Raw genomic sequence first — 56673 nt, 5'->3', positions numbered from 1 at the left:
AAAAGGTTTTACAGTAATTCCCTCATTCGTTGTCCATAATAGTGTTTCATTATAGTCAGCACCTTTTAAGTCTACTTGAATTTTTTGTTTCCAAGCAGTTGGTGTTGTTCCTTCAAATTCACTAAACAGAAATTTACTCATTATTTTATGGTATCAAATTCTATAATATAAATATCTTCGTTTTCTTTTTTCATTAAATACTGTTCTCTTGCAAAACGTTCTAATTGTAGAGAATCATCTAACTTTTTAATAGTAGCTTGGTCTTCTTTAATTTTAATTTTATAAAAAGAAATGGTATTTTCTAGATCTTCTATTTCTTGGTTAAATTTTCTATGAATTAGATAAGAGTTGTCATCAAAAAATAACATCCATATTAAAAATGGAATAAAAATTAAGACAAAAATATTTGTTAAAATTTTAAAGACGCTATTATTTTTTAGGTTGTTAAAAGACATGCTTACAAACGTTCATTAATAACAGTTCTAACAATATCTATGGCAACGGTGTTAAACCTGTCATTAGGTATAATTAAATCTGCAAAATTCTTTGTTGGCTCTATAAATTGTTGATGCATTGGTTTTAAGGTTGTTTGATACCTGTTTAAAACTTCATCTATATCTCTTCCTCTTTCAGAAATGTCTCTTTTTAATCTTCTAATTAAGCGTTCATCTGTTTCTGCATGCACAAATATTTTAATATCAAATAAATCTCTTAATTCTTTATTATTAAAAATTAAAATTCCTTCAACAATCACTACTTTTCTTGGGTGTGTTTTTACCGTATCTTTTGTTCTGTTATGAGTTACAAAAGAATATACTGGCTGGTTGATTGCTTTTCCAGATTTTAAAACTTTTAAATGCTTTATCAGTAATTCAAAATCGATCGCTCTTGGATGATCAAAATTAATTTTGGCTCTTTCTTCATAAGGCAAATTATCTGTTGCATTATAATAAGAGTCTTGAGAAATTACACAAACTTCATCCGTTGGTAATTGTTTAATAATTTGATTTACAACGGTTGTTTTTCCACTTCCCGTTCCTCCCGCAATTCCAATAATTAACATAAAAAAATATAATTTTGATAAAAAATTCGCATAAATGAGTAAAGATATTATAAAAATGTAAATTTAAAGACTATCCGGGTTCTTTTTCAGAACCTACCTCGTGAGTAATTAAATTTTTAAAAGCATTAAATACAGTACTTCCTTCATAGAGAACTTTGTAAACTTCTCTTGTAATAGGCATGTCAACATTATAATCTTCAGCTAATTGTACCACTACTTTAGTTGTTTTTACACCTTCTGCAACTTCATTCATATTGCCTATAATAGTTTCTAGTTTTTTTCCTTTACCTAGTTCAAAGCCAACATGGTGGTTTCTACTTTTAGAACTAGAACAGGTAGCGACTAAATCTCCTAAACCAGTTAAACCGGCAAAAGTTCTGTTTTTTCCACCCATTGCTGTTCCTAAACGTGTGAGTTCAGAAAGACCTCTTGTAATTAAAGCAGAACGTGTATTGTCTCCTGCATTGGCGCCATCTCCCATTCCGCATGCAATTGCCATTACATTTTTTAAAGCTCCGCCTAATTCACTTCCAGTTACATCTGTATTTGTATACACTCGAAATAAGCCAGAACTAAAAACAGTTTGTAGTTTTTTTGCAATGGTTTTATCAACCATAGAAATTACAGCTGCTGCGGCTTTACCAGAAATAATTTCTTTGGCAAGATTAGGTCCTGTAAGAACTCCTGCAGGATGCCCAGGCATAATCTCTTCAATTATTTCTGTCATTCTCATTTTGGTTGCAGTTTCTAATCCTTTTGCTAAACTAACAATAGGAACCCAAGGTCTTATGTATGGCTTTGCTTCCAATAAAACGGCTCTAAAGTGTTGTGACGGTATTCCCATAACAATTACATCTGCATTTTCTACCGTTTCTTTTATAGAGTTTGAAGCTTTTAAACCTTTATGAAGTTTGCCGTTTGGTAAGTATTTTGTGTTAGAATTAAGTTCATTTATCTCTTTTACTGTTGCTGCATTTCTTGCCCAAAGAGTTGTTTCGCTATTTTTTGCAGTTAATGAAGCAACAGTAGTCCCCCAAGAACCACCACCTAATAAACCAACTTTAAGTTTCATAATTATTTATTTTTAATCATAAGGAATGATGTACGGCAATATAACCAATTTAGACTACTTTTTGTAGGTGTTTTGGTGGATATAAAAGAAAGAATTGGTAAAGAACTTTTCTGTTTGATACCAATAAAAAAGTCTCAAAAAATTAATTTTGAGACTTTTAAGAAATTGAGCCGATGGAGGGACTCGAACCCACGACCTGCTGATTACAAATCAGCTGCTCTAGCCAGCTGAGCTACATCGGCTTTTGTTTTCGGTGCGCAAATTAAACACAAAATAAGAAGACAGCCAAACTAAAAATGATTTTTTTTTCATAAAAAAAGCTTCACTTAAAATCGAAGCTTTTTTCGTCAAGAAATAAGAACATAAGAACATAAGATCGGTAGAAAATCACCTAATTGTAATTTTTCTAACTTGTATATGTATAACGTAAACTTCTGGTATTTGTTGTTTTTATTGAGTATAATAAGAGAACTAGACCTTTTATTAATTTAAAGCTTCCTTGTATACTTGCAAGCATCTTTCTCTTGCTTCTCTATGGTCTACCATTTCATTAGGGTAGGTGAGTTCTTGAAAATCTGGAACCCATTTGTTAAGGTATTCTAAATCTTTGTCGAATTTTTTAATTTGAGTGGTTGGATTAAAAATTCTAAAATAAGGTGCAGCGTCCACACCAGAACCAGCAACCCATTGCCAATTACCAACGTTACTTGCCATTTCATAATCGTGCAGTTTTTCTGCAAAATAGGCTTCTCCCCAGCGCCAATCTATTAATAAGTGCTTGCATAAAAAACTGCCTACAAGCATTCTAACCCTGTTATGCATAAAACCAGTTTGATTTAACTGGCGCATTCCTGCATCAACAAAAGGATAGCCTGTTTCTCCGTTGCACCATTTATTAAACTCGCCTTCATTATTTCTCCACTCAATTCTGTCGTATTTGGCTTTGAAAGATTGTTGAGATGTATGAGGAAAATGCCAAAGAATTTGCATGAAAAACTCTCTCCAGATTAATTCTTGCCAAAAAATTTCGTTTTCTTCAGAAATTGCTTTTTCTACCATTTTACGAATGCTAACAGTTCCAAAACGTAAATGTGGACCCAATTTAGAGGTGGTGTCTTGTGCCGGAAAGTTACGGGTGTCTTCGTAATTTTGAATAAGTGATGGCGAAACGGTGTAAGCTTCTATTTTTTGATTGGATTTTGTGAAGCCAATATCAGTCAAACTTAGATTTGGTAATTCTTTGGTTTTTACCAAGTTTTTTAAAAATGAACTTGTGTAGTGAAAGTTTAAGTGAGTGGTTTTAAATTTCTCTTTCCAAACCTTCATAAAAGGGGTGTAAACCACATACGGTAGTCCGTCTTTTTTTACAACTTCATTCTTTTCAAAAATTACTTGATCTTTAAATGTTTTAAATTCAATATTATTTTCATTTAATAATTGCTCAATTCCTTCATCTCTTTCCTTTGCATAAGGCTCATAGTCTCTATTTGTAAAAACAGTTTCTATGTTGTATTCTTTTATTAATTGAGCATAAATTTCTTTTGGATTTCCATGAAACATCGCAAGACTACTTTTGTGTTCTTCTTTTAAAATAACACGCATTTTTTGCAATGTAGCATGTATAAAAGTAACTCTAGCATCATCTTTCGATAGTTTTTTTAGTATTTCTTCATCAAAAATAAAAAGAGGTAGAACAGGGGTGTTACTTTTTAAGGCATTGTAAAATCCTACATTGTCATCTAATCTTAGATCTCTTCTAAACCAAAAAATATTTACTGTCTTTTTCATTTTTTATACGCGCCAAAAAGTTCAATTAGTTTTTTCTGTCTATAACCAAAAATTTCTTCTAATTTTGGTTTCACTAAAAAAGGATGCACTATTTGACCAAGTATTCCTAAGGGAACCTTATAATCGATAATGTCTTCCAGTTCTACACCACCATCAATTTCTTTTATAAAATGCTTGTGATGCCAAAGTGCATAAGGACCATACATTTGCTCGTCTACAAAGTATTTATTTTCTTCTATATGTGTAATTTCAGAAACCCACTTTGTCTTAATACCTAAAAGAGGTGTTACAATATATTGAATAATTTGGCCAGTGTATAGCGGTCTGTCTATCTTAGACACGATGTCGAAACTCATGTAATCTGGCGTAATTTTTTTTAAATTTCTTGGGTTGGATAAAAACTCCCAAGCTTCATCTAAAGAAATTGGTAATTGTTGTTTTTTGTGAAGCGTGTATATTTTCATTTTAATTATGGACTAATATATAAAGATTTAAAGAAGTTGCAATACACAACCAAATCATATAAGGCAGCAATAAATACTTGTAATTATTTACTTTATCACTTCGTTTAAAGTAGTAAATAAAAAGGAGAGATGTTAACAGTACAATGGTAAACAGCCCAAACAAAACCAAATGTTGATTGAAGAAGATAAAATTCCAGCTTACATTTAACACAAATTGAAACAGAAAGATTAGTTTGTTTTTTTGCGTATTTTCCTGGCTAAAAAGTTTTCCTAAATAAATAGAAAAGCAAATCATAATCAATGTCCATGCAATACCAAATACAATACCTGGTGGTGTCCAAGGAGCTTTATTTAGGTTTGTGTACCAATCAGAAAGCGGCCCGTTATTCATAAACCAACTGCCAATTGCCAAACCTCCAAAGTTGATAACTAGAAAGAGTATGGTAAGTTTTAGTTGTTTCATATTTACTCCTTTTCCTTTAAGGTGTCAATTTGGTTTAAGATATCGTCTGCTTCTTTGTATTTAGAGTCGCTATCTGTTCTATTGATAGATTGAAGTTTGTATGCCTCTTCCATCACTTTTTTGTATTTTTCTTGAAGTTTATCAACTTCAGACTTCTTTTTAAATAATCCGAACATAAGTTTTATATTAAATATTTTGTAATTTTTGAGCTTGATGGTTTTGTAATTGAAAAGTAATAATCTATTAACTTTCCATCAGGAGAAACCAGGTACTTTTGAAAGTTCCATTTTACTGTAGAACTTTTTTTGTCATTTAAACTTTTATCTGTTAACCAAGTATATAATGGATGTTGATTGATTCCTTTTACATCAATTTTTTCTGTCATTATAAAAGAGACGCCAAAGTTTACTTTACAAAAAGCTGCAATATCTTCTGAGGTTCCGGGTTCTTGGCTACCGAACTGGTTGCAAGGAGAACCAATAATCATTAAGTTTTCTTTGTGTGTTTGGTACAATTCTTCTAATTCTTTGTATTGCGATGTAAAGCCACATTTAGAAGCTACATTAACAAAAAGAATATATTTATTTTTGTACTCGGATAAGTCAATAGCTTTATTTTGTAAGCTATTGATATTGATTTTATAGATGTCTGTCATTTTTTTAGATTTTGAAACTTACAATTCCACAATCAAGTTCGAAAATTTGACCAGAGATTGAATTTGCTTTTTCAGAGATAAGAAAAGTTGCTAAGTCTGCAACTTCATGTGGTTTTAGAAACTTTTTAAGTGGATGACGTTCTGTGATATTTTCTATCATTTTTTCATTCCTTAGAAGCTTAGATGCCAAGTCTGTTTCTGTAACAGTTGGTGCAATTGCATTTACGCGAATTGTTGGTGCTAATTCTGCGCCTAAAGATTTTGTTAAACCCTCTACGGCAGATTTTGCTGCAGCAACACTTGCATGATAAGGCATACCTAGTTTGGCTGCAACCGTACTAAATAATAAAATAGAAGGGTTTTCTCCGTTTTTTAACTTCGGTAAATATTGTTGAATTGTTTTTACTGCTCCAACAACATTTATTTCAAAATCTTCTCTAAAATCGTTTAACTTTAGTCTCGAAATTGGTTTTAAATTAATGCTTCCAGGGCAATAAATTAAAGTATCTACTGCCTCTATTTCTGGTAAGTCATCTGTAAGGATGTCACAATTATAATGAGTTAGATTAGCGTGAGGCTGCAAAGGAGCTGATCTACTAATGTTTACAACTATATTTTCTTCAATTAAAGATTTAACAATTGCTTGTCCTATTCCTTTGCTTCCTCCAACTATTACTATTTTTCTCATATGCTTTTAAGGTCTTCCTTTCAAGCGCTTTTCAATTTTCTGCTTTACAGCTGTTAAGCGCTTCATTTGATCCATTATTTCTAGATCTTTTTCTATTTTGTATACTTCGTTTAGTTCTAAGATAAGTGCTTTCACTTCTCTAGATGCTACAATTCTATCACTTGTTGTCTTAAATGAGAACTTTCTATGTTCAAATTCTTCGGCTCTTTCTAATAAATTCATTCTATTTGACTTGTCTTTATTTTATAATTTTACCAATGTAATTATAAAACTTAGATATTCAATATAAATGTGTGTTTTTTATTAAGACGTTAGCGGCTTTCCTTTCAAACGTCTTTCGATTCTTTGTTTAATTACGGTTAGTCGTTTCATGATGTCCATAATTTTAGCATCTTTATTTTCCTTATATACTTCGTTTAAACTTAGAATTAAATCCTTTGCTTCTCTAGCTGCCATAATACGGTCGCTGGTTGTTGGGAATCTTTTTTTTCTAGTTTCAAACTCTAATGCTTTGTCAATTAATTTCATAACTTAATAGTTTAATGTGTTTTGTAGTTCAACTATTTTTTCTGGGCTGTTAAACTTGCCCCCAAAGTAAGATGTTACAGTAGAGGAGGTATCATCTTTAATACCTCTAGAAGATACACACAAATGTTTTGCGTCTATAATAACAGCAACGTCGTCTGTATTTAAAATTGCTTTTAATTCTTCTGCTATTTGGTTTGTTAAACGTTCTTGTACTTGCGGCCTTTTTGCATAATATTGTACAATTCTATTTAACTTAGACAAGCCAATTACTTTTCCTGAAGAGATGTACGCTACATGTGCTTTTCCAATAATTGGAACAAAATGATGCTCGCAATTAGAATAAAACGTAATGTTCTTTTCAACCAACATTTGGTTGTATTGATATTTATTATCAAACAAAGCAACTCTAGGTTTGTTTGCAGGGTTTAATCCAGAAAAAATCTCGTCTATATACATTTTTGCAACCCTTTTCGGAGTGCCTTTTAGAGAGTCATCTGTTAGATCTAATCCCATAACATCCATTATTTCAGAAAATAAGGTGGCAATTTTTTCTTTCTTAACTTCGTCAGAAAGTACAAAAGCGTCTGCCTTCATAGGTGTTTTTAAACCTGTAAATAAATGATCATCACCAATTTCTTGATTAGAAAAATCAGTCATTTTATTTTGGGTATCTTTTGCTATTGCGTCTGTAATCATTCTATCTTATTTTTGTGCTGTCTTAAAAGACCGTAAATCTTTAAGCAAAGCACTATTTTATTATCTTTTTGCTATTGCGTTACTTGATATTGCTTTTTGTCTCGAGCATTTAAACCTTCCTTTTTCGAAGGACCTTAACTTCTCGTGCTTGGTTTTTCTTCCTTGAACTCTTTTTCGCCACATTTTGAAACTTTTAAGTTTCATTTCTCTCCGCATTAAATTGATAACTTCTTGCTCTTTTAAACCAAATTGAAATTCAATTGCTTCAAAAGTTGTTCTGTCTTCCCAAGCCATCTCTATTATTCTATCAATAGATATGCCATTTAGTTGATTTGTGTTATTGAAAGTCATATTCTTTGTCGTTTTCTATTTTAAAACCTATAATTTTATCGAGAAACTTCTTATTATCTTTCAACATGTTATTGTTTTTAAATCTTACGAAGTTTCCTTGTGCATGAATACTAAAACCAGCCGTTTTGTATGTGTGCAGCTGATAGTAAGGAATTGCCCAACTATAATTTTTTAAGCCTTTATTGATGTGAACTATAATGCCTTTTTCTCTAAGCTCTATATTGCCATAATTAATATCTGAAATAGAATTCATCACTGTTAAAAAACCATGGCTAACCTCTTCTATTATCATTCTTTTAGAACCTGTGCCTCCTTTTTTAATAGATTGAATAAAAGAGTAGGGTTCACCTAACAAATCATTCATTGTTGCTGCTGCATCTTTGTTTTTATTTGTTGTGTTAAATATCATTACCCAAAGGTACGAAAAATATAATTATGTTTAAGTGTTTTTTCAATAAGTTAAACAAAAATAAATAAAATAACAAAATTGACCCAGTTTACTCTGTTTTAGTCATTTTGCTTCTGTTAGATAGCGTGTGTTTTTTTAAAATTCGTGAACTCTCTGTTCTTACGGTAGAATTATTTTTTAAGTTCCATAAAGTATCGCTCGCTTTTTTTCTCGCAACTTTAAGTGCTACAATCGGATTTGGATAATCTACACCTAGTTCAAAATTATTAAATTGTTGATCTAAAGGGGTCATTAAATAAGGTTCGTGCACAAATGGTGTAGCTAGGTGTGCTAACTCTGGAATCCATTTTTTTATGAAAACACCCTCTTTATCATGTTCTAAGCTATTTTTTACAGGATTGTAAATTCTAAGAATATTTATTCCTGTTTCGCCTGCATTCATTTGCAACTGAGGAAAATGAATTCCTGGTTCAAAATCTAAAAAAAGAGAAGATAAGTGTTGGGATGCTGCTTGCCAAGGTTGCCATAAAATATGCGTAAAGAAAGAAACCAACATGGCGCGCATTCTAAAATTTAGATAACCCGTTTCTTGTAAGCAACGCATACAAGCGTCTATTAAAGGAAAGCCAGTTTCACCTTCTTTCCAAGCTTTTTGGTATTCTAAAGAAATGCCTTTCTTTAATTTATGATAGCCTTTATTTATACTTGCGTTTTCCATGGTGTGTTCCATTTCAAATTTCTGAATAAAATGTGCTTGCCAACGCAGTCTAGAAATAAAAGCGTCTAAATGTCTTTTATTGGCAATTGTTTTATGTTTTGTTGCTTCTTGAAAAATTTGACGAATAGAAATATTTCCCCAAGCAATATAGGGCGACAACCTGCTACAGCTTTCTCTAGCTAGTTGAGGTTTAGAGATATTGAACATATATTTTTCATGACGGTCTTTAAAAAAAGTATGGGCATACCTCCATGCCATTTTTGTACCTCCTTTTTGAAAAAGGGTGTCATTATTTGTAGTTAAATCTACTGTCTTAAAATTTTTTTCGAGTTGATTGATTTCATCAATTGTAAGCAATTTATCAGTATTCAAATGATTTTTAATCTGAGGTGCGTGCATATAATCATCCCATCTGTCAAACCAGTCTTCTCTATTTGGCAAACCTCTTAAAACACCGTTATTACTGTTTTCAACCCAATTCATCAAATTATTACTGCAATATCTGGTAAATTCTTTATCTCTATTATAGGTAATTAACAAACCCGTTTCTTGGTGAGAAAAAACAGTATTAATTTTATACGAATTAAAAATTTGATTGAAAGCCGTTACAACTTCTGTTTCTACACAAAGAATTTTGGTATTGTACTTTTCTAAATCGGTGTTTAGAGCGACTAAAGATTGTTTTATAAAATTCCAATGGCGCTGGTTGTAATGGGCATCTTTTATTAAAGAGTTTTCTAAAACATATAAAAAAAGTACGCGCTTGTTTGCTTTTAAGGCATTGTAAATTGCCTCGTTATCTTGCAAACGCAAATCTCTTTTAAACCAAACAACATGTATTTCTTCTCTATTAGTATTCATCTAAATTATTAATAATATGGTTCGCTTTTTCTTTAATTTTTAGGCGATCTTCAGAAGACATTTTGTTTAATAAGCTATACATCATTTTCATTCTGAAGTTATTTGCTAATTTTTCTTTTTTTTCGTCTAAAAAGTTCCAGTAAAGTGTGTTAAAAGGACACGCGTTGTCTTCGAATTTCTTTGTTTTCTTATAGACACAGGCATCACAGTAATTGCTCATTTTACCAATATAACTTCCACTAGAAACATAAGGCTTTGTCGCAATTTTTCCTCCGTCTGCAAACTGACTCATACCACGCGTGTTTGGTAATTGAACCCATTCTACGGCGTCTACATAAATGCCTAAATACCATGCGTCTATTTCATCTGGATGAATCTGTGTTAACAGTGTAAAATTACCAGTAATCATTAATCGTTGAATGTGATGCGCATAACCATTGTCTAGTGAATTGTTAATGGCATTTTTAAGACAATTCATCTTTGTTTTACCTGTCCAAAAAAACGCTGGTAGTTTATTTGTGTTTTCGAGAAAGTTTTCTTTTTTATAGTCTGGCATTAACATCCAATACATGCCTCTCATATATTCGCGCCAGCCTAAAATTTGTCTTATAAAACCTTCTACTTGAGAGATGTGGATGTCATCTTCTTGTTCTCGATATTTTTTTAAAACTTTTGCGATAATTTCTTTCGGAGAAACCATTTTTGTATTCATTGCAAAAGAAATTCTACTGTGGTAAAGATAAATTTTATCTGTATGCATTGCGTCTTGATAATCGCCAAAATGAACCAATAAATGTTCACAGAAATAATCTAATTGTTCTAAAGACTGTTCTCTAGAAATTGGATATTCGAAATATTTAGGATGGATGTTTCCGATAGATTTAACCCCAGCTTTTTCAATAGCCGCAATAATCTTTTCAACATCGTTGTCAAAACTTATTTCTTGCGGAATTAATGTGTCGCCTTTCCATTTATTTCGATTGCTTTTATCATAATTCCATGTACCACCTTCGGGTTGCTTATCAACCATTAATATTTGATGTTTTTTACGCATATCACGATAAAAATGCTCCATCAAAAATTGTTTTTTTCCTTTAAAGAAAGTTTTTAAATCGTCTCTTTCGGTATAAAAGTGTTCCGTAGAAAAAACGTTAGATTCAATATTTAAAGCTGAACAAAAATCTTTTAATTGCTTGTCTAGGCGGTATTCATCCGGAGATAAATATTCAAATGTATGTATGTTATTCTCTTTAATTAAGAGCGATAAATTTTTTGTTAGATTTTGGGTGTTGATAGTATCATTTATATGAAAATAAACAACCGTATGTTTTTTATTTTTTAATTCTGCTGCAAAGTTTCTCATTGCAGCAAAAAAACCAACAATTTTTTGAATATGGTGTGTTACATAATCTGTTTCCTGACGCATTTCAAACAAACAATATATGGTGTTTTCATCTGTTTCTGAAAACCAAGAATGTTCGCTGTTTAATTGATCACCAAGAATTAAGCGTAGTTTTTTCATATTAAAAGAGTCTTTTTTCTAACCACAATTTTCTAAACTTATAATTAGTATCGTAGCGATCTGCTTGTAGTTTTGTGTTGAATTTTCTATTTCTTGGGTCATTTCCTACACCAGCAACATACATCCAATTTCCGTAATTGCTATGCACATCATAATCTAATAAAAGAGACTCAAAATAGGCAGCACCAATTCTCCAGTCTAGCAACAATTCTTTAGCAAAATAAGATGCTGCGTTCTGTCTTCCTCGGTTGCTCATCCAGCCAGTTTCTTTTAATTCTATCATGTTGGCATTTACAAAATCGTCTTTTGTTTCTCCATCAATCCATTGCTGAATCAATTGTTTGTCATAATTCCAAGTATAGTTTTTACCTAAAATTCCGCCGATTTCAAAAATTTTAGAATTGTATTTTAAAGAAATATATTTAAAATAGTCTCGCCAAATTAATTCAAAAACCACCCAATAAGTAGATTGATTAGCACCAAACTCCGCTTCAAATTCCTTGATTTTAAAATAAATAGTCTTCGCAGATAAACTTCCGTTAGCCAACCAAGGCGAAAATTTTGTACTATAATCTATGCCAACTAAGCCGTTTCTTGTTTTTTTGTAGAAAGCAACTTTCTTAGTTTCAAAAAAATAAGCATTTAAGCGTTCTAAAGCGGCTGTTTCTCCGCCGGAAAAAGGGAATGCGGTATTTGCATGAGTTTCAAAACTTTTAAAACCGAGGTCTTCTAAAGTTGGAACTTCTGTATTATTTTTAATTAAATTATCTAAAAGTTGTTTGGGTATGGAAACTTCAGGTTTAATTTTTACTGTTTTTTCTAACTTTTTTCTGAAGAGCGTAAACACATCCGGAATTTTAGAAAAACCTTTAGAAACTGAATCAGGATGGTATAAAAACTGGTCATAATCCTCAATAAAGGAAACGTTGTTAGCAACTGTGTTTTTTACAAGATTATTAGTAGAAACTTCCTCTAGAGTCCATTCTTTTTGAGTGTAGATGGTATCGATAGAAAATTCATCAAAAATTTTATGAATTTTCTCTTCTGGACTTTCAAAATAAGTAAGGAGCGTGATATTTAATTTTGATAAATTATTTTTTAAATCGATAATTGTTTCGATAAGAAATTTTGCTCTAAATTTTGCTGTTTTCTGAAAACCAAATACATCAATTTTAAATAATTTAGGGTCAAAAAAATAAACAGCAATTACTTTAGAATGATGTTCTATTGCTTTTTTTAAAGAGTTGTTGTCTTGTACTCGTAAATTAGTACGAAACCAAATTAAGCTTGTGTTGTCTTGTTTCTTCTGCATCTTTCACTACAATATTTAACATTCTCCCAATTTTTTTGCCATTTTTTTCGCCATGTAAAAGGTTTGTTGCAAACAAGACATATTTTTTCTGGTAGTTGTTGTTTTTTATGCATCTTCTAACTTAAGATAAGAGAGACTTTTCTTATTTATTAATGTTGTTGATCATTCCGTTAAAAACAAACCAATGAAACGGAATTACCGAGTACCAATACAATCTACCTGCAAGACCATGAGGTCTAAAAGTTGCTGTTTGATAAATAGTGCCGTCTTCTACTTTAAATTCTAACCAAGCTTCTCCTGGTAAAACCATTTCTGCGTAGAGTAAGAGCTTCCCGTTTTCTTTATCTGCATATATAACGCGCCAAAAATCTAAAGCATCACCCGCATTTAATTCGGTTGGGTGTCTTCTTCCTCTTCGCAAACCTGCGCCACCAAAAAATTGATCTACAAAACCACGAATTTTCCATAAAAAAGTACCGTAATACCAACCGGTTTCACCACCAATTGCCCAAATCTTATCTAAAGCTTTCTCTCTGTTTTTTACTTTTCTCTTTTTAAAATCTTTAAAACAACCATATTCTGGAACATTTACAAATTCATGAACGTAATTCTTTAATTTTCCACTACTTACATAAGAATCTTTCCAGCTAGAAACAATGCTGTTTTGTTCAATTTTTCTGAAAGCTAATTTTACAGCTTTCTTGTAAGACATTGGTTTTACATCTAACAGTGTATTGATGTTACTTTTTACTCCAATAACTTCCACCCCCATAGAATTAACCAAAGTACTCGCCAATTTATAGGAGGTTGAGGTAACAAAGTACAACCAGTAAGAAGATAATTTCGGCGTCATTACGGGAACTGTAAGTATGTATCTTTTTAACTTTCTTACATCTGCAAACTGCAAAAGCATTTCTTTGTAAGTGAGTACTTCTGGGCCAAAAATATCATGTGAAGTATTGTATAATTCTTCTCTTGCTAAAGATCTGTGTAAAAAAGACAAAACATCTCTAATGGCCAAAGGTTGTGTTTTTGTATTTAGCCATTTGGGAGCGATCATTGCAGGCAATTTTTCTACAATATCTCTAATGATTTCAAATGAAGAACTTCCAGAACCAACAATAATACCTGCTTTAAAAGTGGTAAGCGCATATTTTTCTGATGCCAGGGCTTTTTCTACGTTTTTTCTAGATAATAAATGTTTAGAAAGTTTAGTGTCGTTGGTAATTCCGCTTAAATAAATAACTTGTTTTACATCGGATTTTTCTGCAAAATTTTTAAAATTGAAAGCACATTTTTCTTCTAAAGCATGAAATTCTTTAGCTGAATTAGACATCGAATGAATTAAGTAATAAGCAGCATCTATATCTTTGGGAATGGCGTTTAAAGTCTTTTCATTTAGAAAGTCTGCTTCTATTAACGTTACATTTTTTTGATTTTTATAGTAGCTTTCTACCCTTTTCTTATCTCTAACAGGGCAAACAATTGTGTGGCCGTCATTTAATAATAACGGTATTAATCTTTTACCAATATAGCCAGTAGCACCTGTTACAAGAATTTTCATACGTAGTTTTTATATTTTTTTGGGTCTCTGATACGAAAGTTGTTTCTTAAATTTCGGAATCGCATACGTATCTAAACCATTTATTGTCGCTATTTTTCCTTTGGATAAATTAATCAATCCATCTTTTTCTAGCAGTGCGTCATCAATATATAGTTCTTGAATCTCAGCAACAATTAGCATCACATCGTTTGAAGAAACATACACTTCTTCTATAAATTTCATACTCATTTGCACGGGAGAATCTTTTACAAAAGGAGCTTTGAAATCCCCTTTGTAAACTGCTTCTAAATTGGTAACATCAAATTCTGAAACTTCCTTTGGATATTTTGCTGATGTATGATGTGCATCATCAATTATAGCTTCATGAATATGGTTTATGGTAAATACACCAGCATCTTTTATGTTTTTATAGGTGTCTCTAGGAACTGTTGTCGGGCGTAAAATAAAACCCAAAGTTGGGGGATTAGAACCTAAGTGGGTAACCGAGCTAAAAACCGCAACATTTGCAATTCCTTCTTCAGACATTGAGCCTAATAAATTTGCAGACTTAAAACCAGAGCAGCTATTAATAAGATTTATTTTATAAATCTTATCTAAATTTTCAATCTCTTTAAAAGTGAAAAGTGCCATTATAGAGATTTAAAGTTATTAATTTTTATATTCTTTGCTTTTAAATCGTGCATTAAATTAAACAAACCAAAAAACGTTCTGTTAATGTAAATAAAGTGTTTAGAACCTCTATTACCATTCATGTTTTTTAGTTCGGTGCTTTTTGCATACTTGCTTCCTAGATCAGAAATTTTACCAAAAAAATCTTCATCTGAAAAGTCGAAAAACTCTTGGTGTAAGGGTTGTGTAAAAAGGCTTAACATTTCATGAAACATCGCTCTAAAAAAGTCTAACTCTTCCTTAGAATCATCTTCTCTTAAAATTTCTAATTCATATAATTTTTTTTCAAAAAGTGCAGGGTCAGAAATGTTTTCTGGTTTTGCCAATTCAAAATAAGGCGTGTAAAATTCCATTGGAATGGTTTTCATACAACCAAAATCGATTACAATCAATTCATTTTCTGGTGACACCAAAAAGTTTCCAGGATGCGGATCTGCATGGACTTTTTTTAATTTATGCATTTGAAACATATAGAAATCCCACAGGGCTTGTCCTAATTTATTAGATATTTCTGGGTCTTTTGTCGAGAATTCAGATAAGTGAACACCATTCATCCAGTCCATTGTAATAATTCTATCCGAAGATAAATCAGCATAATACTCTGGGAAATTTAAATTCGGAATGTGTTTACAAGCCGCTACAATTTCCTTACTTTGTGCTACCTCTAAAATATAATTTGTTTCTTCAACTAATTTACTCTCAACTTCTTCAAAATATTTATCAGAATCTTTTCCTCTAATATTAAACATTTTAATTGCAATTGGTTTTACTAAAGATAAATCTGAAGCAATACTATCTGCAACACCCGGGTATTGAATTTTTACGGCTAATTTTTTACCGTCTTTTTCGGCCTTGTGAACTTGACCAATACTTGCTGCGTTTACAGAAACAGCATCAAATTTGTCATATATTTCGTTCGGATTTTTGCCAAAATATCTTTTGAAAGTTTTTGTAACTAAAGCAGGAGAAAGTGGTGGTACAGAAAATTGCGAAAGCGAAAATTTTTCTACGTACGCTTTCGGTAAAATGCTTTTTTCCATGCTAAGCATCTGTGCAACTTTAAGTGCAGAACCTTTTAATGTTTTTAAACCGTCGTAAATATCTTCTGCATTGTTTTCATCCAATCGAGCTTTCGCTTCTAATTCTGTTTTGGTAAGCTTATCACCATAATATTTTAAATAATTTACACCAATTTTAGCTCCAGTTGTTACTAACTTAGAGGCTCTTTGTATTTTTGATGTTGGTATAGAGTCTATTGTTTTCATCGCTTCTTTAATTGAAGTTAATTTTTTCTTTTAAAATAAATTTGCCAAAATCGATAATACTTTTCAATGGTTTTATGTCCATTAAATCGAAACGAGCATTGATAGATTTTTCTATAAAAATATCTGTTTTTTCAAACGAAGGAGAGGTGTCATCCAACCAAAACTTCATCGTAATTACCAAGTGTAACCAAGAAGATTCTTGAATTGTTTTATCTTGAATTTTGCCTAATTTCTCCTGATTTAGATCAATCTTCTCTATTCCGATGTTATTTACAAAAGTTTTATAGTCTTGCTTTAGGTGTTTAAAAGATTTTAAGTTTTTTAAATCTCCGTTTTCTTTGATAGCGTACACAACATAACTTCTGTTAGCCGTTAACATTTCAAAGAAGGTAAAGTAAAAACTTAACAACTTATTTCTTGCATCGTATTCTGGGTATTCTTCACTTTTAGCTAAAACCTTAATAGTGTTGTTGAAGAACTCACTAAATATAGATTCTTCTATAGCTTCAAAAGAACCATAAAATTTATAAAAATCTGCTTCTTCAAAATTATTTTCTTTTGCGAAACTGAATACAGATTTGGGATCATGATTATTTTCTAGCACAAACTCCATGTACCAAGAAATTAAATTGTCTTTTGTAATGTTTTTCTTGCGAGCCATAATTATTAAATTTTAGGTAAAGATACAAATGTTTAACGAAACAAGTTATTCATTAAACAGAAATTATGAGAAATAAATCACACTGAAGTATTTCAATAAAATTAGAATGATAAATACCAATAAAAATAAGGGTTTTATTTCAATTCATAATGTAATTTAGCAACTAGTTTACAGAAAAATTTTAAGTGAATAAGTAATTTTAATTTTAAAATATGGCTTTTAAGTATAAGTTCCCTTTGGTACTGCAATTCGTTTTTTTAATCCTCTTTATTTCTTGTGATAAAAAGAAAGAAACTAAAATTAAAGAGAACAAAGCAAGGGCAATAAAAGAAGTTGTTAATGTGAAAACACCTGAAGGGATGGTTTGGGTGGCATCTAAAGCTTTTTTAATGGGAGCTAAAGAAGGAGATAAATTTGCAATGATGCGAGAAAAACCAGCTCATGAAGTGTATGTAGATGGTTTTTTTATAGATGTACATGAAGTTACAAATAAACAATTTAGAAAATTTGTAACGGCAACTAATTATATAACAACAGCTGAAAAACCTATTGATTGGAATGAAATTAAAAAAGATTTACCTGCAAATACCCCCAAACCAGCAGATTCGATTTTACAACCCGGAAGTTTAATTTTTAATAGACATGCTGGTAAAATAGTTTCCATGAATAACTACCAACAATGGTGGACTTGGAAGATTGGTGCAAACTGGAAACAACCAGAAGGACCTGGAACTTCTATACATGGAAAAGATAATTTTCCTGTCGTTCACATTAGTTTTGATGATGCTTTGGCCTATTGCAAGTGGTCTAATAGAAGATTGCCAACCGAAGCAGAGTGGGAGTCTGCCGCGCAAGGAAATAATACAAATAATACATTTACTTGGGGAAATAATCAAGCAGAGTTAAATGCAAATGCCAATACTTGGCAAGGGCAATTTCCTGTAACAAATCTTTCGGAAGACGGATTTGAATATATTTCTCCAATTAAATCATATCCGGCTAATAATATTGGCTTGTATGATATGGCGGGTAATGTTTGGGAAATTACGTCCGATTTATTCAATGTAAATTATTATCAAAATTTAAATCCGAATGAGGTCTTAAACAATCCAACAGGTGCAAAGGCTTCTTATACGCCTTCCAATCCATCTCAAGTAGAATATGTTATGAAGAGTGGTTCTTTTTTATGCCATGAATCTTATTGTGCAAGTTTTAGAATTTCTGCAAAAATGGGCATGGAGCCGAGTTCAAGTTCAGATCATATTGGCTTTAGGACAGTTGCTACTAAACAGATGCTGACGAAATAAAAAGAGTTGTAATACTTCTGTAAAGCAAAAAAAAACCTTGATAAAATTTATCAAGGTTTTTTTAGTTTTGGTCGGGGTGGCAGGATTCGAACCTGCGACCTCCTCGTCCCAAACGAGGCGCGATGACCGGGCTACGCTACACCCCGAAAATGATTACTCATTTAAGGACTGCAAAGATACACTCTTTTTAGAAAGAAACAACCAATTTGGTAATTATTATTCAATAGGTGCTGTTAATTTAATTTAACTATGTTTTCATTATAAAAACTTATAAACATTCGTTCTTTAAAGGTTTAAAAAATAATATTTTTGTTATCCATAAATTAAAGAAAAAATGTCAGATACAATAGAAAAAATAAAGTGTTTAATTATAGGTTCTGGTCCTGCAGGATACACTGCCGCAATTTATGCAGCGAGAGCAGATATGAAACCTGTAATGTATACAGGAATGCAAATGGGAGGTCAATTAACTACCACAACAGAAGTAGATAATTTTCCTGGTTATGCAGACGGTACAGACGGAACTGCAATGATGGAAGATTTAAAAAAGCAAGCAGAGCGTTTTGGTACAGAGGTGCGCTTTGGCTTAGCTACAAAAGTAGAATTAAATGATAAAGTTGGTGGAGTTCATAAAGTTATTGTGGATGAAAACAAACATATTGAAGCTGAAACTATAATTATTTCTACAGGAGCTACTGCAAAATATTTAGGTATAGAAAGTGAGCAACGTTTAATTGGAGGTGGCGTTTCTGCTTGTGCAACCTGTGATGGTTTTTTCTATAAAGGACAAGACGTTGTTGTTGTTGGAGCAGGAGATACTGCTGCAGAAGAAGCTACTTACTTATCTAATATTTGTAGAAAAGTTACCGTTTTGGTTCGTAAAGACTACATGAAAGCTTCTAAAGCAATGCAACATAGGGTTCATAAAACTAAAAATATTGAAGTTTTATACAATATGGAAATCGATGAGGTTTTAGGTTCTAATGTTGTTGAAGGGGTGAGGGCTATAAATAATCAGACAAAAGAAACTACAGATATTGCTGTAACAGGTGTTTTTATTGCTATTGGACATACACCAAACTCAGATTTATTTAAAGGTGTTTTAGATATGGATGAAACGGGGTATTTGATTACGAAAGGAAAAACGACAAAAACGAACTTACCTGGAGTTTTTGCTGCTGGTGATATTCAAGATAAAGAATATAGACAAGCTGTGACTGCTGCAGGTACAGGTTGTATGGCTGCTTTAGATGCAGAACGATATCTAGGTGCTTTAGAATAATTTTTCATCAAAATAAAAGTAAAAAAAAAGAGATTACAACGTTGTAATCTCTTTTTTTTTGCAAAATAAAGTAACTTATTTTTTAATATCAAACCTGTCAAGATTCATCACTTTTGTCCATGCGGCAACAAAATCTCTAACAAACCTGTCTTGTCCGTCATTTGCGCCATACACTTCTGCAATTGCTCTTAACTCTGTATTAGAACCAAAGATTAAATCTGCACGAGTTCCTGTAAATTTCACCTCATTCGTTGTACGATTACGACCTTCAAAAAAGCGATCATCTTCTGAAGTTGCCTTCCAAGTATACGTGAAATCTAAAATATTTTTAAAGAAATCATTTGTTAAACTTCCAACGGTATCTGTAAACACACCGTAGTTAGAACCATCATAATTAGTACCTAAAACACGCAGTCCGCCAACTAAAACGGTCATTTCTGGTACAGATAGGGTTAGTAAATTTGCTTTGTCAATTAATAAATCTTCAGCAGCTATTTGTAAATCAGATTTAATATAATTTCTAAAACCATCCGCCAAAGGTTCTAAATATCCAAATTGCTCAATATCTGTTTGTTCTTGTGAAGCATCTCCTCTTCCTGGAGTAAAATGAATCTCACTAGTTTTTCCAGTATTTTTAATAGCTTTCTCTACACCAACATTTCCAGCTAAAACAATTAAATCTGCCATAGAAATTTCAGCATTAAAATCTTTTTTAATTTTTTCTAAAATGAATAAAACTTTATTTAATTCTTTTGGATTGTTTACGTCCCAACTTCTTTGTGGTTCTAAACGCACACGTGCTCCGTTTGCGCCACCTCTTTTGTCAGATCCTCTATAAGTAGATGCAGAAGCCCAAGCGGTAGTTACTAATTGTGAAATTGATAAACCAGAATTCGAAATCATTTCTTTTAAGGTAGAAATAGCTGTCTCACTTAAAGTATAATCTACTGTAGGAATTGGATCTTGCCATAATAATTCTTCCGTAGGAACTTCAGGTCCTAAATAGCGAGAAACAGGGCCCATGTCTCGGTGGGTTAATTTGTACCAAGCACGAGCAAATGCCTCTTCAAATGCTTTATGATCTTCATGAAAACGCTTAGAAATAGCTAAATAAGCAGGATCTACTTTTAAAGCGATGTCTGCAGTGGTCATCATTAAATCTTGTCTGCCGTTTGCATCTCCAGCTTTTGGAGCTCTTTTAGCATTGGATGCTGCCGTTGGTTTCCATTGGTGAGCACCTGCCGGACTTTTGGTTAATTCCCAATCGTAGTTTAATAAAACATCAAAATACTCATCATCCCAACGTGTTGGGTTCGGTGTCCAAGCGCCTTCAATACCACTCGTAATGGTGTCATCTAAAACGCCAGTACCAAATGAGTTTTTCCATCCAGTACTCATTTCTTCAATAGGTGCGCCGTGTGGTTCTTTTCCAACAAATTTGTTAGGATCTGCTGCTCCGTGTGATTTTCCAAAGGTATGTCCTCCAGCAACAAGTGCTACTGTTTCTTCATCATTCATTGCCATTCTACCAAATGTTTCTCTCACGTCATGCGCAGAACCCATCGGGTCAGGGTTTCCGTTAGGTCCTTCTGGGTTTACATAAATCCATCCCATCATTACCGCTGCTAAAGGATCTTCTAAGTCGCCATTTTCATAACGATCTGTATTTTCTCCCCATTCTGTTTCACTTCCCCAGTAGGTATCTTGTTCTGGCTCCCAAACATCTTCACGACCTCCAGCAAAACCAAAAGTGGGGAATCCCATAGATTCTAGAGCGCAGTTTCCTGCAAGAATCATTAAATCTGCCCAAGAAATTTTATTACCATATTTTTGTTTGATAGGCCATAATAGTAAACGTGCCTTATCTAAGTTTCCGTTATCTGGCCAACTATTTATAGGAGCAAATCTTTGGTTACCAGACCCTGCACCTCCGCGACCATCTCCAACTCTATACGTACCAGCACTATGCCAAGCCATACGAATCATAAATCCGCCATAATGACCATAATCTGCTGGCCACCAATCTTGTGAGTCTGTCATGAAATTTAAAACATCTTGTTTTAACGCATTATAATCTAAACTATTAAAGGCTTTTGCGTACTCAAAATCTTCTCCCATCGGGTCAGATTTTGTTGCATTCTGACGTAAAATATTTAGTTTCAGTTCATTTGGCCACCAATCTCTATTTTTAATACCACCACCAGAAGTTTGTTTAGTGGTGCCGCTAAAAAAAGGGCATTTGCTAATATCTCCGCTATTGTTATCCATATACTATATGTTTTTAAATTTAATTTTTGGTAAAATTACACTATATACAAATCGATTAATTATAAATAAAATTGATTGTTTTTATTTTAAAATAAATATAATTTATTTAGAGATAAAGTTACGTAATTTTTTGAATACAGACATCAAATAGCGTAAGACTATGAGGTCTTTAATTAACTATAATTAAAATTGATGATAATATCAGAAGTTACCATTAAAATAGTTGCTTTTTTTTTGCTTTCCGTTCTATCTTTGCCGCAGAGAAAATAGCATATTAATAATTATAAAATTTATATAGAATGGCAACAATAGTTGGTAAAAAATTTCCAGATTTAAACGTAGATGCAATGAATGACATGGGAGATACGTTTAAATTAAACGTATTAGAAGAAGCGATAAATAACAAGAAGAAAGTATTATTGTTCTGGTATCCAAAAGATTTTACATTTGTATGTCCTACAGAATTACACGCTTTTCAAGCTGCTTTGGCAGAATTCGAAAAGAGAAATACAATTGTAATTGGTGCTTCTTGTGATACACCAGAAGTTCATTTTGCATGGTTAAGTAGTTCTAAAGACAATGGTGGAATTGAAGGTGTTACCTACCCAATTTTGGCAGATAGCAACAGAAACTTATCATCAATCTTAGGTATTTTAGATATTACTAATGAAACTTTTGATGAGGCTTCACAAACAATCCAAGTAGAAGGAGATAATGTAACTTATAGAGCTACTTATTTAATTGATGAAGAAGGAACTGTTTTTCATGAAGGAATTAATCACATGCCAGTAGGTAGAAATGTAAACGAATTTTTACGTTTAATTGATGCCTATGCACACGTACAGTCTCACGGAGAAGTATGTCCTGCAAACTGGGAAGAAGGTAAAGAAGCAATGGCTCCCAATGCAAAAGGAACTGCTGCGTATTTAGCATCTAATTAATAAAGATAATTAAGAAGGACTAAAATTCGTGTTACAATTGGGGGATTTTAACACGAATTCCTTTTCAAAAAAAAACAAAACTATGGTACAAGAATTAACAGAAGATAATTTACAAGTAATTATAGAAGGAAATGATAAAGTAATTGTACAATATTCTGCCACTTGGTGTGGAAATTGTAGAATTATGAAGCCTAAATTTAAAAAGTTAGCTTCAGAATTAGACAATGTAAAATTTGTAATTGTTGATGCAGAAAAATTTCCTGAGAGTAGAAAATTAGCAGACGTAAGTAACTTACCAACTTTTGCGATTTTTGTAAACGGAGAAAAGAAAAATCAAACACAAACCAATAAATTTGATGTTTTGAAGGAATTGGTAAATGAAATTGCTTAATCATGAAACTACCTGTAATAAAACACTTAACTAATTTTATCGAAGAAAACGATCAAGATTACTTATTAGAAACTATTGAAACGTTAGAAGCTTTAACAGAAGTTCAATCTTTAAAAGATGACGAATTAGACGTTATTGGCGAGTTAATTTCTAACATGTATGGTGCACTTGAAGTTGATAAAATGGTAAAAGAGGGCATGCCAAAAAAAGAAGCGTTAAATACTTTTATGAAACGTGTTTTAGGTGCTATTGACAAATAAATAGTAACTATTATAAGATATAAAATCTCAGGTGAAAGCCTGAGATTTTTTTGTTTTATGATGTCTGGTCGAGCGCAGACAAAACCTTTTCTACCCTTTTATTTAATTTGATGAGAAAGGTGTTATTCGTTTGTTGCAGAGGTTCTTAAAATTTATTAATCAACTGTTCCACAATCTGATTTCCTCTATAAATTGCGCCTTCCATATACCCACCATAACTTGGTGAAGTTTCTGAACCTGCAATTATAAATTTACCTTTTAAAAATTCTTGTTGATAAACAGAATGTCCGTTATTAAAATGTGGATTGATAAATTTATCATTTTCAAAACTAGTGAATTCTTCTTTGTTCCATACCTTTTCTTCATAAGAAAGATAATTTATACCATCTTCTCCGAAAAACTTAAAGAGTTGTTTTCTTATTTTTTCTTCTCTTGTTTCTTTGGATTCATTTGCTAAAGGTCCATGTAAGAACCCCATGAAAGCAAAACGGTTATTCTCGAAGTTAGTATGCTCATACATTTCTGTAAACGGCCCCACATTACTAAAACCAACACCAGAGAACCCTTTTTCTTTCCAAAAAGGCGTTTTATAAACGATTGCAAATTTTATAGCATCTTTCATCCACGTATGCGTATTATTAGCAATTTGGATAAGATTCGCATCTAATTTCGAAGAAAAAGAAACAGAATTCACTAATAACTGAGGCGGAATTGTAGAAATAACAATAGCTGCAGTAAATGCAGATTTTTCGGTAATCACTTCTATTGAAGTTTTATCATCATTAATTTGAAGCACTTTTTGATTGAGTTGCAATTCATCTTTGGAAAAATATTTGGTCATTCTTTCTAAAAGAGTTAGCGTTCCTCCAACAATTCGATAACTAATTTCTTGATTTTTTGGCACTTGAAAACGTTGAGGCATATCTGTGTTTGTCGCTTCAAATAAAGCATCACCATGCATGTTTTGCTCAAACAAAGAAATATTTAAATCTTTACAAACTTTTAATAATTCTTCATTGTATCTCCAAAGCCAAGTTGCCCCCAATTCAACCTTTGTATCATGCGTTTTTTTGGTGTAAATTCTACCGCCAATTCTATTGTTAGCTTCTAAAATTGTAATTGAAAATCCTGCTTTCTTTAATTGATATCCTAAATAGATGCCAGAAATTCCGCCACCAAGAATAATTATTTTTTTCTTCATTGTGTCAAATTTTAATTTTGTTATCTAATTTTAGAGGTAATAAAAAGCGCCATTTCTTTTCCCCAAATGTTATAAGTTAGTTCTGATGGATGCACGCCGTCGCTAAAATAAATCTTAGAATTATTATTAGGCAACGTATGTTTTTTACTCCATTTTTCTAGCGAGATAACTTCATTATTGTAAAAAACGTTCTTTTTATTTTTAGTTATTGCCTGTAACCTTTCTCCTAAAATCTCAACCAAATTACCAATTACAAATTTTATCAGTTTTGTAAATGCAGGAAATTCTTTTATCGGAGGCATACTTGTAAAAAATAGAGGAGTTCCAGGGAATTTATTCTGTAATAAAGTGATCAATTCTTCTAGATCGGAGCCCCATTTTTTAGGAGAATTTAAAGTAAAAGCATCATTTGCTCCCATTCCTACAACAATAATATCGGTCGTAGTTTCTTCAATCTTAGGAATAATTTTTTCACAAATTTTAGCAACCGTATAACCACTTTTCGCATAAACGCGCCAATTTACATTCTTTTTTAATTCCGTAGAAAGTGTATTTACAACAGCACCTGTAAATCCGTTTTTATGAAAATCGACTCCTACACCAGCAATGGTACTTTCTCCAATAGAAAGTATATTTATAGTTGTATCAAAATTACCATTTACAAAACCTTTTGGTTCTTTTGCTTCTGGAAGTTTGGGTACTTTTTCTCGAATACTTTTTCCTTGAACGTACAAAAAGGGCAATAAAGGCAGTGAAACAAGGGTGCCTAAAAGATATTTTAATTTATTGTTCATTCTCATTCTCATTCTCATTCTCTTTCTCTTCGTTCACTTTTTTAATAATAGCTTTTAAACGTTCTTTATTTAGTTGCTTTTCTAGCTTCACCTTATTAATTTTTCGATTCATTAATTTGGTGTGTTTTGCTTTATTTAACGTGTTTTTTGCTTTTCCTTTTTTTGGCATTTTGTCTATTATTAATAAAAGATACAAATAGAATAAACCGTTCTATTTTTTCTTCAAATTCTATTATCTTCGTTTTTTACAAAAATAAGGAAATATAATGGGAAGGAATTTAAAAGATTATATAGTAATTGGATTGAAAGGAATGGCAATGGGAGCTGCAGATGTTGTTCCTGGCGTTTCTGGCGGAACAATTGCATTTATTTCTGGAATCTACGAAGAACTGCTAGAATCTATAAGTAACGTGAATTTTAAACTGTTAAAAACATTAAAATCAGAAGGCATAAAAGCTGCTTGGAAACAAGTAAACGGCTCTTTTCTACTGGCACTTTTTGTAGGCGTTTTTATCAGTATTATTTCTTTGGCAAAAACCATTAAATGGTTGTTAGAAAATGAACCTGTTTTATTATGGTCTTTTTTCTTCGGATTGGTTTTGGCAAGCATTATTTATATAGGCAAACAGGTTGAGAGGTGGAGTGCTAAAATTATCTTTTTATTTATTTTAGGGATTTTGTTTGGCTATCTAATTACCGTTATTCCGTCTACAAACGTGGGCGAAATTAATTATTTTTTTTTAATTTTTGCAGGAGCAATAGCTTCTTGTGCCATGATTTTACCAGGAATTTCTGGTTCTTATATTTTACTGCTAATTGGTGTTTATCCTATAGTGATGACAGCAATTACTCATAAAGATTATAAAATAATTGGTGCAATTGGTTTAGGTGTAATTGTTGGTTTGCTATCCTTTTCAAAATTATTAAAATGGCTTTTTACAAACTATAAGAATGAAATGCTAATTGTTTTAACAGGAATTATGTTGGGCTCACTAAATAAAGTGTGGCCTTGGAAAGAAACCGTTTCAACGTATTTAGATAGTCATGGTGTTACAAAACCATTGTTAGAACAAAGTGTTTCACCTTTCTCTTTTGAAGGAGATCCTAAATTAATGATGGCAGTAGTTTTGTCAGTTGTAGGTTTTGGTTTAATTTTATTGATGGAAAAACTAGCGGTTAAAAAAGAATAATGCACAAAGAAAGAACTTTTTTACAGAGATTATACCTTTTCTTAAAAGGATTGGCAATGGGTGCTGCAAATAAAGTTCCTGGTGTTTCTGGTGGAACCGTTTCTTTTGTTTTTGGTTTTTATGAAGAATTGATTTATTCTTTTAGAAAAATAAATATAATTGCTTTTAAATTGCTAATAAGCGGGCGATTTAAAATTTTTTATAGATATGTAAATGGGCAGTTTTTACTATTGATTATGGGAGGAAGCATTTTTAGCTACTTTAGCATTTCTTTAGTTTTAGATTTTTTCCTAAAACATTACGAACTCTATGTTTGGAGTTGGTTTTTTGGGATGATTATTGGCTCTATTTATTATATAGGTAAAGGTTTTGGCGAATGGAATAGCACAAATATTGTTTCATTAATTATTGGAGCCTCAGTAGGTGTCGGAATCAGTTTTTTAACGCCAGCAGCAGAAAATGACAATCTTTGGTTTGTTTTTATTTGCGGAATTATAGGTGTTTCTGGGATGACGCTTCCCGGACTTTCTGGATCCTTTATCCTTATTTTAATGGGGAATTACGTATTGCTTTTAGTAGACTCTGTAAATGAATTATTTTATGTGGTTGCTAATGTAATTATAGGTAATTTTGATATCTTACAACATCCAGAAAAAATTAGATACCTTAAAATAATTACTGTCTTTACAGCAGGTTCTGCTTTTGGGTTGGTTTCTATTAGCCATGTTTTAGGCTATGTTTTAAAAAGGTGGAATACTATTGTAACTGCTGTGATAATAGGTTTTATTACAGGTTCTTTAGGAATTGTTTGGCCTTGGAAAAAAGCATTGTATTTAGTAGAAAATGATAAATTCTCTTTAGATAAAAACGGAAATAAAATTATAGAAAACTACAATCGGTTTATACCAGATTTCTCATTAGCAGAAACATGGTTTGCTATTTTTTACATCATTTTTGGTATCGCTCTAATTTTAATTATAGATTATTATGGAAGAAAAAAAAAATAAAGTATTTGGTCTTTTAGGAAAAAATATATCCTATTCTTTCTCTAGAGGCTATTTTTCTAAGAAATTTGATGCTTTAGATTTAAAGAAACACGTATATAAGAATTTTGATATTCAAGAAATAACAGACTTTCCGTCTCTTGTAAAGAATGAAAAATTTTTAGTGGGAATGAATGTTACCATACCGTATAAAGAAGAAGTCATCAAATATTTAGATAAATTAGATAAAACTGCAAAAGAAATTGGTGCAGTAAATACCATTAAATTCACAAAAAGAGGAAATTTAAAAGGGTATAATACAGATGTTGTAGGTTTTGAAAACTCTATTTTTCCGTATTTAAAAAAACATCATAGATATGCTTTAATTTTAGGAACTGGGGGTGCTTCTAAAGCAGTTGCATATGCGCTTAAAAAGAACGATATTAAATATAAATTTGTTTCTAGAAATCCTTCAGGAAAAAAAGAAATTTCTTACAAAGATTTAACCGAAGAGGTTATCAATAAATACCACGTAATTGTTAATTGTACGCCTTTGGGAACTTCACCAGATGTGCATTTATCACCAGATATTCCGTATCAATTTTTAACTGACAAGCACTTGTTATTCGACTTAATTTACAACCCAGCAATTTCTATATTTCTATCCAAAGGAAAAGAAAAAGGAGCCGCTATTAAAAACGGATATGAAATGTTAGAAATGCAAGCGGAAGAATCTTGGAGAATTTGGAATAAATTCAAAAAATAATTATTGCTCCACTTTTGTATAACTAGTAAGTTGTGAGTATCTTTATAAACTATAATAATAGTGTATTATTAAACGAACTTAAACATTGTAGATATGTTAGATAATAATGAAGGAAACGTTGAAAAAACGGTAGAAAAAATTGAAGAAGTAGTTCATGAAACTCCAGATTCGAAAGTAGAAAAAGTGGAGGTTCCTAAAGAAACACCAACAGTTGTTGCTGTAAAAGTAGATGAAACTTCGAAAGCAATTGAAGAAATGGAAAACTCTGTCGCAGAAGAAGCAGAGAAAAATGAAGTAAAAGAGGAGAAAACTGCTGTTTTAGATTATACTGTTTTGTCTTTAGAAGAATTAATTAAAGAATTACAAAATACATTATCCAACAATCCTGTTCATAAAATAAAAGACCAAATAGAGGCTGTTAAGAGCGCTTTTAATACAAAGTTTGGTGCTTTATTAGCAGAAAACAAAAAAGTTTTTTTAGCTGAAGGAGGAAATACAATCGATTTTCAGTATTCAAATCCTTTAAAAGGAGAATACAATACCTTGCTATCAGACTATAAAAAACAAAGAGATGCGCATTACAATGCTATAGAAAAGCAGATGAATGACAATCTTGATAGAAGAACCGAAGTAATTGAAAAGCTAAAAAACCTTATAGAAGATGCAGACGCAAACACTATGTACAAAGAGTTTAGAGTTCTACAAGATGCTTGGCGCTCCATAGGGGCCGTTTCTAAAACTCGTTATAATGATACTTGGAAAACGTACCACCATCACGTAGAGCGCTTCTATGATTTGTTACATTTAAGCAATGATTTTAGAGATTTAGACTTTAAAAATAATTTAGAGGAGAAATTAAAAATTGTTGCAAAAGCAGAAGCTTTAGCAGAAATTACAGATGTAAATGAAGCTTTCAAGGAGCTGCAAGAGTTACATAAAATATGGAAAGAAGATGTTGGACCGGTTGCTAAAGAGGTAAGGGAAGATGTTTGGCAAAAATTTAGTGCTGCAACAAAAAAGATACACGACAAGCGCCATGAGCATTTTCGTGATATGAAGTCTAAGTATCAAGAAATTATAAACTTAAAGTTTATAGTTATAGAGCAGTTAGACGGCTATGATACTTCTAAAAATAAAACCCACAAAGATTGGCAAAACAGTATTAACGATATTGAAAAGTTAAGACAAGAATATTTTAATATTGGTAAACTTCCGTACGCTAAAAGTGAAGAAGTTTGGCAGAAATTTAAAGCTGCGACAAAGAAGTTTAATAATTCAAAAAATCTTTTTTATAAAGATGAAAAAAACGAACAGCAAGAGAATCTAAAAAAGAAACAAGCTTTAATTGAGGTGGCAGAATCTTTAAAAGAAAGTGAAGATTGGGTTGTGGCAACGGAAGCAATGAAGAAAGTGCAATCGGATTGGAAAAAAATTGGACATGTACCAAGAAAATTTTCTGATGATATTTGGAAAAAGTTCAAAGCTGCATGTAATTCTTATTTTGATAGGTACCATGATCAGAAAAATGCGGTTAGTAAAGAGCAGCAAGAAACGGTAGATGCTAAAAAAGCTTTTATAGAAAGTTTAAAGGAAGAAAAGGCACATACGAAAGAAAGTGTTTTAGAAGCGATTAAAACTTGGCAAGAAATGGGACAGTTGCCTAGAAATGTTAGGCATTTAGAAGGTAAATTTAATAAGCAAATAGATAGATTGTTAGAAAGCTTGTCTTTAGATAAGAAAGAGGTTTCTATGCTAAAATTTGCAAATGTTGTAGATGGTTTGGTTGCTAATAAAGACTTTAGAAAATTAGATTCTGAGGAGTTATTTGTTAGAAAAAAGATTGATGAAGTTGTAAGAGAAATGCAACAATTAGAAAATAATCTTGGGTTCTTCTCAAATGCAAAAGAAGACAATCCTTTGGTTGTAAATGTAAAGAATAGAGTGCTAGAGTTTAAAGAAGATTTAGATATCTGGAAAGAAAAACTAAGATATATAAAGAGTTTAGAGTACTAGTTGTATCAGATAAAATAATAAAGACAAAAAAAAACTCGAAGCTAAGCTTCGAGTTTTTTTTATGAAATATTGTAAAAGATTAAGAAAATAACTTATCCATTTTTTCTTTCTCCTCTTCAGCCAATGCAGCATCAACTAAGATACGTCCACTATGCTCGTCAATTGTTATCTTTTTTCTGTTTGCAATTTCTAATTGAACTTGCGGTGGTATTGTAAAGTAAGAACCTCCAGAAGCACCTCTTTCAATAGCAACTACAGCCAAACCATTTTTAACTTTAGTTCTAATTCTTGTATAAGCAGCGTATAAATGTGCATCTAAGGTCTTCGCAAACTCTTCAGATTTTTCTCCTAAAAGTTTTTCTTCCTTTTCAGTTTCTTTTAAAATTGCGTCTAACTCAGCTTTTTTATGACCTAAATGCTTGTCTTGCTTCTCTAATTTTTCTTTAGTTCCGTCAATAACTTCATTTTTTTGAGCAATTTTAGCTTTGTACTCGTTAATTCTTTTTTCAGCCAATTGAATTTCTAAATCTTGAAATTCGATTTCTTTAGATAATGAGTCAAATTCTCTGTTATTTCTAACATTTTTTTGTTGCTCATCATATTTCGTCATCAAAACTTTAGAATCTTCGATTGCCTGTTTTTTATTGTTGATTTCTGTTTCTAAATTAGCAGCATCTTCGGCTAAATTAGAAATACGGGTATTTAATCCGGCAACTTCATCCTCTAAATCTTCAACCTCTAAAGGCAATTCACCTCTAACGTTTCTAATTTCATCAATTCTAGAGTCTATTAATTGTAGGTCATACAATGCTCTTAATTTTTGCTCTACTGAAATTTCTTTCTTCTTTGCCATGTTTATATGTAATAAATTGGATTTGTACTTTTTTCTGATAAAATGACTGCAAAATTACTAAATTTTTTCGTAAGATAGTCTACCAAAAGGTTTTTTGTAAACTGTTCGCTCTCATAATGACCAATATCTGCCAATAGGATGCTTTTTTCAGCCTTAAAAAAATCATGATATTTAAAATCTGCACTCACATATGCGTCTGCACCCGCTCTTTTTGAGTTAGAAATGGCAAAACTACCAGAACCGCCTAAAACTGCGACTTTTTTTATTTTTTTATGAAGCAGTTCTGAATAACGAACACAGTCTGTCTTCATGGTTTCTTTTAGAAAGCGTAAGAAATCTTTCTCATTCATTTCTTTCGGAAGTTCGCCAATCATTCCCAACCCAATATCTTGATGTACGTTTTCTGTGGTAATTAATTCATACGCAACTTCTTCATAAGGATGCCGTTCTTTTAGCGCTTTTAATATAGAAGCCTCGTTTTTACTTTCAAAAATAACACTAATTCTTGTTTCTTTTTCTGTATGCAATTTGCCTTTTTCTCCAATAACAGGGTTCGAATGTTCATTGCCTCTAAAAGTCCCTTCACCAATTATATTAAAGGAGCATTGGTCATAATTGCCTATATTCCCCGCACCTGCTGTAAAAAGCGCATTTCTTAGTTCTTCGGCGTTTTGTGTAGGTACAAAAGTGGTTAGCTTTTTTATGATTCCTTTTTTAGGAATTAAAACTTTAGTGTTTTCTAAACCAAGAACTTCACACATTTTTGCAGAAACCCCATTTTTAGAGTTGTCTAATGCGGTATGTGTAGCGTAAATAGCAATGTCATTTTTTATTGCTTTTAAAACGACTCTTTCTACATAAGAATTGCCATTTAGTTTTTTTAATCCGCCAAAAATAATCGGATGAAAACTAACGATTAAATTACAATGTTTAACAATCGCTTCCTCTACCGTTTGTTCTAAGGTATCTAAGGCAACCAGTACACCCGTGACTTCTGTAGCGTAATTTCCTACTAATAAACCAACATTATCAAAATCTTCAGCATAATTTAAAGGAGCCAACTCTTCTAAATAATTTGTTACTTCTTTTATCTTCATTCGATTTTCTTTTCTAAAACCAAAGTTAACATTTTTAATGTATTTTTACCACAATGAAAGTACTTCGTTTTTTACTCTTTCCGTTTGCAATTTTGTACGACTTTGTTACTAGAATTCGTAATTTGTTTTTTAATATTGGTGTTTTTAAAGAAACATCATTTAAAATTCCTGTAATTATAGTTGGTAATTTAAGTGTTGGCGGAACAGGAAAAACACCACAAATAGAATATTTAATTCGGTTATTAAAAGATACTTATAAAACAGCCGTTTTAAGTAGAGGTTACAAAAGAAAAACAACTGGTTTTGTTTTGTTAAATAAGACCCATGCTGCTGCAGATGTAGGGGATGAACCTATGCAATATTTTAATAAGTTTAAGAATATAAATGTTGCTGTAGATGCAAATAGAGTAGCAGGTATTACAAAGCTAATTTCTAAGATTAAACCAGATGTTATTTTATTAGACGATGCTTTTCAACATCGGAAAGTAAAAGGAAGTTTTTATATTTTACTTACTAAATATGATGATTTATTTGTTGACGACTTTCTATTACCAACGGGAAATTTAAGAGAGCGTAGGCAAGGAGCTAATAGAGCACAGGTTATTTTGGTTACTAAATGTCCTCATAATTTGTCTAAAAAAGAACAAGACGTTATAAAATTAAAACTAAGTATATTCAATAAAAAAGTTTTTTTTACGGCTATTGCATATGCTGATAAAGTTTTAGGTTCGTTAGAAATTCCTACTTCAGCATTAAAAGATTTTGAAGTTTTATTAATTACGGGAATAGCAAATCCTTCGCCGTTATTAGATTATTTAGAAAGTTTGCAGGTAAAGTTTCAGCATTTAAAATATGCAGATCATCATCACTTTTCAGAAAATGAAATCGTAGAAATTAAAGCAAAATTTGATGGAATGAAATCTTCTAATAAAATAATTTTAACTACAGAAAAAGATTATGTAAGGTTGGTGGAGCTTGTAGCTAATTTATCTTATTTACCAATTGAGACTTCTTTTCTTAATAATGAGAGTGAGGTGTTTAATTCGCTTGTAAACAATCATTTAAAATAAATTATTAAAAGGAGTTGGTTCAATAAAAATGTTATAAAGCATTGTAATATAAAGTCTTAATAATTCCGTCTGAAAGACCAATTTTAGGGACATAAATTTTTCTCGCGCCACTCCATTTCATTGCCGATAAATAAATTTTAGTAGCTGGTATAATAACGTCTGCTCTATCGGGATTTAAACTTAATTCAGAAATTCTATCATCATAACTCATGTTCTTTAAAAATTGATATTGAGCATTTAGATAAATAAAAGAAATAGGTTTTCCTTCTGCTCTACCAGACATTTTAAATATTTTGTTAATGTTTCCACCAGAACCAATTAAGGAAACTCTTTTTAAATCTTTGGTATTCTTTTTAATCCATTTTTCTACGTTCGCAAATATTTCTTTATTGACAGATTTTTTATTGCTTAAAAGACGAACGGTACCCATTTTAAAAGATTTAGAACTTATAATCTCTCCTTTAGAAAATAAAGTAAATTCTGTGCTTCCTCCACCAACGTCTACATATAAATAAGAATTATCACCTTCTATTAATTCGTTTAAATCGGTAGAAGATATAATGGCAGCTTCTTCTTTACCCCCAATAACATCAATTTTTACACCTGTTTTAGATAAAATTTCTTCGGTAACTTCAAGTCCATTTGAAGCTTCTCTCATTGCAGAAGTTGCGCAGGCTTTGTATTTTTCAACACCATGCACATTCATTAATAATTTAAAAGCTTCCATGGCATTTACCATTCTGGTAATATTAGCATCACTAATAATGCCTTCATTAACAAATACGTCTGCACCCAAACGAATAGGCACACGCACTAAGGAAGATTTTTTAAATTGAGGCTCTCTATCTTCAGAAACAATTACGTTTGAAATGAGGAGTCTAATTGCATTAGAACCAATATCAATTGCCGCGAATTTTTTTATTTCTAACAAAATACTTTATTTATGGTTTTTAGGAAATTCTACCATAATAGTTTTTCCTCTTCGGATGTTTTTCCAGTGTTTTTCTTCAAACTGTAATGCAATAACACCACAAGTTGGCACGTGTGCTAAAGGTTTGTTTCCAAACTCATTCACAAATGTATTGATACCATGATCGTGACTAAAGATAATTGCAGAACTAAATCCGTCATCTAAAGCATTTACGGTTTTTACCAAATAACCATCACTAAAACTATAAAGTTGTCTTTTAATTTGAAGATTTGCATGCGGAAAACCAAAGTTTTCGCAAAAAATAACAGCTGTATGTAGTGCTCTGTTAGCGCTACTTGTTATAAATACATCTGGTTTATCCATTTTTTTAGACAAAACTTTAGACATTAAATGAGCATCTTTAATACCACGCTTTTTTAAAGGTCTGTCAATATCTTCTATTCCTTTATATTCCCAAGAAGATTTAGCATGTCTAACAATGTAGAGTGTTTTCATTTAATTTTTTAATTGTATCGGGTAAATATAAATATTTATGGCGCTAATCGTTCAATTTTCCAAGAAAAATCTTCAGCTAAATGATATCTAATTCTATCGTGTAATCTATTTGGTCTCCCCTGCCAGAATTCGATAGAAATTGGTTTCACTAAATAACCGCCCCAATGTTTTGGCCTTATAATTTCTTTTCCTCTAAAATCGTTTTCAAAGGATGCTAAACTTTCTTCCAATTCATTTCTAGAAGCAACCACAGTACTTTGGTTAGAAGCCCAAGCGCCTAATTTGCTTCCGTCTGGTCTCGATTCAAAATAACCATCAGATAAATTTTCTGCTTGTTTTTCTGCAATTCCTTTAATAATAATTTGCTGTTCTAGAGCAGGCCAAAAGAAAGACAAGCAAATGTTATTATTGTCTTCAATAGCTTTTCCTTTCTCTGAGTTGTAATTCGTGTAGAAAATAAAACCTTCCCAAGTAAATTTCTTTAATAAAACGATTCTATTTTTAGGGAAACCATCTGCACCAATAGTAGCAATATTCATGGCGTTGGTTTCATCTACCATTTCAGAATCATCTGCATTTCTAAACCAAGTTTGAAATAATTCCATTGGGTTTTCCGGACAATTGCTTTCTAAAAGTTCTTGTTTTTCGTAAGATTTACGATAATTTGATAGGTCTTTAGACATTTAGTTTGTTTGTGTAGAGTAAAAATACAGAATATTTTAAGAGTATAAACATACTAAAAGGTAGTTTTTTATTCAATTTCATTGAAATGTTTTGCGAGATAAACGCCAGAACTCGCGCAAGCTTGCAGTAGGTAACCACCAGTTGGCGCATCCCAATTTAACATTTCTCCAATACAAAATTGATGTTGAAGTTTATGGAGTTCAAAATTAGCATCAACAGCATTTAAACTGATACCACCAACAGTAGATATCGCTTCATTTAGAATGCCTAAATCATTAATTTCTAAAGGAAATTTTTTAATATTTTTTGATAATATTTCGGCATTTAAATATGCTTCTTTTGTAAGGTAGCTTTTTAGTAAGGCTATTTGTACGTTGCTTAACTTCAGTTCTTTTTTTAATATTTGAGTTGTGTTTTTAAAGCTAGAGTTTGTGATTTTTGAACTCACCTTATCTAAAGTGAACGTGGGTTTAAAATCGATGTAAATAAGTGCTTTCTCTTGTGCTTTTAATTGTTCTCTAATTTGCGGACTTAAGCCATAAATGGCATTTCCTTCCAAGCCGAAACGGGTAATTACAGCCTCTCCTTTTTGTGTTACGTCAGCACAAGAAATTGTACTATTTTTTAAAGGATTTCCTTCGTTTTCTTTAATGAAATTAAGATTCCAATCAATTTTAAAAGCACAATTAGAGGCTTCAAACGGGATTGTTTCAATATTTTTTTGTTGAAATTTTTCAATCCAACCTCCATCTGAACCTGTTACTTTCCAGCTTCCGCCACCGAAAGCAAAAACAGTATAATTAGAAGAAATAATTTTGTTGTTTATAATGAGCTTATTATTAGCATCCCAATTAGAAAATGTATGTTCGTATTTAAAAACAACTCCTTTATTTTCTAAATGATTTAGAATTGTATTTAAAACAGTAATTGGTTTTATTCCTTCCTCTGGATATACTCTTTTACTACTTCCTATATAGGTAGGGATTCCTATAGATTTTAACCAATCTCTAAAATCGTCATTTGTAAAACATGACAAACAGTTTTTTAAAAAAGTAGCTGGAGTATATTTATGAATCAACTCTAAAATTGGTTCTGAATGTGTAAGATTAAAACCACCTTTTCCTGCAACTAGAAATTTTCTACCCGCTGTTTTATTTTTTTCATAAATGATAACATCAAATTTTTCGGTATCTAAAAAAGCCGCTAAAAGTAAGGATGAAGGTCCGCCACCAATAATAGAAATCGTTTTTTTCATGGAATGTATTTATTCAGATTCTATTTCTTTTAGTTTGAAACTATTTTTAAGCCAACAATAGAAGCGATTAAGGTTGTCATAAAAAAAAGTCGCCAAAAAGTCGCAGGTTCTTTGAATAGAAAAATTCCTATCAACACAGTTCCAACCGCACCAATTCCAGTCCAAACAGCATACGCAGTTCCAATTGGTAATTCTTGGGTTGCCTTTACAAGCAAAAGCATGCTAATTGTTAAACATACTAAAAAACCAACATACCAATACGTTGCTTCAGAACCAGAGGCTTCTTTTGCTTTCCCTAAACACGTAGCAAAAGCGACTTCAAAAAGTCCTGCAATTATTAATATGATCCAATTCATTTTAATGAGATTTTTTATCGTTTAACTTTAATAGTGTTGTGTTTTTTACTTGCTTACCTTTAATCATTTATACTATTATTAAAGTTTAAAAGAAGCATATTATTTCTTAAATAGATACAAACCAAAAAAGGTGATACAGCCGTTTAATATTAGTAGTGAAAACCCGAAATCGAAACCAGCATGTTCTAAAGCTAAATAATTTACAAAATACGTAAGAAACGGAGAAGCTAAACAAATAAAAGGCACCATTTTGTCTTTTACGTTTATCTTGGTAAATAAGCCAAAAGCATACAAACCTAATAGAGGGCCGTAGGTATAATTAGCAAACGTAAATATTTTTGCAATAACACTTTCATCCGCAATAAAATATTTAAAAACAAGAATAGTTGCTATTAATATAAATGAGAAAAGGATATGGATTCTCTTCCTTATTTTCTCTTGCACTTTTTTGTCTTTCTTTTTATCAATCTCTAAAATATCGATACTAAAAGAAGTGGTTAAAGAAGTTAAAGCAGAATCTGCACTTGAATATGCAGCTGCTATTAAACCAAGTAAAAAGAAAATAGCAGTAGCCAAACCTAAAGTTCCTTTGGTTGCAATTATTGGAAAAAGTTCGTCTTTATGTGCGTCTATTCCGTTTTTCTGAGCATAATCTGTTAATAAAACGCCTAAAGCTAAAAAGAAAAAATTAACGATTACGAGCACAATTGTAAACCAAAACATATTTTTTTGCGCATCTTTTAAGTTTCTACACGTCAGGTTTTTTTGCATCATGTCTTGGTCTAAACCTGTCATAACAATAGCAACAAAAGCACCTGCAAGAAAACGTTTCCAGAAATAATTACCAGCATTTACATCGTCAAAAAAGAATGTTTTAGACAATTCGCTGTCTACAACGTAAGAAAAGATATTGCTAATTTCTAGTTCATCGGAAATTGTATAAATACAAACGCCAACAGCAATCAACATAAATAAGGTTTGTAATGTATCTGTCCAAACAATGGTTTTAATTCCTCCTTTAAAAGTGTATAGCCAAATTAATAAAATAGTGATAGAAACGGTTACCCAAAACGGAACGCCATAGCTATCAAATAATAATAACTGCAACACATTTGCCACTAAAAAGAGTCTAAAAGCAGCACCAATTGTTCTCGAAAGTAAAAAGAAACTTGCACCAGTTTTATAAGAATAGGAGCCAAATCGATCTTCTAAATAAGTATAGATAGATGTTAAGTTTAATCGATAATAGAGCGGAAGTAAGACCAAACCAATCACGGCATACCCAACAACATACCCTAAAACCATTTGAAAATAACTCATATTTTGCCCTTCTACCCAACCAGGAACAGAAATAAAAGTAACACCAGAAAGAGATGCGCCAATCATACCAAAAGCAACCAAATACCAGGGTGAAGAATTGTCTGCTTTAAAAAAAGTTTTATTGTCTGCAGATTTTCCTGTGATGTAAGAAATTAACATGAGAACAGAAAAATAAGCAATAATTAAGATAATAATATGAAGAGGTTGCATTCTTTAGGTTTATGATTTTTTGATGCACGAATATAGGATTTTTGCAGAATAGAAATGCGGGAAAAGAAAAGAGAAATGCAAATAAGTCTTTTTTATAATTTCTATGTTCTTTTCTCTATAATAACTTAAATTTGCAGTTATGGATTTTTCATCGAAATTATTAGAAAATGCTGTGAATGAAGTTTCACGTTTGCCAGGAATTGGTAAACGAACTGCGTTGCGTTTGGTATTGCATTTATTGAAGCAGCCAACAGATCATACAAAGTATTTGTCTGAAGCTTTGTTGCATTTAAGAAACGACGTTAAGACCTGTGAAAAATGCCATAATATTTCAGATACGCTATTGTGTGATATTTGTCAGAATCCTAGAAGAAACGCAGATATTGTTTGTGTTGTAGAAGATATTAGAGACGTAATGGCAATTGAAAGCACTTCTCAATACCAAGGATTGTACCATGTTTTAGGTGGTAAAATTTCTCCTATTGAAGGAATTGGGCCTCAAAATTTACAAATAGAATCTTTAGTCAATAAAGTTGGAAACGGAGAAATTAAAGAATTAATTTTTGCGTTAAGTTCTACCATGGAAGGTGATACCACTAATTTCTATATTTTTAAACAAATAGAGAAATTTGAAATTACTACGTCTACAATTGCACGTGGAATTTCTGTGGGTGATGAATTAGAGTATGCAGATGAAGTGACTCTTGGTAGGTCTATTGTGAATAGAATTCCGTTTGAGCAGAGTATAAGAAGTTAAATTTTAGTTTGTAGTAGCCGTTTTTAGTAAGAGTTACTCACTGTAAACCGCCACTGTAAACTGTAAACTGTTTACTCTTTTTCTTCTAGATCCTCTTTTTCGGCTTTTTCCCAAGACTTCTTCTCACGAATCTTTTTGTAAAGTTTAATTCCAAGCATCATTAAAACACCAAAAAGGATAATTCCTACAACGCCCCAAATCCAATTAATAGCACTCTTTACGGTTACTAAAAAGACAACTGCAAATAGAATAATTGTTGAAATTTCGTTGAAAATTCGCAATCTGAAAGCAGAGTATTTAATAATATCTTTTTGAAGTTTGCTGTAAATATTCTGACAAAAGCCATGATAAAAATACAAGGCCAAAACAAAGGCAAGTTTTACCAACATCCAAGGTTCTTGTAAATAATACGGATTTTGATAGAGCATCCAAAAAGCAAAGACACTTGCTAAAATTGCTGAAGGCCAGGTAATAATGTACCACAAACGTTTGGTCATTAATTTGTATTGCGTTTGTAAAATAGACTTTGCTGGTTCTAATTTTGTTTCTGCTTCGGTTTGATAAATAAACAATCTAGGAATGTAAAATAAACCAGCAAACCAAGTTACTACAAAGATAATGTGTAAAGATTTTACGTATAAGAAATCCATATATAATTATGTATTAAATTTTATAATCTTGTAATTTGTTAGCAAACTGGTTTAGCCCTGATTGCAATGGCATCCTTTTTTATTTTTCTTAAAAAAGATATAATGGAAAGCAGGAAATAGCTTCTTCTTATTATTATTATTATTTATTTTTCCAATCATTAATCCAAGAAACCATGACAGCTACCCAGTCGTCATTGTCGTTCATACAGGGTATGTGTTTGTAGTCTGTACCACCAAACTTTAAAAATTCTTCTTTACCTTCCATGGCAATTTCTTCTAAAGTTTCTAAGCAATCTGCAACAAAAGCAGGTGTAATAACTGCTAGCTTTTTCTTTCCTAATCTTGGGAATTTTTCTAACTCAAAATCTGTGTAAGGTTTTAGCCATGGATCTTTTAACAGACGAGATTGAAATGAATTACTGTGATTTGTTTCATCGAAACCTAAATTTTTAGCAATTGCTTTTGTGGTTTCAAAACATTGATGTCTATAGCATGTATAATGAGCAACAGAATTTCGCTCGCAGCAAGAACCGTCTAGTTTACAATGACTCTTTGTTGGATCCGATTTTTTGATGTGACGTTCTGGAATTCCGTGATAAGAAAATAAGACATGATCGTAATCAAAGCCTTTTAAATGATGTGCAATATTATCGCTCATCGCTTTGATATAATCTGGTTTGTTGTAGAAAGGAGGTAAAGTTGTTAGTTTTACTTCAGGATATTTTTCTGCCAAAATTTCTTCAGCCAAAACAACAACAGTCTCAAACGAAGACATTGCATAATGAGGATATAATGGGACTAACATTATTTCTGTAACACCTTTGTCTATAAGGTTTTTAATTCCCTTTTCCATAGACATAGAACCATAGCGCATTGCTAATTCTACAGGAATATCAACTTTTTTCGACACCTTTTTTGCAAACCTTTCTGAGATTACAACTAAAGGAGAACCTTCTTTCCACCAGATTTTCTTGTAAGCAGCACCCGATTTTTTAGGTCTTACATTTAGTATAATTCCTTTAATTAAAATCCAACGTTTCCAAAACGGAATGTCGATGACACGCTCGTCCATTAAGAACTCACCTAAATATTTTTTTACGTCTTTTGTGTCTGTAGAATCTGGCGACCCTAAATTGTTTAGTAATATTCCTTTCATTTACTTTAATTTTAAAAATTTTAAGTTTTTTATTTATATTTTTTGGCTACTGCCTAACTGATTGGTAACTTCATACAATGTAATTGCCAAACTATGAATTACATTCATGCTAGAGTTTCGGCCATACATTGGTATTGCAATAGTTTCGTCAACCAAAGCTGTGTTTTTAATTCCGTTTCTTTCGCTACCCAAAAGTAATACGATTTTCTCATGATTTTTGAAATTAAAATCCTGAATATTTATGCTTTTATCAGTAATTTCTATACCGATTATTGTGTTTCCTGCTGCTTTTAATTGATTTATGAGTGCATCAAAATTGCTATAAGTGGCATGTTCAATCTGATTTACGGTATTTCTGGCCGTTTTTTTAACAATCCTATTTTCTACGGAAGGAGAAATCTCATGGAAATAAATTTTGTCAACGCCAAAACTTTCTGAAATACGAAAACACATTCCTATATTTTCTGGAGTTCTAATGGCGTCACAAACAATTGTTATTGGAAACTGTTTTTGATCGTTTTCTATGTCGTAATGTGTTAGTTGTTCCAAGTTAATTTAGTTTGAAAATTTAAAAGTTTAATTTATTATGTTTTCTATAATTTGCTTACTTGTTCAAACTCATTACATATTTTTTAGGCGTTGTGCCAAATTTCTTTTTAAAAGCTGCAATAAAATGACTTGCAGTACTATAACCAACTTGTAAGCCAACTTCGTTTACGTTATATTGATTGCTTTCTAACAATTTACGAGCGTGCTCCATTTTATAATCAAACAAAAAACTATACACCGTATCGCCATAAATTTGTTTAAAACCTTCTTTTAATTTCTTTAAATTTAAACCTATTTCTGTTGCCAATTCTTGCAAACTTGGTGGTTCTGACATTCTAGAAATAATAATTTCTTTCGCTTTTCTAATTTTTAGTACATTTTGTTCATCAACCAAAAAAGGACAATATTCTGCACCTAAATTTTCGTCTTTATGAAAATGAAGACTTAGTAATTCGTAAATTTTACCTTTCACATACAATTCTCTAATAGAGCTATTAATATTAGAGTTGATGACTTGTTGTAAAACGATTGCAACTGTTGGCTTTATTTCTGTATCATCATAAAATTTTCGATTACTATTTTCATCACTTAAAAAAGGAATATACCCAGATTCTTTAGAGAATAGAGAGTGAAATTTTTCAATAGAAATTAATAAAGAAACCAAGGTTGTTTTTGGTTGAATAGCTAAATTTATGGGTAATGTTCTTTGTGGGTTGTACAATAAGATAGATCTATTGTCTAAAACGTCAAAAGAATAATCGCCAGTATTAAACAAAAATTTAGAATTACCGCGCAAACAGAAGTGCATTTGAATAAATGTGCTATCAATTTCTCTTTCAAAATTAACCACTTTTTTGCTTTCGTTCTGAAAATGAAGCACATAAAAACCTTTTTCTAAAGTGATTTCTTCAAAAGAACTTTCTCCGACATTTTTAAACATACTTTTCTTAATTTATGAAGATCTTTTATTTAGAATCATTCTATATAAAAATAATACAAAACCTTATTTACGTTACAAAAATAAGGGTTTTTAGAAGTTTTATCAAAAAAAAATAGGTAAAAAACATACAACGTTATTAATAGTCCCTTGAGCGACATTTTTATCTTAGTGAAGTTTTTACTTTTGCAACATCTTTTAAAGATTTATGAAAGAACTAGGCCAAGAGCACTTTTACAATATTGGGGTAAGTTATAAAAAAGCAGACGCAGAAATGCGCGGTAAATTTTCTGTATCTAAAGAAAATCAAATCGCTCTTTTAAATGCTGCTAAAGAAAGGGGAGTTACTTCCATTTTTATAATTTCTACATGCAACAGAACAGAAATTTTTGGTTTTGCAAATAGACCTTGTTTATTAATAGAATTACTGTGTGACTTCTCTGAAGGTACAGTAAAAGAATTCAATGCTATTTGTAACATAAATAAAGACCAAGAAGCAATTAGTCATTTGTTTAGAATTGGCACGGGTTTAGAAAGTCAGATTTTAGGAGATTATGAAATTGTGGGTCAATTAAGACAGTCTTTTAAATTAGCAAAAGAATTAAGAACTACAAATTCTTACGTAGAACGTTTGGTAAACTGTGTTTTACAAGCTAGTAAACGTGTTAAGAATGATACTAGATTAAGTTCGGGAACAACTTCTGTTTCTTATGCAGCTGTGCAATATATCATCAAAAATTTACCAGATTACAATTCTAAAAACATTCTTGTTTTTGGTTTGGGTAAAATGGGAAAACATACTTGTAAGAATTTAGCAGAATATACCCAGAACAAACAAGTTTGTTTAATTAATAGAACCGAAGAAAAGGCTATAGCGTTTGTAAAAGAACACAGCTCTATTCGTAAATCTGTCATAGAGAACTTAACAGAAGAGGTTGCTAAAGCAGATGTTTTAATTGTTTCTACAGGTGCCAATAAGCCAACAATTACAATAGAACATATTTCTAATACAAAAGAAATTTTAATTTTAGATTTGTCGATGCCAGAAAATGTGGCAAAAGAAGTAGACCAGTTTAAAGGAATCTCTTTGGTAAATGTAGATGAGCTTTCTAAAATTACAGATGAAACGTTGGCTGTTCGTCAGAAAGAAATTCCGTTTGCAAAACAAATTATAGAAACCCATAAAGAAGAATTTAATAGTTGGTTAAATCACAGAAGATTTACACCTGCAATTGCTGCTCTAAAGCAATCTTTAGAAATTATTAAAAAAGATGAAATTAATTTTCAGAAAAAGAAAATTAGTAACTTCGATGAAAATCAAGCAGAAATCTTAACTTCACGTTTTATTCAAAAAATTACCACACAGTTTGTTAAACATTTAAAAGATGAAGATACCTCTGTTTCAGAAAGTATAGAAGTCATTCAGAAAGTGTTTCAATCATAATTAAAACTCCATGCAAAAAATAATAAGAATAGGTACTCGCGATAGCCAATTGGCGCTTTGGCAAGCTAATAAAGTACGCAAAGAATTAGCAGAATTAGGTTACGAATCTGTGATCGTTCCTATAAAATCTTTAGGAGATATCGTTTTAGATAAACCGTTATACGAATTAGGGGTTGTAGGCGTTTTTACAAAAAACTTAGACCTAGCAATGTTAAACGGCGATATTGATATTGCTGTACATTCTATGAAAGATGTACCAACAGCGTTGCCAGAAGGTATTGTGCAAGCGGCTGTTTTAAAACGTGCAGATTATATCGATTTATTGGTTTTAAAAGATACAGAAGAATTTTTTGGACAACCAAACGGAATTATTGCAACGGGAAGTTTACGAAGAAAAGCACAATGGTTAAACCGTTACCCAACGCATAAAGTAGAGGGTTTAAGAGGAAATGTAATTACACGTTTAGAAAAACTAGATAATAGTGAAACTTGGAATGGAGCTTTATTTGCAGCTGCGGGTTTAGAAAGATTAGAATTAAGAGACGCAGAGGCTATTCCTTTAACTTGGATGATTCCTGCGCCAGCACAAGGTGCAATTATGGTGGCGGCTTTAGAAAAAGACGACTATGTATTAGATGCTTGTGAACAATTAAATCACCACGAAACGAAAGTTTGTGTTGGTGTAGAACGTGAGTTTTTAAGATTGTTAGAAGGAGGTTGTACAGCGCCAATTGGTGCTTTGGCTTATATTGATGCAAGAACAGAAGAAGTAAACTTCAAAGGAGTTTTATTGAAAAAAGACGGTTCTAAAAAAATTACAGTAGAAAAAACTGCAAAATTAGGAAGCCATAAATTTTTGGCTAAAGATTGTGCAGATTATGTAATAAATAGAGGCGGAAAAGAATTGATGCAAGAAGATGAAGAAAGCGATGCTAAAATTGCTTCTATATATTCTACAAAGAAACTTTCTGAACTTCAAAAAGATACCTTATCATCTGCGATAGGTATTAAAGATAGCGATTTTATTAAAATGCGTTTCAATAGAATTCCAGCAAAAGTGATGAAGAATCAGCATGAAAATGTGGTGATTACAAGTCAGAACGGGGTAGAAGCAATTTTAAACTCTTTTACAAAAGAAGAAATTAATTTTAAAAACATCTTTTGTGTTGGTAGAAGAACTAAAAAACTGATTGAAAATAGAATCGGTAAAGTTACACATGTAGCCAAAAATGCTTTAAAATTAGCAGAATACATTTCAAAAGAAACAGAAATTAAAGAAGTTTCTTATTTCTGTAGTGATGTAAGGCTAGATGTTTTTCCAACGTATTTACAAGCACATGACATTGTTGTAAATGAAATTGAAGCGTATAAAACAATGTTAAATCCTGTAAAAATTGATGCAGACGTTACGGGTGTTTTATTTTATAGTCCTTCAGGAATTGAAAGCTATTTAGAAGAAAATGGAACAGATAAAGTTGCTTTTTGTATCGGAGAAACTACGGCTGTAGAAGCAAGAAAGCATTTCGATAAAGTTGAAGTTGCAAACATGCCAGATGTAGAAAGCGTTTTAGAGTTAGTGAACACCTATTATTCAAAATAAAAAAAAAACCGTCATTGCGAGATAAAATGACGAAGCAATCTCAGGATTAAGAAGCAGGTTACTTCTCTAGGCTCGTAATGAAACAAGAAATAAATTTTATGTTTCGTACAAGAAGATTAAGAAAATCGGAAGGAATTAGAAGATTAGTTAGAGAGACAAAACTTTCTGTAGATGATTTTGTATATCCGCTTTTTATTGAAGAAGGAGAAAATATAGAAACAGAAATTGTTTCGATGCCAGGAATCAAACGTTTCTCTTTAGATCGAATTTCTAAAGAATTAGATGAAGTTGTTTCCTTAAAAATTCCTGCAGTTTTATTATTCGGAATTCCTTCTCACAAAGATGATGAAGGAACAGAGACTTGGAATGATAACGGAATTATGCAACAAGCAATTCGTTTTATTAAGAAAAATTATCCAAGTTTATACGTAATTACAGACGTTTGTTTTTGCGAATATACGTCTCATGGTCATTGCGGAGTTATTCATGACAATGACGTTGATAATGATGCTACTTTGGTAAATCTTGCAAAACAAGTTGTTTCTCATGCAAAAGCAGGAGTAGATATGGTTGCTCCTTCTGGTATGATGGACGGAACAATAGCTATGGTGCGTCAATCTTTAGACAACAACGGATTTGTTAACTTGCCAATTATGGCATATGCTGTAAAATACGCATCTGCTTTTTATGGTCCTTTTAGAGATGCAGCAGATTCTGCGCCCACTTTTGGAGACCGAAGAACGTACCAAATGGATCCATCAAATAGAGATGAAGGAATGCGCGAAGCTACTTTTGATGATCAAGAAGGAGCCGATATTTTAATGGTAAAACCAGCATTGTCTTATTTAGATATTATTAGAGATTTAAAAAACAATTTCGATCGTCCGATTGCATGTTACAATGTAAGTGGAGAATATGCAATGGTAAAAGCTGCGGCAGAAAAAGGTTGGATTGATGGCGAAAAAGTAATGATGGAAAGTTTACTGTCTATGAAAAGAGCAGGAGCAGACATTATTATTACCTATTTTGCTAAGGAAGCGGCGAAAGTGTTGTTGAAGTAATAACGTCATTACAACGAAGTAATCTCTTAATTAATAAACAGATTGCTTCACTAAATTCGCAATGACAAAAAGTATATAAAAAATGAAATTCAAAAAATCAAATAAATTATATAAAAAAGGATTGGTACATCTTGTTGGAGCAGTAAATTCTCCAGTAAGAGCATTTACATCAGTTGGTGGAAACCCGTTGTTTATCAAAAAAGCAAAAGGAACCAAAATTACAGATGTTGATGGTAATGAGTTTATCGATTTGGTACTTTCTTACGGACCAATGATTTTAGGTCACCGTCATAAAAAAGTACAAAAAGGAGTTGAAAAGGCATTGAAAAATGGCTATTCTTTTGGAGCTTCCACAGAAAATGAAATAAAATTAGCGAAGATTGTTTGTGATGCTTTTCCAGGAATGGATAAAGTCCGTTTTGTAAACTCGGGTACAGAAGCTGTTATAAGTGGCGTTCGTTTGGCAAGAGCTTATACAGGAAAGGATAAAATTATTAAATTTTCTGGTTGTTACCATGGGCATCAAGATTCACTATTAGTTGCAGCTGGTTCTGGTTTGGCAACATTGAGTATGCCTGGTTCTAAAGGAGTTCCGGAAGGAGCAGTAAAAAACACGCTAATATCTAATTACAATGATTTAGAAAGTGTAAAAAAACACTTCGAAGAACATGATGATATTGCGGCAGTAATTATAGAGCCTATTTGTGGTAATATGGGTGTTGTAATTCCACAAGGTAATTTCTTAAAAGAATTAAAAGCCTATTTAGAAACAAAGGGAGCGTTATTAATTGCAGATGAAGTAATGACAGGTTTCCGTTCTAAATTTGGAGGCGCACAAGAATTACTAGGTGTAGAAGCAGATATTACGTGTTTAGGTAAGGTTATTGGAGGTGGTTTTCCGGTAGGAGCTTACGGAGCAAGAAATGAAATTATGCAAGAAGTTGCACCTTTGGGCGGCATGTATCAAGCAGGAACGTTAAGTGGAAATCCGATTGCCATGGCAGGAGGAATTGCTACTTTAACGGAATTGAAAAAACAAAATCCGTATAAAAAGTTTGAAGAAACAGGAAGTATTTTAGAAGTGATTTTATTAGAAACTGCTAAAAAATACCATGTAGATTTAAGTGTAAATAGATTTGGTTCTATGTTAAATCCTTTCTTTACAAAAACAAATGTGACCAATTTTGAAGAAGCACAAACTTCTGATACAGCAAAGTTTGCGGTTTTCTTTTGGGAAATGATTAAAAACGGAGTTTTCTTACCTCCAAGTCAGTTTGAAGCATGGTTTTTATCGTCTGCTTTAACAGATAATGATATTAAAGTGATTGCAAATGCAGTTGACAAAGGGATGTTGGCTATTTCAAAAATGTAAATAATGAAACTATTTATTACAATTATTTTTAGTTTGTTGTTAGTAGGTTGCCCTAAAAATGAAAAAGATGGTTTCACTTCTCTTTCAAAAGGAAATTTATTTGGCGCTGGAGATGAGGGTTTTAAAAAAGAGAACATTGTTATTTCTTCTCAAGTTGAATGGAAGTCTTTTTTATTAAAATTAGACAGCACTAATAAAGCTTCAGAAACATTTGAAAATGCTATTGATTTTTCAAAAGAAATGATTGTGGTCGTTATTGATAAAGTTAGAAATACAGGTGGGTTTTCAATTGAAATTATTGAAGCTATAAAAGAAGGAGACACTTTTTTAATTAAAATAAAATCTACTTCACCAAAACCAATGGATATGGTTACGATGGCAATTATACAGCCTTATCATATTGTAAAAATTAACAAGACAAAGAAGGAAGTAAAATTTATAGAGCTATAGAAATCATGATTAAAAACGATTTATTTTTAAGAGCATTAAAAGGAGAAACGGTAGACAGACCACCGGTTTGGATGATGCGTCAGGCAGGAAGGTATTTACCAGAATTTCAGGTAATCAAAAAAAAATACGATTTTTTTACTCGTTGTCAAACTCCAGAATTAGCATCAGAAATTACAGTACAACCAATTCGTAGATACGGAATGGATGCTGCAATTTTATTTTCAGATATTTTGGTGATTCCTCAAGCAATGAATATCGAGGTACAAATGAAACCAGACTTCGGACCCTATTTACCAAATCCTATTCGTACTCAAAAAGATTTAGATCGTGTAATTGTACCAGATGTTCACGAATCTTTAGGATATGTAATGGAAGCGATTAAAGCAACCAAAGAAAAATTGAATGATGAAGTTCCTTTAATTGGTTTTGCGGGTTCACCCTGGACAATCCTTTGTTATTGTGTACAAGGACAAGGTTCTAAAAATTTCGATAAAGCAAAAGAATTATGTTTTACAAATCCTGTTTTGGCGCATAGTTTATTGCAAAAAATTACAGATACAACCATTGCGTATTTAAAAGCAAAAGTTGCAGCTGGTGTAGATGCTGTTCAAGTTTTTGATTCTTGGGGAGGCATGTTGTCTCCAGTAGATTATCAAGAATTTTCTTGGCAATATATGCAGCAAATAATAGACGCTTTAAAAGATGAAACTCCGGTGATTGCTTTTGGAAAAGGGTGTTGGTTTGCGCTTAATGACATGGCAAAATCTGGCGCTTCAGCTTTAGGTGTAGACTGGACGTGTTCTCCTAGAAATGCACGTTATTTATCTGGAGGGAATATTACATTACAAGGTAATTTCGATCCAACAAGATTGTTTTCTCCTCCAGCAGAAATTAAGAAAATGGTTACTCAAATGATTCATGAATTTGGTAAAGACAAATACATTGTAAATTTAGGGCATGGTATTTTACCAAACATTCCTTTAGAAAATGCAAAAGCATTTATAGACGCCGTAAAAGAGTATAAAGCGAACTAAGATGCATTTTTGGAACATTATTAAAGGGCTCGAATTTAGACAGGTAACTAGTTTATTTGTTTGGTTTGTAAAGCATCCTTTATTTATGTTCGCAACCATTAGAGCTACATTTTTAACAATGAAAATTGCTCAAAACGAATATCCCTATATACATGGCGAACATAATAAAGCAAACGCTTTTCGCCATGCTTTATGGAATCTGTTAATTGCAAATAACAGTATGAAATTTTCTTCAGAAATAGAAAAAGCTTTAAACTGGACAAAGAAAATTACAGATTGGCATGAAAAATTTTCTCCTAATAAAATAATGGCGAAAAAAATGGATTTACATAATAACGAATTTGGTAGAAAGAAATTCAAAGAATGGAAATCGAGACCAAGAGATGAATTTGTTTGTTTATTAAAAAGCGAGACTTTTAAGGCTATTTTAGTAAAAAAAGAATCAGATTTTAAAACAATTGAAAACCGATTAGTTTATTTAGAAAATTAGATTTTTCACTGTATTTCTGAGAATTTAATAATTTGATAATGAAAAATAAGTTTTACGCTTACATAGAAAATTTACAAGATATTATTACTACAAAGTTAGAAGAGGTAGATGGTCTTGCAAAGTTTGAAGAAGATCTTTGGGAAAGAGAAGAAGGTGGTGGTGGTAGAACACGAGTTATAGAAAACGGAAATGTTTTCGAAAAAGGAGGTGTAAATATTTCTGCGGTTCATGGTGAATTACCCGAAGTTTTAAGAAATCAGTTTAAAGTAAAAGAAGGCAATTTCTTTGCGTGCGGTTTAAGTTTAGTATTGCACCCAATAAACCCTTTTGTGCCAACGGTGCATGCAAATTGGCGTTACTTCGAAATGTATGATGAAGCAGGAAACATTGTAACACAATGGTTTGGTGGTGGTCAAGATTTAACACCTTATTATTTATTTGAAGAAGATGCAGCTCATTTTCACACGGTTTGTAAATCGGCATGCGACAAACATAGTGCAGACTTTTATCCGAAGTTTAAAAAAGTTTGTGATGAATATTTTTGGAATTCACATAGAAATGAAGCCCGTGGAATTGGAGGTTTATTTTTCGATTATCAAAAAGAAACAGAAGAGTTTTCGATAGCAGATAGGTTCAATTTTGTAACAGAAGTTGGTCATAGTTTCTTGGAGAGTTATGTTCCTATTGTAGAAAAGAGAAAAGCAATGGAATTTACAAGAGAACATAAAGATTGGCAAGAAGTAAGAAGAGGTCGTTATGTAGAATTTAATTTAGTACATGACAGAGGAACACTTTTCGGCTTAAGAACCAATGGCAGAATAGAAAGTATTCTAATGAGTTTGCCTCCAATTGTGCAATGGAAATACAATCATCAACCAGAAAAAAATTCTGAAGAGGCTAAATTATTACAAGTTTTAATGAAGCCTAAAGAATGGGTTTAATAGGATAAACTACAAAAAAAAGCTGGAATTTTTTCCAGCTTTTTTTTGTTCAATAAACTAGTATTATTAGAATGAAATTACAGCTTCAAGTACAACACCATCCATTTTTGCACCAGATAATATAGCAGGTGTCCATGCGTTCGGAGACCATGCTGTAGCGTCTGAGTTATATGATTGTGTTACGTATTCAGCTTTCATTAAAATATTTTTTGTCATAAACCAACCACCACCAAAATTTGTTCTAGTTATTTTTTGATCATTTGGTTTGGTTGCTCCAGAAGCATAATCTGCATTTCCTTGTACAGAGTTATATCTCCCTCCAACATAAAATTGACCTATTTTTCCAAATCTAAATAATAATTCAGTTCCTACTTGTGTAAAAGATCCTTTCTCATTTCCTGCTACTTTACTTCCTTTACTCGTTTCGTATATTCCAAAGAACTCTAAACCTTTGTATTGCAAGAATGGGTTTATTTGATATGAGGTATTGTTTTTAAATCCTGGATTAAATCTTCCAGAAAAATTTCCTCCAGAAACAAATTCTCCATTATTATTGTAACTAAAGACATCATAATACCTAGACCCTGCACGATCTCCACTATATAAATGATCTCCATTGTCATAACCACTTTCGCTAATAACAGAACCTGTTAATCTTACTCTTAATGCTTCATTTACTTGACGATCAATTCCTAATTTACCGTAAAAAGTAACTTTAAGGTCTTTTTCGCCAACAATAGTATTTGCGCCCCAAGGCGTTACTGTTTTGTCTACCGAAGGGTGAAATAAGCCATTAGAGATACCAGCAACAATTAAGTAATCTTTAGGCTGTATTGTAACTTCAATAAAAGGTTCTACCGTATAAGAATCCATAATGTAATTGCCTACAAAAGGATTGTAAATAGCCATTGCATTATCGGTTCTTCTAAAATGAGCATCGCCATAGTTTAATTCTTCTACACCAATTTTTAGTGTGGTAACAGCCATAATATTTTTTAAGAAGTCTTTCTTTATAAAATCTAGCTTATCCATTTGAATATAACCACCTTTAACCCAAGTTTCATTGTGGTTTCTAGAAGAAAGAAAAGTTCTTAAATGCATTCTAACCCCATCTGATAATTGCACATCAAAATTTAAGTTGGCTGTAGGTAAGTTCACATTACCTCCTATAGCAGTTAAATTATCCATATTATTAGAATGATCTACTGCTTGAAACTGAATGGCAAAATCACCACCAACTTTAATGGATAGTTTTTCAAATTCTACATCATTTGTTTTTTTTGTTTCAAAAACATTTAAACCGTCATAGCCTGCTTGTCTAAGATATTGCGTTTTTTGTGCGTTAATATGAACTCCAAAAAGGGTCATAAGTGCTACGAGTACTATTTTTTTTATTATTTTCATTGTTATTTTTTTTATTATTTATTGAAATATTAAATTGAATTCTATTGTAATCTCATCACCTGTTTTTATAGTTCCTAATAATGCCTTTGGTGGTGTTATGCCAAAATCGGTCATTTTTAACTTATGAGATCCTTTTAAAACGATCGTTTCTCCATTTTTGTTAATTTTTGTAAGTACAGTTACATTTTTGGCCACACCAGCAATTGTTAAATCTCCATTAAGTTCAATATCAATAAAGGTTTTATTCTGGTCAACAATTTTTCCTTTTTTAAAAATGAATTTTATTTCTGGGTGCTCTTCTGCTTTTAATGCTTTATATGTAAGCTTATCCATTATATTTTTACCACTTTTTATGCTTAAAGCATCTATGGTAACATATAGAGTTTCAATGTTTACATCACTTAAATTATTAACAGTTATTTGAGTGTCTGTTTTTTCGACATTACTCTCCCAGTCATGTAAAGTGGAGGTTCCTTTTACTAAAACACTACTAGGTAATTTTATTTTAAGTAAAATATTTTCAGGTGTTTCTTGCGCATTTCCTTCGCCAAAAAAACCTAATAGAACGGTGAATAGAATCATTTTAATTTTCATCATAATTGTTATTTAGAGGGCAAAACTAAGAGTTAACTTATAGTATAAAAATGATAAAAATCATGGTTTAAAAAAAAGATATTATTTAGACTTTTTTGTAAAAATAAAAAGTCTCTTATTGTGAATAATTTAACAAAATCAATAATTAATTAATTTAATTCATTAAAAAGCAAGTAAAATGAACCTGTGGCTGAAAAATATGTAATTTAATAAAATGTACGTTAAATGGTTTTTTTCTGATTTTATAAAGAGAAGATTTAGTTTTTTTAGTACTTTTGCATTCTGTAAAATCAGATAAAAATGGCGAGATTTGAATTAAAGTTACCAAAAATGGGAGAAAGTGTTGCTGAAGCAACCATAACTTCTTGGTTAAAGGAAGTTGGAGATACCATTGAATTAGATGAGGCGGTTGTTGAAATTGCTACAGATAAAGTAGATTCTGAAGTTCCATCTGAAGTAGAAGGTACTTTGGTAGAAATCCTATATGAAAAAGATGATGTAGTACCTGTAGGAGAAATTATAGCTATAATAGAAACAGAAGGAGGTGAAGCTACGGTTGCTACACCAGAAAAAAAAGAGATTCAAAAAGAAGATAATACAAATGTTTCTGAAGTAGAAAAGACCATTGAAAAAGCAGTAGAAGTAGTTGCGGCACCAATCTCTAAAACATCAGATTCAGGCAAGTTTTATTCACCATTAGTTAGAAACATTGCCCAGAAAGAAGGTGTTTCTATGGACGAATTAGAAGCTATTTCTGGCTCTGGTAAAGATGGTAGAGTAACTAAAGAAGATATTTTATCCTATCTTGAAAACGGAAAACCTGTACCAAAAACAATAAAGGCAGCTCAAGAAAAGGTTTTAAAACCAATTCAAAAAGAGGTACAACAAGCTACACCAGTTGCTGTAAACGGAGAAGATGAGGTTCTAGAAATGTCTAGAATGGGGAAACTAATTTCTAAACACATGGTGAATTCTGTGCAAACAGCTGCGCATGTGCAATCTTTTATAGAAATAGATGTAACTAATATTGTAAAATGGAGAACAAAAGTAAAAGATGCTTTCTTTAAAAGAGAAGGAGAGAAGTTAACTTTTACACCGATTTTAATGCATGCAGTTGCGGCAACATTAAAAAAATATCCAATGATTAATATTGCCATCGATGGTGATACTATTATTAAGAAGAAAAACATTAATTTAGGGATGGCGGCAGCCTTACCCGATGGAAATTTAATTGTACCTGTAATTAAGAATGCAGATCAATTAAATTTAGTAGGCATGACAAAATCGGTAAATGATTTAGCAGGACGCGCAAGAAACAACCAGTTAAAGCCAGATGAAATTCAAGGTGGAACCTACACGGTAACTAATGTTGGTAGTTTTGGTTCTGTAATGGGAACACCTATTATAAACCAGCCACAAGTTGCAATTTTAGCTTTAGGAGCTATTAGAAAAGTACCCGCAGTAATAGAAACGCCAGATGGAGACTTTATTGGTATTCGTCAAAAAATGTTTGTATCTCATTCTTATGACCATAGAGTTGTAAACGGTGCTTTAGGTGGAATGTTTATTAAGACTTTAAAAGAAATTTTAGAATCTTGGGACATGAATCAAGATTTCTAATTTTAAAATATTTACAATTATAAAAAAACGCTCACAATTTGTGAGCGTTTTTTTTATGGAAAAATACTATATTCGTTCTTTAAAATAAATATAAATTAAATTCAAAACAAAAATGAAAAAATTGTTATACTTATTTGTGTTAGCAACAACCTTTAGTGTTACTTCACAAGAATCTGTATTGTTGAGAGCTAATTACAGTAAAGGAGATGTTTTAGTAGTAAAATTAGACCAATCGCAAGACATGGGTGCACAAGGTGGTGTAGATATGAAAATGACGATGGACATGATTGTAACGAGTAAAGAAGGAGAAGTTATTACAACAGAGTCAAAAATTAAAGCGATAGACATGAATATGCTTCAAGGAGGCACGGTTATGAGCTTTAATTCTTCGATGAAAGAAGCTGATTTAGATCAAATGGGTAAAATGATGAAACAACAATTTGACCCGATGATGAAAGCTACAATTATTTCTAAAATGACTACGGAAGGGGATATTTTAGAAACCAAAGTAGAACCATCTACGCCTGCAATGGAGCAGTTTACAAAGCAAGCAAAAGGTGTAAAATATCCGAAAGAGAAAGTTTCTGTAGGTTCTTCTTGGACCGATGAAACGAATGAACAAGGAATGGAAGTGAAAACAACCTATACTGTATCTAAAATAGAGAACGGAAAGGTTTATATTGATATTTTAGGAGCTGTTTCTGGTGTTGGTACTGGTGATGTTACTGGAAACTTAATTGTTGATGTAAAAACAGGAATTCAAGATACAGCAAATATGGAAATGTCTTTAAGTGCAAATGGTACAGCTATTAAAATTTCTACAAAAAGCAGTACAACTAAAATGTAAGTCTAAAGAAAAATTCTTTGTACAAAAAATGCCTTGAGATCTACTCAAGGCATTTTTTTATATCTTAAACGAAGAATATTGTATAACAGAGAACTTTTATTTTCTACGGAATAACCACCAGTTCATATCTCTAGTTATTTTATAACCTAATTTTTCATATAAAGGAATTGCAGGATTTCCTTTGTTAGTATGTAAAATTGGAAGCTTTTTTTCTTTTAAAATATCTTTAGTTACATAAGAAATCAATTGTTTAGCATAGCCTCTTTTGGTATAATCAGGATGTGTAACAACTGAGCTTATTTCTATAAAATCGTTCGTTTGCATTCTTTGACCTGTAATTGATACTAATTTATTTTCTTTAAAAATACCGTAGAATTTTCCCATATAAAAAGATTTCTTCTGATAAAAACCTGGCATTACTAACCAAATTAAATCATAGACTTCATCTATATGCTTTTCTGTTAATAGAACAATATCTTCTGTATTCTCTACGGCTACTAACTTCTCTAATACCATTTGACAGCCATCAATTTTCCGCTCAAGAATAACATGATTTGTATTTATAATCGGATTTTGGTTTTCTGATACCAAAAAAAAACTTTCTGCTATTTTAGCATATTCATTCAATGCATTTTCTGTTTTTGTTTCGTCAAAGAATGCTCCAAATATGCAAATATCCGGTTTGTAAAATTGAACACCGTCATACGTTTTTAAAAACGGATGATGTGTATCTTCTAAGGAGTACCAAACGGGGTTTTTAAGTTTCTCTTCTAAATTTGCCATTTAAATATAAGTATATAAAAAAAGCCCGCAATTTGCGAGCTTTTTATGAAGTATCGTTTGTAAAAACCTAAGCTAACATTGTAACAGGGTTTTCTATAAACGTTTTTAAAGTTTGTAAAAACTGAGCGCCAACAGCACCATCAACAGTTCTGTGATCGCAAGTTAATGTCAATTTCATGGTATTTCCAACAACTATTTGTCCGTTTTTAACAACTGGTTTTTCAACAATTGCTCCAACAGATAAAATAGCCGAGTTCGGTTGATTGATTATAGAGTTAAAATTTTCGATACCAAACATACCTAAGTTAGAAACCGTAAAAGTACTACCTTGCATATCTGCAGGCGCTATTTTTTTGTTTCTTGCTTTACCAGCTAAATCTCTAACACCTGCACCAATTTGAGTTAAACTTAATTGATCTGTATGCTTAATTACTGGTACTAATAATCCGTCATCTACAGCAACAGCAACACCTACATGAATATGGCTATGATAAATAGTGTTTGCATCTGTCCAAGAAGTATTTACTTGAGGATGTTTTTTCAATGCCATTGCACATGCTTTTACTAC

The 56673-nt window shown here is 31.7% G+C and carries 64 protein-coding genes and 2 tRNA genes (2 of these 66 cut by a window edge); 21 read left to right on the top strand and 45 right to left on the bottom strand.

Annotated features, from left to right (window positions below):
• The 24 genes from ES045_RS06630 to ES045_RS06515 all read right to left on the bottom strand — a co-directional run.
• Nucleotides 1-141 carry the start of a methylmalonyl-CoA mutase subunit beta gene (locus ES045_RS06630; protein ID WP_147114310.1) on the bottom strand. The gene continues 1212 nt to the left of window position 1, outside the view, so only the first 141 of its 1353 coding nucleotides appear in the window; its start codon is at nt 139-141; its stop codon lies off the left edge, out of view.
• Nucleotides 141-455 (bottom strand): FtsB family cell division protein, encoded by a 315-nt coding sequence (locus ES045_RS06625; RefSeq protein ID WP_147114308.1) that lies wholly within the window; start codon nt 453-455, stop codon nt 141-143. The genes ES045_RS06630 and ES045_RS06625 overlap by 1 nt, the downstream gene beginning before the upstream one ends.
• Before the next feature lie 2 nt (nt 456-457).
• Complete coding sequence (gene udk / locus ES045_RS06620) at nt 458-1063, bottom strand: uridine kinase (protein WP_147114305.1); 606 nt, start codon at nt 1061-1063, stop codon at nt 458-460.
• Between the two features lie 70 nt (nt 1064-1133).
• Nucleotides 1134-2135 carry an NAD(P)H-dependent glycerol-3-phosphate dehydrogenase gene (locus tag ES045_RS06615; RefSeq protein ID WP_147114301.1) on the bottom strand — a complete coding sequence of 334 codons (1002 nt, stop codon included), beginning with the start codon at nt 2133-2135 and terminating at the stop codon, nt 1134-1136.
• 168 nt (nt 2136-2303) lie between these two features.
• Nucleotides 2304-2377: transfer RNA gene (locus ES045_RS06610), tRNA-Thr, on the bottom strand.
• A gap of 241 nt (nt 2378-2618) precedes the next feature.
• Nucleotides 2619-3923, bottom strand: a complete 1305-nt coding sequence (locus ES045_RS06605) for a cryptochrome/photolyase family protein (RefSeq protein WP_147114297.1) — start codon at nt 3921-3923, stop codon at nt 2619-2621.
• A complete protein-coding gene (locus tag ES045_RS06600; RefSeq protein ID WP_147114294.1) occupies nt 3920-4387 on the bottom strand; it encodes an SRPBCC family protein in 468 nt (155 codons plus the stop codon). Before ES045_RS06600 ends, ES045_RS06605 begins: the two co-directional genes overlap by 4 nt.
• Nucleotide 4388: 1 nt before the next feature.
• Complete coding sequence (locus ES045_RS06595) at nt 4389-4850, bottom strand: TspO/MBR family protein (RefSeq protein ID WP_147114291.1); 462 nt, start codon at nt 4848-4850, stop codon at nt 4389-4391.
• 2 nt (nt 4851-4852) lie between these two features.
• The gene (locus ES045_RS06590; RefSeq protein WP_147114288.1) at nt 4853-5026 is read right to left on the bottom strand and encodes a Lacal_2735 family protein; all 174 of its coding nucleotides are present in this window, start codon (nt 5024-5026) and stop codon (nt 4853-4855) included.
• 5 nt (nt 5027-5031) lie between these two features.
• Nucleotides 5032-5505 (bottom strand): glutathione peroxidase, encoded by a 474-nt coding sequence (locus ES045_RS06585; protein ID WP_147114285.1) that lies wholly within the window; start codon nt 5503-5505, stop codon nt 5032-5034.
• 4 nt (nt 5506-5509) lie between these two features.
• Entirely contained in the window at nt 5510-6193 is a 684-nt protein-coding gene (locus ES045_RS06580) for an SDR family NAD(P)-dependent oxidoreductase (protein WP_147114281.1), read from the bottom strand.
• 6 nt (nt 6194-6199) lie between these two features.
• Nucleotides 6200-6415 carry a hypothetical protein gene (locus tag ES045_RS06575; RefSeq protein ID WP_147114277.1) on the bottom strand — a complete coding sequence of 72 codons (216 nt, stop codon included), beginning with the start codon at nt 6413-6415 and terminating at the stop codon, nt 6200-6202.
• An 81-nt stretch (nt 6416-6496) separates the two neighbouring features.
• The gene (locus ES045_RS06570) at nt 6497-6721 is read right to left on the bottom strand and encodes a hypothetical protein (protein ID WP_147114274.1); all 225 of its coding nucleotides are present in this window, start codon (nt 6719-6721) and stop codon (nt 6497-6499) included.
• A gap of 3 nt (nt 6722-6724) precedes the next feature.
• Nucleotides 6725-7417, bottom strand: coding sequence for a GTP cyclohydrolase I FolE (gene folE, locus ES045_RS06565; protein ID WP_147114271.1), 693 nt, complete (start codon nt 7415-7417; stop codon nt 6725-6727).
• 60 nt (nt 7418-7477) lie between these two features.
• Nucleotides 7478-7768 carry a TIGR03643 family protein gene (locus ES045_RS06560; RefSeq protein ID WP_147114268.1) on the bottom strand — a complete coding sequence of 97 codons (291 nt, stop codon included), beginning with the start codon at nt 7766-7768 and terminating at the stop codon, nt 7478-7480.
• Entirely contained in the window at nt 7755-8177 is a 423-nt protein-coding gene (locus ES045_RS06555; RefSeq protein WP_147114266.1) for a hypothetical protein, read from the bottom strand. Before ES045_RS06555 ends, ES045_RS06560 begins: the two co-directional genes overlap by 14 nt.
• Nucleotides 8178-8265: 88 nt before the next feature.
• A complete protein-coding gene (locus ES045_RS06550; RefSeq protein WP_147114263.1) occupies nt 8266-9756 on the bottom strand; it encodes a cryptochrome/deoxyribodipyrimidine photo-lyase family protein in 1491 nt (496 codons plus the stop codon).
• Nucleotides 9746-11278: a cryptochrome/photolyase family protein gene (locus ES045_RS06545; RefSeq protein WP_147114260.1), complete on the bottom strand. Its 1533-nt coding sequence runs from the start codon at nt 11276-11278 to the stop codon at nt 9746-9748. Before ES045_RS06545 ends, ES045_RS06550 begins: the two co-directional genes overlap by 11 nt.
• Nucleotide 11279: 1 nt before the next feature.
• Entirely contained in the window at nt 11280-12590 is a 1311-nt protein-coding gene (locus ES045_RS06540; RefSeq protein WP_147114257.1) for a DASH family cryptochrome, read from the bottom strand.
• A complete protein-coding gene (locus ES045_RS06535; protein ID WP_147114254.1) occupies nt 12560-12703 on the bottom strand; it encodes a DUF2256 domain-containing protein in 144 nt (47 codons plus the stop codon). Before ES045_RS06535 ends, ES045_RS06540 begins: the two co-directional genes overlap by 31 nt.
• Before the next feature lie 29 nt (nt 12704-12732).
• Entirely contained in the window at nt 12733-14154 is a 1422-nt protein-coding gene (locus ES045_RS06530) for an SDR family oxidoreductase (protein ID WP_147114250.1), read from the bottom strand.
• Nucleotides 14155-14163: 9 nt separating this feature from the next.
• Nucleotides 14164-14784, bottom strand: coding sequence for a flavin reductase family protein (locus ES045_RS06525; RefSeq protein WP_147114247.1), 621 nt, complete (start codon nt 14782-14784; stop codon nt 14164-14166).
• Nucleotides 14784-16088: an ABC1 kinase family protein gene (locus tag ES045_RS06520; protein ID WP_147114244.1), complete on the bottom strand. Its 1305-nt coding sequence runs from the start codon at nt 16086-16088 to the stop codon at nt 14784-14786. Before ES045_RS06520 ends, ES045_RS06525 begins: the two co-directional genes overlap by 1 nt.
• 7 nt (nt 16089-16095) lie before the next feature.
• On the bottom strand, nt 16096-16749 hold the full coding sequence (locus ES045_RS06515) for a TetR family transcriptional regulator C-terminal domain-containing protein (RefSeq protein ID WP_147114241.1): 654 nt from the start codon (nt 16747-16749) through the stop codon (nt 16096-16098).
• 212 nt (nt 16750-16961) lie between these two features.
• Here ES045_RS06515 and ES045_RS06510 point away from each other — a divergent pair, with 212 nt between their 5' ends.
• Nucleotides 16962-18056 carry a formylglycine-generating enzyme family protein gene (locus ES045_RS06510; RefSeq protein ID WP_147114238.1) on the top strand — a complete coding sequence of 365 codons (1095 nt, stop codon included), beginning with the start codon at nt 16962-16964 and terminating at the stop codon, nt 18054-18056.
• 68 nt (nt 18057-18124) lie between these two features.
• On the opposite strand, the gene ES045_RS06505 is transcribed toward ES045_RS06510, so the two are convergent.
• Nucleotides 18125-18202 (bottom strand) — tRNA-Pro (locus ES045_RS06505).
• A 188-nt stretch (nt 18203-18390) separates the two neighbouring features.
• On the opposite strand from ES045_RS06505, the gene trxB reads away from it, so the two are divergent.
• A complete protein-coding gene (gene trxB, locus ES045_RS06500; protein WP_147114235.1) occupies nt 18391-19338 on the top strand; it encodes a thioredoxin-disulfide reductase in 948 nt (315 codons plus the stop codon).
• Between the two features lie 75 nt (nt 19339-19413).
• On the opposite strand, the gene katG is transcribed toward trxB, so the two are convergent.
• A complete protein-coding gene (gene katG / locus ES045_RS06495) occupies nt 19414-21606 on the bottom strand; it encodes a catalase/peroxidase HPI (protein WP_147114231.1) in 2193 nt (730 codons plus the stop codon).
• 299 nt (nt 21607-21905) lie between these two features.
• Between katG and ES045_RS06490 the strand changes: the two genes are divergently transcribed.
• From ES045_RS06490 to ES045_RS06480, 3 genes are all read left to right on the top strand, one after another.
• A complete protein-coding gene (locus tag ES045_RS06490) occupies nt 21906-22547 on the top strand; it encodes a peroxiredoxin (RefSeq protein WP_147114228.1) in 642 nt (213 codons plus the stop codon).
• A gap of 82 nt (nt 22548-22629) precedes the next feature.
• Entirely contained in the window at nt 22630-22938 is a 309-nt protein-coding gene (locus ES045_RS06485; protein WP_147114225.1) for a thioredoxin family protein, read from the top strand.
• Between the two features lie 2 nt (nt 22939-22940).
• Nucleotides 22941-23198, top strand: a complete 258-nt coding sequence (locus tag ES045_RS06480; RefSeq protein ID WP_147114222.1) for a DUF6952 family protein — start codon at nt 22941-22943, stop codon at nt 23196-23198.
• A 145-nt stretch (nt 23199-23343) separates the two neighbouring features.
• Here ES045_RS06480 and ES045_RS06475 read toward each other — a convergent pair whose 3' ends face one another.
• From ES045_RS06475 to ES045_RS06465, 3 genes are read right to left on the bottom strand one after another with little or no spacing between them, the layout of a single operon-like run.
• A complete protein-coding gene (locus ES045_RS06475) occupies nt 23344-24399 on the bottom strand; it encodes a flavin monoamine oxidase family protein (RefSeq protein WP_147114220.1) in 1056 nt (351 codons plus the stop codon).
• Between the two features lie 20 nt (nt 24400-24419).
• Nucleotides 24420-25193, bottom strand: a complete 774-nt coding sequence (locus ES045_RS06470; protein WP_147114218.1) for an SGNH/GDSL hydrolase family protein — start codon at nt 25191-25193, stop codon at nt 24420-24422.
• Nucleotides 25183-25362, bottom strand: coding sequence for a hypothetical protein (locus ES045_RS06465; protein WP_147114216.1), 180 nt, complete (start codon nt 25360-25362; stop codon nt 25183-25185). Before ES045_RS06465 ends, ES045_RS06470 begins: the two co-directional genes overlap by 11 nt.
• 97 nt (nt 25363-25459) lie before the next feature.
• Between ES045_RS06465 and ES045_RS06460 the strand changes: the two genes are divergently transcribed.
• From ES045_RS06460 to ES045_RS06445, 4 genes are all read left to right on the top strand, one after another.
• The gene (locus ES045_RS06460; protein WP_147114213.1) at nt 25460-26383 is read left to right on the top strand and encodes a DUF368 domain-containing protein; all 924 of its coding nucleotides are present in this window, start codon (nt 25460-25462) and stop codon (nt 26381-26383) included.
• Nucleotides 26383-27390 (top strand): DUF368 domain-containing protein, encoded by a 1008-nt coding sequence (locus ES045_RS06455; protein WP_147114210.1) that lies wholly within the window; start codon nt 26383-26385, stop codon nt 27388-27390. Before ES045_RS06460 ends, ES045_RS06455 begins: the two co-directional genes overlap by 1 nt.
• Nucleotides 27371-28132, top strand: a complete 762-nt coding sequence (locus ES045_RS06450) for a shikimate dehydrogenase family protein (RefSeq protein WP_147114207.1) — start codon at nt 27371-27373, stop codon at nt 28130-28132. Before ES045_RS06455 ends, ES045_RS06450 begins: the two co-directional genes overlap by 20 nt.
• A gap of 93 nt (nt 28133-28225) precedes the next feature.
• A complete protein-coding gene (locus tag ES045_RS06445) occupies nt 28226-30145 on the top strand; it encodes a DUF349 domain-containing protein (protein WP_147114204.1) in 1920 nt (639 codons plus the stop codon).
• A gap of 79 nt (nt 30146-30224) precedes the next feature.
• Here the strand turns inward: ES045_RS06445 and ES045_RS06440 are convergent, their stop codons facing one another.
• Nucleotides 30225-30998, bottom strand: a complete 774-nt coding sequence (locus ES045_RS06440) for a zinc ribbon domain-containing protein (protein ID WP_147114201.1) — start codon at nt 30996-30998, stop codon at nt 30225-30227.
• A gap of 2 nt (nt 30999-31000) precedes the next feature.
• Nucleotides 31001-32095 carry a Nif3-like dinuclear metal center hexameric protein gene (locus ES045_RS06435; protein WP_147114198.1) on the bottom strand — a complete coding sequence of 365 codons (1095 nt, stop codon included), beginning with the start codon at nt 32093-32095 and terminating at the stop codon, nt 31001-31003.
• A gap of 53 nt (nt 32096-32148) precedes the next feature.
• Here ES045_RS06435 and lpxK point away from each other — a divergent pair, with 53 nt between their 5' ends.
• Nucleotides 32149-33165 (top strand): tetraacyldisaccharide 4'-kinase, encoded by a 1017-nt coding sequence (gene lpxK / locus ES045_RS06430; RefSeq protein ID WP_147114194.1) that lies wholly within the window; start codon nt 32149-32151, stop codon nt 33163-33165.
• Nucleotides 33166-33196: 31 nt separating this feature from the next.
• Here lpxK and ES045_RS06425 read toward each other — a convergent pair whose 3' ends face one another.
• From ES045_RS06425 to ES045_RS06400, 6 genes are all read right to left on the bottom strand, one after another.
• The gene (locus ES045_RS06425) at nt 33197-34096 is read right to left on the bottom strand and encodes a Ppx/GppA phosphatase family protein (protein WP_147114191.1); all 900 of its coding nucleotides are present in this window, start codon (nt 34094-34096) and stop codon (nt 33197-33199) included.
• Nucleotides 34097-34102: 6 nt separating this feature from the next.
• On the bottom strand, nt 34103-34591 hold the full coding sequence (locus tag ES045_RS06420) for a SixA phosphatase family protein (RefSeq protein WP_147114188.1): 489 nt from the start codon (nt 34589-34591) through the stop codon (nt 34103-34105).
• A gap of 35 nt (nt 34592-34626) precedes the next feature.
• Nucleotides 34627-35274, bottom strand: coding sequence for a pyridoxamine 5'-phosphate oxidase (gene pdxH, locus ES045_RS06415; RefSeq protein WP_147114185.1), 648 nt, complete (start codon nt 35272-35274; stop codon nt 34627-34629).
• A gap of 68 nt (nt 35275-35342) precedes the next feature.
• Nucleotides 35343-36530 (bottom strand): NAD(P)/FAD-dependent oxidoreductase, encoded by a 1188-nt coding sequence (locus tag ES045_RS06410; RefSeq protein WP_147114183.1) that lies wholly within the window; start codon nt 36528-36530, stop codon nt 35343-35345.
• A 29-nt stretch (nt 36531-36559) separates the two neighbouring features.
• Nucleotides 36560-36886 (bottom strand): DMT family transporter, encoded by a 327-nt coding sequence (locus ES045_RS06405; RefSeq protein ID WP_147114180.1) that lies wholly within the window; start codon nt 36884-36886, stop codon nt 36560-36562.
• Nucleotides 36887-36985: 99 nt separating this feature from the next.
• On the bottom strand, nt 36986-38416 hold the full coding sequence (locus ES045_RS06400) for a sodium:solute symporter (protein WP_147114176.1): 1431 nt from the start codon (nt 38414-38416) through the stop codon (nt 36986-36988).
• 139 nt (nt 38417-38555) lie between these two features.
• On the opposite strand from ES045_RS06400, the gene recR reads away from it, so the two are divergent.
• Nucleotides 38556-39173, top strand: coding sequence for a recombination mediator RecR (gene recR / locus ES045_RS06395; protein WP_147114171.1), 618 nt, complete (start codon nt 38556-38558; stop codon nt 39171-39173).
• Nucleotides 39174-39244: 71 nt separating this feature from the next.
• Here the strand turns inward: recR and ES045_RS06390 are convergent, their stop codons facing one another.
• From ES045_RS06390 to ES045_RS06375, 4 genes are all read right to left on the bottom strand, one after another.
• Entirely contained in the window at nt 39245-39823 is a 579-nt protein-coding gene (locus tag ES045_RS06390) for a CopD family protein (protein ID WP_147114167.1), read from the bottom strand.
• A gap of 139 nt (nt 39824-39962) precedes the next feature.
• Complete coding sequence (gene hemH, locus ES045_RS06385; RefSeq protein ID WP_147114154.1) at nt 39963-40979, bottom strand: ferrochelatase; 1017 nt, start codon at nt 40977-40979, stop codon at nt 39963-39965.
• Nucleotides 40980-41012: 33 nt separating this feature from the next.
• Nucleotides 41013-41528, bottom strand: a complete 516-nt coding sequence (locus ES045_RS06380; RefSeq protein WP_147114151.1) for a TrmH family RNA methyltransferase — start codon at nt 41526-41528, stop codon at nt 41013-41015.
• A 55-nt stretch (nt 41529-41583) separates the two neighbouring features.
• Nucleotides 41584-42468, bottom strand: coding sequence for a helix-turn-helix domain-containing protein (locus ES045_RS06375; RefSeq protein WP_147114148.1), 885 nt, complete (start codon nt 42466-42468; stop codon nt 41584-41586).
• Nucleotides 42469-42673: 205 nt separating this feature from the next.
• Between ES045_RS06375 and hemA the strand changes: the two genes are divergently transcribed.
• The 8 genes from hemA (at nt 42674) to hemF (ending at nt 50857) form a co-directional block, all read left to right on the top strand.
• Nucleotides 42674-43909, top strand: a complete 1236-nt coding sequence (hemA, locus tag ES045_RS06370) for a glutamyl-tRNA reductase (protein ID WP_147114145.1) — start codon at nt 42674-42676, stop codon at nt 43907-43909.
• Between the two features lie 10 nt (nt 43910-43919).
• A complete protein-coding gene (gene hemC / locus ES045_RS06365; RefSeq protein ID WP_147114142.1) occupies nt 43920-45509 on the top strand; it encodes a hydroxymethylbilane synthase in 1590 nt (529 codons plus the stop codon).
• Nucleotides 45510-45607: 98 nt separating this feature from the next.
• Nucleotides 45608-46570, top strand: a complete 963-nt coding sequence (hemB, locus tag ES045_RS06360; protein WP_147114515.1) for a porphobilinogen synthase — start codon at nt 45608-45610, stop codon at nt 46568-46570.
• A gap of 82 nt (nt 46571-46652) precedes the next feature.
• Entirely contained in the window at nt 46653-47942 is a 1290-nt protein-coding gene (gene hemL / locus ES045_RS06355) for a glutamate-1-semialdehyde 2,1-aminomutase (RefSeq protein WP_147114139.1), read from the top strand.
• Between the two features lie 3 nt (nt 47943-47945).
• Entirely contained in the window at nt 47946-48392 is a 447-nt protein-coding gene (locus ES045_RS06350) for a protease complex subunit PrcB family protein (RefSeq protein ID WP_147114136.1), read from the top strand.
• A gap of 5 nt (nt 48393-48397) precedes the next feature.
• A complete protein-coding gene (gene hemE / locus ES045_RS06345) occupies nt 48398-49426 on the top strand; it encodes a uroporphyrinogen decarboxylase (protein WP_147114133.1) in 1029 nt (342 codons plus the stop codon).
• Between the two features lies 1 nt (nt 49427).
• Nucleotides 49428-49916, top strand: a complete 489-nt coding sequence (locus ES045_RS06340; protein WP_147114130.1) for a DUF6973 domain-containing protein — start codon at nt 49428-49430, stop codon at nt 49914-49916.
• A 38-nt stretch (nt 49917-49954) separates the two neighbouring features.
• Nucleotides 49955-50857 (top strand): oxygen-dependent coproporphyrinogen oxidase, encoded by a 903-nt coding sequence (hemF, locus tag ES045_RS06335; protein WP_147114127.1) that lies wholly within the window; start codon nt 49955-49957, stop codon nt 50855-50857.
• Nucleotides 50858-50923: 66 nt separating this feature from the next.
• Here the strand turns inward: hemF and ES045_RS06330 are convergent, their stop codons facing one another.
• Entirely contained in the window at nt 50924-52261 is a 1338-nt protein-coding gene (locus tag ES045_RS06330) for a hypothetical protein (RefSeq protein ID WP_147114124.1), read from the bottom strand.
• Nucleotides 52262-52279: 18 nt separating this feature from the next.
• Nucleotides 52280-52858 carry a YceI family protein gene (locus ES045_RS06325; protein WP_147114121.1) on the bottom strand — a complete coding sequence of 193 codons (579 nt, stop codon included), beginning with the start codon at nt 52856-52858 and terminating at the stop codon, nt 52280-52282.
• A 297-nt stretch (nt 52859-53155) separates the two neighbouring features.
• Here ES045_RS06325 and ES045_RS06320 point away from each other — a divergent pair, with 297 nt between their 5' ends.
• Entirely contained in the window at nt 53156-54475 is a 1320-nt protein-coding gene (locus ES045_RS06320) for a dihydrolipoamide acetyltransferase family protein (protein ID WP_147114118.1), read from the top strand.
• A gap of 112 nt (nt 54476-54587) precedes the next feature.
• The gene (locus tag ES045_RS06315; RefSeq protein WP_147114115.1) at nt 54588-55322 is read left to right on the top strand and encodes a DUF6263 family protein; all 735 of its coding nucleotides are present in this window, start codon (nt 54588-54590) and stop codon (nt 55320-55322) included.
• 96 nt (nt 55323-55418) lie between these two features.
• Here ES045_RS06315 and ES045_RS06310 read toward each other — a convergent pair whose 3' ends face one another.
• Together ES045_RS06310 and ES045_RS06305 are read right to left on the bottom strand one after the other, a co-directional pair.
• On the bottom strand, nt 55419-56105 hold the full coding sequence (locus ES045_RS06310; protein ID WP_147114112.1) for a GNAT family N-acetyltransferase: 687 nt from the start codon (nt 56103-56105) through the stop codon (nt 55419-55421).
• A gap of 67 nt (nt 56106-56172) precedes the next feature.
• Nucleotides 56173-56673: the end of a pyruvate dehydrogenase complex dihydrolipoamide acetyltransferase gene (locus tag ES045_RS06305; RefSeq protein ID WP_147114109.1), read on the bottom strand. It continues 1143 nt past the right edge of the window; the window shows 501 of its 1644 coding nt (coding positions 1144-1644); the start codon falls outside the window, past its right edge; it ends in the stop codon at nt 56173-56175.

It is taken from the genome of Polaribacter sp. IC073, from assembly GCF_007997075.1.
In the GTDB taxonomy this organism is placed as follows: Bacteria; Bacteroidota; Bacteroidia; order Flavobacteriales; family Flavobacteriaceae; genus Polaribacter.
Note: the sequence above shows the minus strand (reverse complement) of the source record. Positions and strands in the feature narration are given on the sequence as shown.

What these genes read in the sequence shown, in the direction of transcription:
- ES045_RS06625 (WP_147114308.1), bottom strand. Translation starts at nt 455, where the DNA reads ATGTCTTTTAACAACCTAAAAAATAATAGCGTCTTTAAAATTTTAACA.
- udk (WP_147114305.1), bottom strand. Translation starts at nt 1,063, where the DNA reads ATGTTAATTATTGGAATTGCGGGAGGAACGGGAAGTGGAAAAACAACC.
- ES045_RS06615 (WP_147114301.1), bottom strand. Translation starts at nt 2,135, where the DNA reads ATGAAACTTAAAGTTGGTTTATTAGGTGGTGGTTCTTGGGGGACTACT.
- ES045_RS06605 (WP_147114297.1), bottom strand. Translation starts at nt 3,923, where the DNA reads ATGAAAAAGACAGTAAATATTTTTTGGTTTAGAAGAGATCTAAGATTA.
- ES045_RS06600 (WP_147114294.1), bottom strand. Translation starts at nt 4,387, where the DNA reads ATGAAAATATACACGCTTCACAAAAAACAACAATTACCAATTTCTTTA.
- ES045_RS06595 (WP_147114291.1), bottom strand. Translation starts at nt 4,850, where the DNA reads ATGAAACAACTAAAACTTACCATACTCTTTCTAGTTATCAACTTTGGA.
- ES045_RS06590 (WP_147114288.1), bottom strand. Translation starts at nt 5,026, where the DNA reads ATGTTCGGATTATTTAAAAAGAAGTCTGAAGTTGATAAACTTCAAGAA.
- ES045_RS06585 (WP_147114285.1), bottom strand. Translation starts at nt 5,505, where the DNA reads ATGACAGACATCTATAAAATCAATATCAATAGCTTACAAAATAAAGCT.
- ES045_RS06580 (WP_147114281.1), bottom strand. Translation starts at nt 6,193, where the DNA reads ATGAGAAAAATAGTAATAGTTGGAGGAAGCAAAGGAATAGGACAAGCA.
- ES045_RS06575 (WP_147114277.1), bottom strand. Translation starts at nt 6,415, where the DNA reads ATGAATTTATTAGAAAGAGCCGAAGAATTTGAACATAGAAAGTTCTCA.
- ES045_RS06570 (WP_147114274.1), bottom strand. Translation starts at nt 6,721, where the DNA reads ATGAAATTAATTGACAAAGCATTAGAGTTTGAAACTAGAAAAAAAAGA.
- folE (WP_147114271.1), bottom strand. Translation starts at nt 7,417, where the DNA reads ATGATTACAGACGCAATAGCAAAAGATACCCAAAATAAAATGACTGAT.
- ES045_RS06560 (WP_147114268.1), bottom strand. Translation starts at nt 7,768, where the DNA reads ATGACTTTCAATAACACAAATCAACTAAATGGCATATCTATTGATAGA.
- ES045_RS06555 (WP_147114266.1), bottom strand. Translation starts at nt 8,177, where the DNA reads ATGATATTTAACACAACAAATAAAAACAAAGATGCAGCAGCAACAATG.
- ES045_RS06550 (WP_147114263.1), bottom strand. Translation starts at nt 9,756, where the DNA reads ATGAATACTAATAGAGAAGAAATACATGTTGTTTGGTTTAAAAGAGAT.
- ES045_RS06545 (WP_147114260.1), bottom strand. Translation starts at nt 11,278, where the DNA reads ATGAAAAAACTACGCTTAATTCTTGGTGATCAATTAAACAGCGAACAT.
- ES045_RS06540 (WP_147114257.1), bottom strand. Translation starts at nt 12,590, where the DNA reads ATGCAGAAGAAACAAGACAACACAAGCTTAATTTGGTTTCGTACTAAT.
- ES045_RS06535 (WP_147114254.1), bottom strand. Translation starts at nt 12,703, where the DNA reads ATGCATAAAAAACAACAACTACCAGAAAAAATATGTCTTGTTTGCAAC.
- ES045_RS06530 (WP_147114250.1), bottom strand. Translation starts at nt 14,154, where the DNA reads ATGAAAATTCTTGTAACAGGTGCTACTGGCTATATTGGTAAAAGATTA.
- ES045_RS06525 (WP_147114247.1), bottom strand. Translation starts at nt 14,784, where the DNA reads ATGGCACTTTTCACTTTTAAAGAGATTGAAAATTTAGATAAGATTTAT.
- ES045_RS06520 (WP_147114244.1), bottom strand. Translation starts at nt 16,088, where the DNA reads ATGAAAACAATAGACTCTATACCAACATCAAAAATACAAAGAGCCTCT.
- ES045_RS06515 (WP_147114241.1), bottom strand. Translation starts at nt 16,749, where the DNA reads ATGGCTCGCAAGAAAAACATTACAAAAGACAATTTAATTTCTTGGTAC.
- ES045_RS06510 (WP_147114238.1), top strand. Translation starts at nt 16,962, where the DNA reads ATGGCTTTTAAGTATAAGTTCCCTTTGGTACTGCAATTCGTTTTTTTA.
- trxB (WP_147114235.1), top strand. Translation starts at nt 18,391, where the DNA reads ATGTCAGATACAATAGAAAAAATAAAGTGTTTAATTATAGGTTCTGGT.
- katG (WP_147114231.1), bottom strand. Translation starts at nt 21,606, where the DNA reads ATGGATAACAATAGCGGAGATATTAGCAAATGCCCTTTTTTTAGCGGC.
- ES045_RS06490 (WP_147114228.1), top strand. Translation starts at nt 21,906, where the DNA reads ATGGCAACAATAGTTGGTAAAAAATTTCCAGATTTAAACGTAGATGCA.
- ES045_RS06485 (WP_147114225.1), top strand. Translation starts at nt 22,630, where the DNA reads ATGGTACAAGAATTAACAGAAGATAATTTACAAGTAATTATAGAAGGA.
- ES045_RS06480 (WP_147114222.1), top strand. Translation starts at nt 22,941, where the DNA reads ATGAAACTACCTGTAATAAAACACTTAACTAATTTTATCGAAGAAAAC.
- ES045_RS06475 (WP_147114220.1), bottom strand. Translation starts at nt 24,399, where the DNA reads ATGAAGAAAAAAATAATTATTCTTGGTGGCGGAATTTCTGGCATCTAT.
- ES045_RS06470 (WP_147114218.1), bottom strand. Translation starts at nt 25,193, where the DNA reads ATGAACAATAAATTAAAATATCTTTTAGGCACCCTTGTTTCACTGCCT.
- ES045_RS06465 (WP_147114216.1), bottom strand. Translation starts at nt 25,362, where the DNA reads ATGCCAAAAAAAGGAAAAGCAAAAAACACGTTAAATAAAGCAAAACAC.
- ES045_RS06460 (WP_147114213.1), top strand. Translation starts at nt 25,460, where the DNA reads ATGGGAAGGAATTTAAAAGATTATATAGTAATTGGATTGAAAGGAATG.
- ES045_RS06455 (WP_147114210.1), top strand. Translation starts at nt 26,383, where the DNA reads ATGCACAAAGAAAGAACTTTTTTACAGAGATTATACCTTTTCTTAAAA.
- ES045_RS06450 (WP_147114207.1), top strand. Translation starts at nt 27,371, where the DNA reads ATGGAAGAAAAAAAAAATAAAGTATTTGGTCTTTTAGGAAAAAATATA.
- ES045_RS06445 (WP_147114204.1), top strand. Translation starts at nt 28,226, where the DNA reads ATGTTAGATAATAATGAAGGAAACGTTGAAAAAACGGTAGAAAAAATT.
- ES045_RS06440 (WP_147114201.1), bottom strand. Translation starts at nt 30,998, where the DNA reads ATGGCAAAGAAGAAAGAAATTTCAGTAGAGCAAAAATTAAGAGCATTG.
- ES045_RS06435 (WP_147114198.1), bottom strand. Translation starts at nt 32,095, where the DNA reads ATGAAGATAAAAGAAGTAACAAATTATTTAGAAGAGTTGGCTCCTTTA.
- lpxK (WP_147114194.1), top strand. Translation starts at nt 32,149, where the DNA reads ATGAAAGTACTTCGTTTTTTACTCTTTCCGTTTGCAATTTTGTACGAC.
- ES045_RS06420 (WP_147114188.1), bottom strand. Translation starts at nt 34,591, where the DNA reads ATGAAAACACTCTACATTGTTAGACATGCTAAATCTTCTTGGGAATAT.
- pdxH (WP_147114185.1), bottom strand. Translation starts at nt 35,274, where the DNA reads ATGTCTAAAGACCTATCAAATTATCGTAAATCTTACGAAAAACAAGAA.
- ES045_RS06410 (WP_147114183.1), bottom strand. Translation starts at nt 36,530, where the DNA reads ATGAAAAAAACGATTTCTATTATTGGTGGCGGACCTTCATCCTTACTT.
- ES045_RS06405 (WP_147114180.1), bottom strand. Translation starts at nt 36,886, where the DNA reads ATGAATTGGATCATATTAATAATTGCAGGACTTTTTGAAGTCGCTTTT.
- ES045_RS06400 (WP_147114176.1), bottom strand. Translation starts at nt 38,416, where the DNA reads ATGCAACCTCTTCATATTATTATCTTAATTATTGCTTATTTTTCTGTT.
- recR (WP_147114171.1), top strand. Translation starts at nt 38,556, where the DNA reads ATGGATTTTTCATCGAAATTATTAGAAAATGCTGTGAATGAAGTTTCA.
- ES045_RS06390 (WP_147114167.1), bottom strand. Translation starts at nt 39,823, where the DNA reads ATGGATTTCTTATACGTAAAATCTTTACACATTATCTTTGTAGTAACT.
- hemH (WP_147114154.1), bottom strand. Translation starts at nt 40,979, where the DNA reads ATGAAAGGAATATTACTAAACAATTTAGGGTCGCCAGATTCTACAGAC.
- ES045_RS06375 (WP_147114148.1), bottom strand. Translation starts at nt 42,468, where the DNA reads ATGTTTAAAAATGTCGGAGAAAGTTCTTTTGAAGAAATCACTTTAGAA.
- hemA (WP_147114145.1), top strand. Translation starts at nt 42,674, where the DNA reads ATGAAAGAACTAGGCCAAGAGCACTTTTACAATATTGGGGTAAGTTAT.
- hemC (WP_147114142.1), top strand. Translation starts at nt 43,920, where the DNA reads ATGCAAAAAATAATAAGAATAGGTACTCGCGATAGCCAATTGGCGCTT.
- hemB (WP_147114515.1), top strand. Translation starts at nt 45,608, where the DNA reads ATGTTTCGTACAAGAAGATTAAGAAAATCGGAAGGAATTAGAAGATTA.
- hemL (WP_147114139.1), top strand. Translation starts at nt 46,653, where the DNA reads ATGAAATTCAAAAAATCAAATAAATTATATAAAAAAGGATTGGTACAT.
- ES045_RS06350 (WP_147114136.1), top strand. Translation starts at nt 47,946, where the DNA reads ATGAAACTATTTATTACAATTATTTTTAGTTTGTTGTTAGTAGGTTGC.
- hemE (WP_147114133.1), top strand. Translation starts at nt 48,398, where the DNA reads ATGATTAAAAACGATTTATTTTTAAGAGCATTAAAAGGAGAAACGGTA.
- ES045_RS06340 (WP_147114130.1), top strand. Translation starts at nt 49,428, where the DNA reads ATGCATTTTTGGAACATTATTAAAGGGCTCGAATTTAGACAGGTAACT.
- hemF (WP_147114127.1), top strand. Translation starts at nt 49,955, where the DNA reads ATGAAAAATAAGTTTTACGCTTACATAGAAAATTTACAAGATATTATT.
- ES045_RS06330 (WP_147114124.1), bottom strand. Translation starts at nt 52,261, where the DNA reads ATGAAAATAATAAAAAAAATAGTACTCGTAGCACTTATGACCCTTTTT.
- ES045_RS06325 (WP_147114121.1), bottom strand. Translation starts at nt 52,858, where the DNA reads ATGATGAAAATTAAAATGATTCTATTCACCGTTCTATTAGGTTTTTTT.
- ES045_RS06320 (WP_147114118.1), top strand. Translation starts at nt 53,156, where the DNA reads ATGGCGAGATTTGAATTAAAGTTACCAAAAATGGGAGAAAGTGTTGCT.
- ES045_RS06315 (WP_147114115.1), top strand. Translation starts at nt 54,588, where the DNA reads ATGAAAAAATTGTTATACTTATTTGTGTTAGCAACAACCTTTAGTGTT.
- ES045_RS06310 (WP_147114112.1), bottom strand. Translation starts at nt 56,105, where the DNA reads ATGGCAAATTTAGAAGAGAAACTTAAAAACCCCGTTTGGTACTCCTTA.